Below are 52,819 nucleotides of genomic sequence, written 5' to 3'. Positions count from 1 at the left end.
GGGTTCAGGGTATCGGCCGGCGCGTCAGGCGACGCGGCGGGCTCGGCCTGCGCCGGCTTGGGCGGCGGCGCCTTCGCGCGGCTCGCGGGCGCCGGCTGGGGCGCGGAGGCGGCCTGCGCATCCGGCAGGAAGCGCTGCAGCAACTGGAAAAATCCGTCGTAGAACTGCGGACGGGCCACCGTCTGGCTGGCCGTCTTGACCAGCGAATCGTCGCTGGCGCCGAACGGCATGGACACCTGCCCCAGCACGCTCACGCCCACGCTGGCCGAATTGGCGGTGCGCTTGATCGAATAGCGGTCCTGCACGGCGTTGGCGAACACCGTCGCGCGCTCGTTGGAGCCGCTGTCGGCGGCGCATTCGATGTTGAAGCTGATCTGCGTGTGCTGCCCGTCTTCGGCCTGGAAGTTCTTGTGGCCCGTGACCCGGGCGGACTCGAAGCGGTCGATGTTGTAGCCCTGGCTCAGCAAAGCGCGGCGGCCGGCATCGCAGGCGGCGGCGCTGCCGGCGGAAACAGTCCGGGAATAGGTATCGCTCTGGGCGAAGTCTTCCTTCTCGAACGCGGGCTTGGGGGACGAACATCCCGCCAGGACGCCCGTCAGGACGACGAGCAGCGCTACAGGGGTACGGCGGATGAAACGGGGCATGAATCGGGGCCTGCCGGCGGCGGCACGGCCATGCACGCTGCCGGTCGCCGCCCCGCGTGGGGCACTAATGCGTAAAACGTCGGTTATAGCGCATCGCCCCGCGCGATGCTTTTACGAGGAATGTACAGTTCAACGGAGAGGTAACAGGGGAATTTTGGGGACACTTCCCCTTTGCGCCGGCACCCCAGCCCTGGTATTAACCCTTAGTCCCACAATCCGGGATTTTGGCTATCCTGCCCGGGTCGATCCAAAACCCCGCAGAAGAGACCTGCCCCGCCGCAGGCGCCGACGGAGCAACCGCCCCGGAAACTCTCAGGCAAACAGGACTGCGCGGTCTAGACAATCTGGAGAGAGGCGCCCTGCGCGCCCACCGAAGGGGAACCCGCCGCCATCCGCGCCGCGGGTGAAGCTCTCAGGTACAGAGACAGATGGGGTGCTGCGGCCGGGTGGCCGCGGCCACTCGACCTTGGAGCGACCATGCCCCGCATCGCCATCATCGGCGCCGGTATCACCGGCGTCACGTCTGCCTATGCCCTGAGCAAACAGGGTTACGACGTCACCGTCTACGACCGCCAGCGCTATCCCGCCATGGAAACGTCCTACGCCAACGGCGGCCAGCTGTCGGCCAGCAACGCCGAAGTCTGGAACAGCGTGTCCACCATCATGAAAGGCCTGCGCTGGCTCGGACGCCACGACGCGCCGCTGCTGCTCAATCCCCGTTTCAGCTGGCACAAGTATTCCTGGCTGGCGCAGTTCATCGGCCAGATCCGCCACTACCGCCAGAACACCATCGACACCACGCGCCTGGCCATCGAGGCGCGCCAGCACCTGTACGCGATGGCCGAGGAAGAAGGCATCGACTTCGACCTGGAGCGCCGGGGCATCCTGCACATCTACCATGACGCCGCCAGCTTCGAGACCGCGCGCCGCGCCAACGCGCTGCTGCAGGAGGGCGGGCTGGAACGCTACGCCGTGACGCCCGCGGAAGCCCGCAGCATCGAGCCGGCCCTGCAGACCACTTGCCACGGCGGCTTCTACACCCCGTCGGACGCGACCGGCGACATCCACAAATTCACGAGCGGGCTGGCCCGCGCCTGCGCGCGCCGGGGCGTGCGCTTCGTGCAGGACGCCGACATCCGCGACATCATCCCCGAGCGCGGCGGCTACCTGCTGGACCTCGCGGACGCAGACGGCGCGCAGCCGGGCCAGCGCGAGTCCGCCGACGCCGTCGTCATCTGCGCCGGCGCCGCCAGCCGGCAGTTCGCCAAGCGCCTGGGCGACACGGTCAACATCTATCCGGTCAAGGGCTATTCCATCAGCGTGCACCTGGACGACGAGGCCAGCCGCGCTTCGGCGCCCAGCGTGAGCCTGCTCGACGAAGCCGCCAAGATCGTCACCAGCCGGCTGGGCGACCGGTTCCGCGTCGCCGGCACGGCCGAGTTCAACGGCTTCAACATGGACATTCGCGCCGAACGCGTGCAGCCGCTGGTGGACTGGACCCGCAAGCACTTCCCCGGCATCCGCACCTCGCGCGTGGTGCCGTGGTGCGGGTTGCGCCCGATGACGCCGAACATGATGCCCAGGGTCGGCCCCGGCAAGCGGCCGGGGGTGTTCTACAACACCGGCCATGGACACCTGGGCTGGACGCTGTCGGCCGCGACCGCGCAGTTGCTGGCCGCCAGCGTGCAGACGTCCCTGGCCGGGGCCTGACGCCCGCGCGGCGCTCAATGCGCCGCGACCGCCTCCCTCGCGCCCTGCCCGGCGGCCTGCTGCGCCATGCCGTCCGCGGCGCGCGGGCAGGCGTCCTTCCATATCTGTCCGTCCTTCATCACGAGGCTGATCCGGTTGGGGTCGACCAGCAGCGACAGGTCCTCCAGCGGATTTCCGTCGACCATGACCAGGTCCGCCAGATAGCCGGGACGCAGCATGCCGATCTCGTCCGGACGCTGCATGATCTCGCCGCCCAGCCGGGTGGCCGACACCAGCGCCTCGGTCGGCGTCATGCCGATGTAGTCGACGAAGTACTGCAGGTCGGTGGCGTTGGTTCCGTGGGGCATCCAGGCAAAGCCGTAGTCGCCTCCGGGCAGGATGCGGATGCCGCGCTCGCGCATCTTGCGCAGCGACTCGGCGGCGATTTCCAGCTCGCGCTTGTAGCCCATTTTTTCGGCGATGGCGGGCGTGATGCCGTACTCGGACGCGTGGAAGGCGGTCCTGACCAGCCAGCCTATGCCCGGGGCGACGAAATGCTTGTCCTTGTTGGCCTCCAGCATGTCGAGCGCCTCGTCGTCGGCAAAGCTGGCGTGATAGATCATTTCGATGCCGTGGCGCACGCACTGCTTGACCGATTCGCTGGAGCGCGCGTGGGCCGCCACGCGCTTGCCATAGCGCCTGGCCTCGCCGGCCAGCATGGCGATCTCGTCTTCCGCGAAGGGCGACATCTCGGCCGGCAGGCCCGCGATGTACTCGCCCGACAGATTGATCTTCAGGTGATCGACGCCGTACTTGATGAACGTGCGCGCCGAGCGCCGGATCTCTTCGGGGCCGCTGCACACGCTGCCGAAGCTGAGTTCGTCGAACGGCATGTGCGGCAGCGTGTTGTCGCCCAGCGCGCCGATCGTGGTGATTTCCTGGCTGCCCGCCAGGTAGCGTGGCCCCGGGCACTCTCCGGCGTTGATCGCGTTGCGCAGCACCACGTCCAGGCGCGGCTTTGCCGCCGCGGCGCCGATGGCCGAGGTCCAGCCCATTTCCAGGTAGCGCTTGGCCACGCGCACGCACCAGAGGATGTGCTCTTCGGGCGGCATGAACTGGATCGCGGCGAGCGAGGGCTGGTCGTTCCAAGAAAAATGGGTGTGCGCCTCGGTCATGCCGGGCATCAGGAAACGGCCTGCGCCGTCGATGGCGCGCGCCCCTTCCCTGCCTACCTGCCGGGGAGCGCGCGCGACCTCGACGATGCGCGTGTCTTCGATCAGCACCTCGCCTTTGAAGGGCGCCGCGCCGCTGCCATCGAAGATGGTGACGTTGGTAATGGCAATTCTGGACATGACAAGTCTCCTTCAGCCCGCGCCGCGGGCCGATTTCTTATGTTGAAACGCCAGGGAAAGCGGCGGCTAGCGCAGCGCCGGGTAAAACTCGCGCAAGGCCTCGATGCAGGCCTGGGGCTTCTCGTAGGTCGTCCAGTGGCCGCAATCGGCGACGACGATCCGGCGGCTTCCGGCGATGCGGGCGGCCAGGGCCTCGACATTGGCCGGCGGCGCCACGCCGTCCTGGTCGCCCGTCACCAGCAGCGCCGGCACGTCCAGCCGCTCGACGGCGGCGGGTTGCGCGCCGGCCAGCGCCTCGCAGCTCTGCGCATAGCCCTCGGGCGGCTGCCGCATCACGCTTTCGCGCACCAGCGCCAGCACCGCGGGCTGGTCTGACTTGGTCTGGGCGCTGGTCGCGCCCTTGACGATGGCATCCGCGATTTCCTGCATCGCCGCGTCGCCGCCGCGGGCCAGTTCGGCGCGCGCCCGGATGCCGGCCCTCCCGGCATCCGGCGGCGCGGCCAGCGGCCCGAAGAGCGCGAGCGACTTGACCCGGGCGGGATGCGCCACGGCGAAATGCTGGGCCACGATGGTGCCCAGCGAATGCGCGGCGATGTGCAGCGTGTCGACCTCCAGTTCCGCCAGCACGCCGGCCAGCGCGTCGACGTAGGCTTCGATGGACAGCGCCTCCCGCGCCAGCGGCGAGCGCGCGCTGCCCGGCAGGTCCGGGCGGATGACGCGCATGCCCTCGAAGGCGCCCATCACGGGCGTCCAGGTATTGGACGAGCCGCCCAGCCCGTGTATGCACAACAGGGCCGGCCCCTGGCCGTCGATCTCCACGGCCAGGCCGTTGATGTCGCTCGTGCTCATGATTGCTCCTCGATAAAAGTGTTTTCGATCGCGCCCAGGCCGTCGATCTCCACGCGCACCACGTCGCCCGCGGCGAGATAGCGGGGAGGCTGCATGCCCATGCCGACGCCGGCGGGCGTGCCGGTGGCGATCACGTCGCCCGGATACAGCGTGATGCCGCGCGAGATGGTTTCGATCAGGCTGGGGATATCGAAGATCATGTTCTGCGTGGGGCCGTCCTGGCGCAGTTCGCCGTTGACCCAGCAGCGCACCCGCGTGCGGGTGCCGTCGAACTCGTCGGCCGTGGCGATCCACGGGCCCATGGGGCAGAAGGTATCGAAGGACTTGCCCATGTCCCATTGCTGGTGGCGCATCTGCACGTCGCGCGCCGTGACGTCGTTGAGCGCCGTGTAGCCGAAGACATGGGCGAGCGCATCGGCGCGGGCGATGTTCTTGCCGCCCTTGCCGATCACGACCGCCAGCTCGGCTTCATAGTCGATCTGCGCCGAAACGCCGACGGGCAGCTTCACGTCGGCACGCGGCCCCACCACGCATTCGGGCACCTTGGTGAAAACGATGGGCCAGGATTCCGGATTCGCATCGTTGTCCTTGAAGACCGAGGCCGAGAGTTCCTTCGCATGGGCGTGATAGTTGCGCCCCACGCACCACAGATTGCGGCGCGGCCTGGGCAGCGGCGCCAGCAACCTCACCTGGTCTAGCGGCAATGCCGCCCCCGCTTCGGGCAGGCTGCCGCCCGCCGCAAGCAGATCGATCACCGCCTGGGCGCCCAGGCGCTTGCGCGCCGCGTCGAACGCCAGGGGCGCCACCGTCGCGCCGTCGGCGGACACCAGGCCGACCTCCTGGCTGCCGTTCACCATAAAACTAGCAATGCGCACTGCCGTCTCCTTCTTCCACCTGAACAATCCCCCGACGGCCCGCGGCTCGCCGGTAGGTGCTGGGGACTTTATCGGGGCCGGCGGCGACGCGCTTATCTCGGGGTGCGCGGACTTATCGCAGAGTCAGATCTTGTGCTAGGTGAATACACCTACGCCGAAATCGCGCGCAAACGCCCATAAAATTCTCGCAGGCGCCGCGCCCGCGCGACGGCGGCACCGCCCCCGGCAAGCTCGCTGGCGCGACCGGGGGCAGAAAAAAACAGGAGACAGAGATGCAGGAGACCTATGCCTTGCACGAAGGCGCGTTCGGCCGCGCCGTCGTGCTGGAGCTACGCGACGACCTGATCGCGCATGCGCACGCGGAAGTGCAGCTCGCCCTCTGGCTGGGCGGCTCGCGCGTGGAAGGCCACGTCGGCCAGACCCTGGTCCCCTACAGCGAACACCTGGCGCTGGGAACCAACACCTACGAATCGCACGATGCCCGCTTGCTCGAACGCTCGGGCCCGGCGATCTTCCTGGTGCTCTACATCGCCAAGCCCTGGCTGGACGAGCGGCGGGCGGCCACCGGGCGCCCCTTTCATTTCGCGGCGCCCGGCGTTCCCATCGACGCCGCCGTGCGGCAAAGCTGCTGGCGCCTGCTGGACAAGATCGTCGCCCCTCACGAGCATCCGGGCGCGGACCTCGACGCGGAGGTCGAAGCGCTGCTGCTGGCCGCGATCGAATCGTCCACGGGGCCTGAGCGCGCGCGCGGCCCGGTGTCGGCGGCGCCTGCGCTGGATCGCCGGCTGCGCGCCGCCATCGCCTACATGCGCGAGCACGTCCACGAACCGATAGCGGTGGAAGACGTCGCCAGCCGCGTGGGCCTGTCGCGCGGGCATTTCTTCGCGCTCTTCCGCGACCAGCTCAACACCACGCCGCAGGTGTTCTGGAGCGCCGTGCGGGTCGAAGAAGCGGTGCGCCTGCTGGTGCACCAGGAGCAGCCCCTGACCTCGGTGGCGCTGGACCTGGGCTTTTCCACGCCCGGCAACTTCTCCCGCTTTTTCCGCGAACACATGGGCGTGTCGCCCTCGCGTTTCCGGCGGGCCGCTGGCGGCCCGCCGCAGCATCTGCTGACCGGCGTCTGTTGAACCGGCCCTAGGCGGTTGCGCGGACCGCCGGCAGATCGCGGTTGAAATGCGCCCCGCGGCTTTCGCGGCGCGCGCTCGCGCCGCGCACGATCAGCTCGGCCACCAGCGCCAGGTTGCGCAGCTCCAGCAGTTCCAGGCTCAGGCCCTCGCCGCGCAGCCTCGCATCCAGCCCGGCGCGCAGCGGGCCGACGAAAGCGGCCGCGCGATGCAGCGCGGCGTCGCTGCGCACGACGCCCACGTCGCGGCTCATCCGCTCGCGCAGCTCCCGCCGCAACCGCGCCAGGTCGGGCGACGGCCGCGCGGCCATCGTCAAGGCCTCGGTCTGTGCCGGGCCCGCTTGCGGCCCGCGCCTTGCGGCATGCTGCAGGATGTCCTGCGCCGCCGCCCTGCCGGTAACCACGCACTCCAATAGCGAATTGCTGGCCAGCCGGTTCGCGCCGTGCAGGCCGGTGCACGCGGCCTCGCCGATCACGTAGAGCCCCGCCAGGCCGCTGCGGCCGGCCACGTCGGCCACCACGCCGCCGCAGGTGTAGTGCGCGGCGGGCGCGACGGGGATGGGCATGGACGCAATGTCGATGCCCAGCGCGAGGCAGCGCGCATGGATGGTCGGAAAGTGCGCCAGCAGGAATTCCCGCGGCTGGTGGCTGACGTCGAGGTGGACGCAGTCCAGGCCATGGCGTTCCATCTCGGCCTGGATGGCGCGGGCCACGATGTCGCGCGGCGCCAGCTCGGCCCGCGGATCGTGCGCCGGCATGAAGCGCTCGCCGCCGGGCAGGCGCAGCACGCCGCCCTCGCCGCGCACCGCCTCGGAAATGAGGAAGCCTTCGGCTTGCGGATGGTGCAGGCCCGTGGGATGGAACTGCGTGAACTCCATGTTGGCGACCCGGCATCCCGCCCGCCACGCCATGGCGATGCCGTCGCCGGTCGCGGCGGGCGGCGCGGTCGTGGTGCGGTACACCTGGCCGGCGCCGCCGGTGGCGAGCACGACGTGCGGCGCGATGGCGTCGAACACGGTTCCCGCCCGCAGGTCCAGCAGCCGCGCCCCGCGGCAGGCCGCTACGGCGCTGCCCGGCTCGCCCGCCAGCAGCAGGTCCACGGCGCAGTGATGCTCCAGCAGCGTGATGCCGCCCTGCCCGCGGGCGCGGCTGCCCAGCGCGGCCACGATGGCGCGGCCGGTCGCATCCGCCGCATGCGCGATGCGGCGCTGCCCATGGCCGCCTTCGCGAGTGAGATGCAGGCCTTCGCGCTCCGCGGTGAACGCGACGCCCTGCCCGCGCAGCCAGGCGATGGCGCCGCCGGCCCGGGAGATGATCTCGCGCGTGGCGGGCAAATCGCACAGCCCCGCGCCGGCCGCCAGCGTGTCGCGCACGTGCGCGTCCACGCTGTCGCCCGCGGCCAGCGGCGCGGCGATGCCGCCTTGCGCGCGATTGCTGGCGCTGTCGGCCAGCGCGCCCTTGGACACGAGGGCCACGCGGCGCCGCGGCGCCAGTTCCAGCGCTGCGGCCAGGCCGGCCAGGCCGCTGCCGATGATGATGACGTCGAATTCCATGCGCCGGGTCTCCGATGAATGCGGCGCGCTACGCCGGGCCGACGCGCGCGAACAGCGCGGTGTCGCGGGCCAGGTCCCCGCTGGCCTGCACGCGGCGTTTGCGCCATTCGGCGAAGTCCAGCATGCGGTCGATCGGGGCCTTGGCGCGCAGGCCCAGCGCGGGGTCCAGGCGGATCTCGTGGCGGCCGCCTTCGAGCGCGTCCGCCAGGTTGGACACGGCGTTCATGGCCATCCACGGGCAGTGCGCGCAGCTCTTGCAGGTGGCGCTGTCGCCCGCGGTGGGCGCGGCCAGGAAGGTCTTGCCCGGCGCCTGCGCCCGCATCTTGTGCAGGATGCCCTGGTCGGTCGCCACGATCAGAACCTGGGTGTCCAGCTTGCGCGCGGCGTCGATCAGCTGGGTGGTCGAACCGACCACGTCCGCCTGCGCCAGCACGGCCGCGGGCGACTCGGGATGGGCCAGCACCCTGGCCCGCGGATGCTCGGCGCGCATCAGCTCCAGTTCCGTGCCCTTGAATTCGTCGTGCACGACGCAGGAGCCCTGCCACAGCAGCATGTCGGCGCCGGTCTGGCGCTGGACGTAGTCGCCCAGGTGGCGGTCGGGCGCCCACAGGATTTTTTCGCCGCGCGCATGCAGCTCGGCGATCACGTCCAGGGCGATGGACGAGGTGACGACCCAGTCCGCGCGCGCCTTCACGGCCGCGCTGGTGTTGGCGTAGACCACCACCGTCCGGTCGGGATGGGCATCGCACCAGGCGGCGAATTCCTCGGCCGGGCAGCCCAGGTCCAGCGAACAGGTGGCGTCCAGGTCGGGCATCAGGATGCGCTTGCCGGGGCTGAGGATCTTGGCCGTTTCGCCCATGAAGCGCACTCCGGCCACGACCAGGGTGCGCGCCGGATGGTCCCGCCCGAAGCGGGCCATTTCCAGGGAATCGCCGACGCAGCCGCCGGTCTGTTCGGCCAGCTCCTGGAGCGCCGCATCCACATAGTAGTGCGCCACCAGCGCCGCGCCCTCCCGTTCGAGCAGCGCCCGCGCCCGATCGGCCGCGGCGGCCTGTTCGCCGGCCGGCAGCGGCTCCGGCACGCGCGCCCAGGCATGGCCGACGGCGCTTGGGCAGCCCGCGGTGGCGGGCAGGTCGAATTCGATGGACCGGGGCTGGCGGGCTTGCATGGCTGTCTCCTTATATGCTCATTTTGAGCATTTATTGGCCAAAAAAAAGGGCACGATTTATGCTAGTGATGAGCATAAATCGTGTCAACCCTTTTTTGGACACGGGTGGCGACCATTCCGCCGCAGCCCACGCCTCGTCACACTACGTCGAGCACAACGGTTCCCACCCCGCCGAACTCCGCCGTGTATCGATCCCCCGCCCTTGCCGCCGCCAGGATGTTGCAGGACCCAGAACTGACCACGTCGCCTGCCCTCAAAGGCACTTGGGCAGCCCGCAAGCGATTGACCAGCCAGTGGACCGAGCGGATAGGATGCCCCATGACATCATGCGAACTCCCCTGCCCCAGCCTTTGGCCGTTGCGCCGCAACGTGACGTCGATCCCCTGGTCCAGGCTGACGCGCCAGTCGGACAGCTCCGGACCTTGTATGTAGCGGCCCGACGCAAACCCGTCAGCGTACACGTACCACGCCGCGGGCAAGGCCTTGCGCGGATAGCGGCATTCCGCCACCTCGATCCCGGCATGCACCGCGGCAATGGCCCGCGCCACCTCGTCTTCGGCATACGCAGCGGCGCGGGGCGGCAAGGACGCGCCCAGCGTGAAAAAGAACTCGCACTCGATGACTGGATCCAGCAACTCATCGCGGCGCAGGACAGCCGGCGCCCGCAGATGGAAACGACGGAACGTGGCGCCGCATACGGGTCCTTGCGTGCGCAGTTTTTGCTGCAACGCAGGATTTGTCGCGGCGATCTTCCAGCCCTGTCTTTCCCAGCCCACCGCCTGGGCAATCTCCAACATCAGCCTGAAGGCGTCTTCCTCGTCGTCGATGGCGTAGATCGCTTCGACGCCTTCCACCTGATGGCCGAGGCGCCTGGCCCGCGCAAGCGTCTGCACGAACTCGCGGCGCCGTGCCGGTTCATCCGGCGATTCCGGACCCGGAGGATGGGCCTGCTCAGTCAATTGCCGCACCCGTTTCCTGAATCAGCTTCTTCCAGGACATGGTCTCGGCGGCCATTTTCCTGCCTAACGCAGCGCCTGACGGATCCTCCGGCAGCAGCAATCCGCGAGCCTCGAATTGCGAACGGATGGCCTTGTCCGCCAGCACCTCGCGCGACAATGCCTCCAACCGGGCGCGCGCGGCTTCGGGAATGCCCTTGGGCGCCACCAGCGCAAAGAAGACATTCACGTCCATGTCTGGCATGCCCTGTTCCCGCAGCGTCTTCACGTCGGGCAGCAGATCCGAGCGCGCCGCCGAGGTCACGCCCAGCACCTTCAGCTTGTGCGCCTGGATATACGGAAACGCCGTATAGACATCCGTGAACGTCATCGTGACCTGATTGCCCAGCAGCGCCTGCAGAGCGGGCGCCGAGCCTTTGTACGGAATGTGGGTCAGCGAAACGCCGGAGGACTTCGCGAACAGCAGGCCGGCCAGGTGAGTCGTGCCACCGCTGCCCGCCGACGCATAGGTGGCATTGTGCTCGCGGCTATAGGAGGTCAGTTCCTGCACCGACGACACAGGCAGGCTCTGGTTGACCAGCACCGCGTTGGGCAAGCTGCCGAAATCCGCGATGGGCTCGAAGTCTTTCAACGGATCGAACTTGAGATTGCGGTACAGCCCCGGATTGATGACCAGCACCGGCGATGAGCCGAACATCAAGGTGTATCCGTCCTTGGGCGCCCGGGCCACATAGTCCCCCGCGATGTTGCCGCTGGCGCCCGCCCGATTCTCGACGATCACCGCCTGGCCCGCGAGTTCGCCCATTTTCTGGGCCACGGAGCGCGCCAGCAGGTCGGCCGGGCCGCCCGGAGGATAAGGGACCACGAAGGTCACGGCGCGCGCCGGATATCCGGTATCGGCATGGGCGGCAGGGGCGACGAAGCCGGCGGTGCAACACAGCAAGGCCATGAGCCTCATTTTCATTTTTTGTCTCCTCACCAAGAGTGGTGATGCATTCTAGGCAGGCGCAGATTCACCAATGATTCGATCTTCGAATGCGGCGATACGCAGTTCGTATCGAACGCCAGGACGGCGCTCCTAGAATTCTGCAGAGCAATCGGGCGTCTCGATTGAAGACCTACTACGGACAGGGACAAATATGGATTTGCGCTTCGGAGCGCTGACCGGCATCAAGGTCATCGACGCTTCACGTGTGCTGGGAGGCCCCTACTGCGGGCAGATCCTCGGCGATCATGGGGCCGACGTCATCAAGGTCGAAGGACCTTCCGGCGACGACACGCGGCAATGGGGACCACCCGACCTCGGCCCCAACGCGGCGTACTTCGCGGGCGCCAACCGCAACAAACGCAGCATCGTCCTCGACCTGCAGCGCGTCGCCGATCGGGAGCGCTTCATGGAAATGCTTGCGGAAGCCGACGTGCTGATCGAGAACTTCAAGCCTTCGACGCTGCGCAAATGGGGTTGGCAGGCGGATGAGTTCGTCGCCAGGCACCCGCGCCTGGTCCATTGCCGCGTCTCCGGATTCGGGCCCGATGGCCCGTACGGCGGCCTGCCGGCCTACGACACAGCGATCCAGGCCCAGTGCGGCCTGATGAGCGTGAACGGCAGCGCCGAATCCGGTCCGCTGCGGGTCGGGCTCCCCGTGGTCGACATGACGACCGGCTTGAACGCCGCCATCGGAGTGCTACTGGCCTTGAGAGCGCGTGAAATCACCGGACGCGGGCAGTCTGTCGAAACGACGCTGTACGCCAATGCGATTTCGATGCTGCATCCGCATGCGTCCAACTTCCTGGGCACGGGCGCCTGCCCAGCGCCCACCGGCAATGCCCACCCGAACATCTATCCTTACGACAGCTTCGAGACGTCGTCGGCCAGCATCTACCTGGCCATCGGCAACGACGCGCAGTTCCGCACACTCTGCCGGCACCTGGACTTGGACGCGTTGCCGCTGGACCCTCGCTACGCCACCAACCCGGCAAGGTCCGTCCACCGGCAGTCGCTGCGACCCGTTCTGGAAAGCGCGCTGCTGCCCGTCGATGGCCGCGAGCTGGTCGGCCGCCTTGCGCGCGACGGCGTGCCGGCGGCGATCATCGGCAATGTGCGGGACGTGCTGGAAGATCCCCAGACCCGCCACATGGGGCTGCTGGTCGACCTGGAGCCTGGCTACCGGGGGATCGCCTCGCCGATCCGCCTGTCCGACACGCCGCCCACGTACCGCTGCCCTCCCCCCGTTTTTCCAGGAAGCTGATCCCATGACGGACACCCCGGAACCTCTGCGCTACGCCTACGGCTCGTCCAGGCGCTACCATCTGCACCACCCTCACGTGATCTGCGCCGACATCGACGCGACGGTCGCGTTCTATCGGCGCTGGTTCGAGGCCGAGGTCGCTTGGGACGGCGCTTTCGCCGGCACCCGGAACGTCTTCATGAAGATCGGCGTGGGTGCCATGCATCTCTACGAAAAACAGATCGATCCCGCGCCGCGCAACGCCGTCCACCACCTGGGCATACAGGTCGCCGGCTTGCGGGACCTGTATGAGCGGATGGTCCTGGCCGGCCTGGACATCCCGAAGGGCATACGCGAATCGCACGGTGGGGGCTACTTCATGCTGGAAGCGCCCGACCGTGTCCTGCTGGAGATTTTCGAACCCGGCCCGCAGCGACCGCCCGAGGTCCTGGAATACTACGGCTACGCACCATCATGAACCTGGACGACGGTACGTTCTTCGGGATCCGGGCTCCCGTGGCGGAGCTGTTCGATCTCAAGGCCCAGGCGATGTCGGAAGATACGGCCGCGGCGATCTTGCCCTGGTCCGAGCGCTTCCTGAATGCCGCGGGCACCATCAGCGGGCCGGCCATCATGGCCCTGCTCGACTTCACGCTGGCCGCGGCCGCGCGGGCGCACGATCCATTGCATTGGCGGGTGGCGACCCTGGACCTGTCCACCAAGTTCCTGAGGCCCGCGCGCTCGACGCTGCTCGCCGAATGCCAAAGCGACTACCGGGGCGGGCGGACCTGCTTCGCCAGCGGCGTGGTCTATGATTCCGAAGGAGCGAAGGTCGCCATCGCGAATGGCGTTTTCATGCTGACCCGGACCTGATACGCCATGCACAAGGAAGCCATAGAACTGCGCCACCTCCGGTACTTCGTCGCACTGGCGGAAGAATTGAGCTTCAGCAAGGCAGCCGCGCGCTGCAACGTTTCCCAGCCGCCGTTCAGCGTCGCGATCCAGCAGCTGGAATCGTTCCTAGGCCAGAAGCTGATCGTGCGCAATAGCCGCAACGTGGAGCTTTCCGATGCCGGACGGGCCTTTCATTTCCGCGTGCGGCACCTGCTCGCGCAGGCATCCCAGTCCTTTGACGAAATGCGGGGCTTCGATGGCGCCTTGCGGCGGCGCCTGAACGTCGGCTTCCATGCGTCGATGATCTACCGTGGGCTGGGATCGCTGATGCAGGCGTTCCGCGAAGCCCATCCGGACGTCCAGGTGTCGCTGCACGAGATGTCGACCATCCGCCAGCGCGACAGCATCCTCCACGGCGACCTGGACATGGGGTTCGCGCATTCCCTGGTCCAGCACGACAGCCCGCGCATTGGCTGCATCAATCTGTTCCGCGAACGGTTCCTGGTGTGCATCCCGTCGTCGTATCGCGTGCCGGAAGGCCCGGTCCGGATAGATCTGTTCCGGGACGAGAACTTCATTATCTTCAACCGGGAATCGTCTCCCTTCTATTTCGACACGATCCTGTCGATCTGTTCGGAGGCCGGCTTCGTGCCGCGCATCGAGCACCAGGTGGCCCAGTGGCTCACCGCGGTGTCTTTCGTCTCGACCGGAATGGGCATCGCGGTGGTGCCCGAATGCCTGTCGCGCACGGGCACCAACGGCGTGGCGTTCCGCCCCATCGTCACGGAAATCGCCTCGCACGTGCAATGCATGTATGCGCTGGGAACCAACGGCCCGCAGATTGCGTCCATGCTGGAGTTGGTCCCGAAGCACATCCGGCCTCACGCATAGCGCGAGCGCGCCCCTACACCGAGCGCACGAACAGCGCCCGCAGCTTGCTCCAGAAATCGCCGCCCAGCACGAAGAAGCTCGCGATCAGCATGATGTCCCCCAGCACCTGGAACTGCCACTTGTCGGGCCGCAGGCCCGGCCACATCTCGTCGATGTAGGGCTCCAGCATGGCGGTCAGGATGGGGATGAAGAACATGATCAGGCCGATGACGTGGCGGGCCGGGCCCACTTTCTGCACGGGCGCCAGGCGCTTGGCCTGCCCGAAGACGATGCCCTTGAGCCGCTGGAAGCCTTCCTTGCCCATGACCGCGACGCAGCTCAGCAGCAGCACTTTGTTGGCGATGAAGATGGTGCCCGTCAGCGCCGCGATGCGCGGACCGGGCACGTCGAGGGCGGCCGCGATCGGAATCAGGAACCACAGCGCGAAGGCGAGGATGAAGAGTCCTATCCCGCATTTGAAGCGCCATCCTGCCGAAGGCGCGGGTTGGGTCGTATTGTCTGGCGATGACATGGCTGACTCCTCTTCAGGCGTCTGAGGGAGCCGGGTCGGACAGCCCCGGCGGTTGCGGCGCGCGGCGCCGCGGTTCGAACAAATGCAGCATCAGGCAGGCGTAGAGGGTGACGGCGATGAACAACCCCATGCGCACGGCGAAAGCGGTGTAGACGTCCTTGCCCGCGACGCTGTCCTGCACCGACTGGCCCAGCAGGATGACGAGCGTGACGAGCGTGTTCAGCCAGAAGCTGGCCGGATGCCGGGTCGGGCTCAGCCGATACAGCTTGCGGGCGGCCAGCAGGCCGAAAAGCAGCATCCAGAGAAAGAACATCCACAGGCTGACGAACAGGCTCAAGGCGCACCAGAAGGCCACGGCCAGCAGGCCGCCGAGCAGCGTGGAACCGAGCAGTTCGCGCGCCGCGCCATGCGCCGCCGTGACGCAGCTCTGCCGGCCCAGGCTGACCGATTTCAGGATGATCGGCATGTAGCCCAGCGGATCGGTCAGCGCCAGCAGGAAGGCGGGCAGCACGACCAGCGTGGCGCGCAGGGCCATCCTGCTGGCCTGGGGCGCGGGCAGGACGGGCGCCGCGGGCGGCGCCGGCGCATCCGCGGACTCGGGGAACAGCCAATGGCAGCAACCCAGCACGGCAACCGCGACCAGCAGCCCCTTGGCCAAGGCTTCTACCGCCGTGGCGGCCAGCCGGAAGTCGATGGTGCCCGCGGCGGAAATGATGGTCAGGCCGATGATCAGGAACAGCGAGGCGAGGCCGTTGCCGCCGCGCAGGCCCCAGCGAAAGGCGAGGAAAAGGCAGAGGCCAATCAGCAGCACGCCGCCCATCGGGTAGTAGCGCAGCAGCGGGCTGAGCAGCAGGCCGGTCGCGGTGGTGAACACCACCACCAGGACCAGGGCGAGCCCGCTCTTGAGCGACAAGGGGCGGTTCATCGAGGCCAGCAGGAACACGCCGAGCACGGGCGCGACCATGGGGATGGGCAGGTCGAAGCCGAAGCCGATCGCCAGGCAGAGCGCGGTGCCCACGCCCAGCCGCAGCGCGCGCGCGCCGCGGGGATCGTGCCGGGGGGCCGTGGCGTCAGTAGGCATAGGAAAGCCAGCTCATGAAGCGCAGGTAGATCCGGCCGAGCGGATTGAGCGGGTTGCCGGAACTGGGAAAGGCCATGACCTCGGCCTGGCCGCCCACGCGCACGTCGCGCAGGGTGGGCAGATCGTCGCGGTCGAACTCTACGATGACCGGAAAGCGCTGGGCCGGACGCAGCCAGTCGCGGCTGTTCTGGACGGTCGGCAGGCTGCCCGGCGGCGTGCCCGGCCCGACGTTGACGCCATAGCCCACGCTGCGCACCCGGCCGTCGAAGATGCGGCCGGGCAGCGCGTCCAGGATGATCCCGACCGGCGTGCCCGGCTCGATGTGGCCGAGGTTGTTCTCCGTCATCTCGGCGCTGATCCAGACGTCGTGGATGGAGATCAGCGTCATGACCGGCTTGCCGGCGGCGGCGAACTGCCCGGTATCGGTGCGCAGGTCGGTGATCAGCCCGGCCGAGCGAGCGCGCACCTGCGTGTTGGCGAGGTCGAGCTCGGCTTTCTCCACCGCGGCGGCGGCGCTGCGCAGCTTGGCGTTGTCCTCGTCGCTGCCGCCCTCCTGTTCGCGCGCGCGCTGCACTTCGGCGCGCGCCGCCGCGACCTGGCTGATCGCCTGCTCCAGGCTGGCCCGGGCGATCTCCAGGCGGCGCAGCGAAATCGTGCCGCGGTCTTCGCGGTAGAGCCGTTCGAGCCGGCTGCTGTCCTGCCGCGCCTTCAATTCATTGGCCTGCGCCGCGCGCAACGAGGCCTGCGCGGAATCGATGCCCGCCGTGCTGGCGCCGATCTGCCTGCGCATCGAGTCCAGGTCCGCCCGGGCGCGGTCCACGGCGATGCGGTAGTGCTCCGGATCGACGTCGAACAGCACCGCTCCCGCCTGCACGTCCTGGTTGTTGCCGACGTACACCCTGGTGACGCGACCGGACACTTCGGAGGCCACCGGAATGACGAAGGCGTCCACCCGCGCCTGCTGGGTATAGGGCGTGTAGCGGTCGGCCAGCAGGTACCACACGAGGCTCAGCGCGATGAGCAGCACGACCCAGCGGACGCCTTTCCTGGCGGGATCCGGCTCGGGCTGCGCGGGCGGGACGGCGGGCGGCGCGGGTTTACTCATCGGGTCTTCCCTTTTTCGCGAGGGGCGTGGCGGCTGGGTCGGGCTCGACCAGCAGGTCTCCCCAGTCGGTGCGGCGCTGCATCTGCTCGCGGGTGGCCGGATCGAGCACCGGCTCTTCGCTGTGCCAGCCGCCGCCCAGCGCCTTGTACAGGGCGATCAGGTCGCCCACCGCGCCGCCGCGGTTGGCCACGTAGGCGTCCTGCTGGGACGCCAGCGCGCGCTGCGCGTCCAGCACCCGCTGGAAATCCGAATAGCCTTCGCGATAGAGGGCGTTGGCCAGCGTCAGGGAGCGCTGCGCCGCCTGCGCCGACTGCCGCAGGATGCCGTCGCGCTCCAGGGCCTTGATCAAGCCGCTGGCGGCGTCGTCGGCTTCGCGCGCGGCCTGGCGCACGTCGTCCTGGTAGGCCACGATCAGCTGCTGGAGCCGGGCGTCCTGGACGCGCACATTGTTCTGCAGGCGGCCGTGGTCGAACACGTTCCAGCTGAGGGCCGGGCCGCCCAGCAAGGCCAGGCTGCCGCCGGTGCCCGCGAGCGAGGTGGCGGTCCAGGCGATGCTGCCCAGCAGGGTCAGCGAGGGATAGAGATCCGCCTTGGCCACGCCGATCTGCGCGGACTGCGCGGCGATGCGCAATTCGGCGGCGCGGATGTCGGGCCGGCGCAGCAACAGCTTGGCGGGCACGTCCTGCAGGACCGCGCGGTCGATCAAGGGCACGACCGCCTCCTTCTCCGCCAATTGCGGGATGGAGCCGGGCGGGCGGCCGATGAGCACCGCCAGCGCATTGCGCGCCTGCAGGATCTGGCTTTCGAAATCGGGAATGGTGCCCAGCGTGGTCAGGTACTGCGTCTTGGCCTGCTGGAGATCGAGTTCGTCGCTTTCGCCGCTGGCGTACAGCTTCTGGGTGATTTCGTAGCTGCGCTTCTGGATGACGGCGTTGTCGCGGGCGATCCGCAGCCGGGCCTCGGTGGTGCGCAAGGTGAAATAGGTGTCGGCGAGCTGGGCATGCAGCAGCACCAGCACGTCTTCGCGATTGGCCTGCGCCTCGAAATAGGCGGCATCCGCCGACTCGATCGCGCGGCTGAAGCGTCCCCAGAAATCGAGCTCCCAACCGATGTCGAACCCGGCGCTGTACTGCCAGAAGCTGCTGGGCCGGGGATTGCCTTCGGCGGAACGCGAGGAGCGGCGCACGTACAGGGCGTCGCCGCTCACCACCTGGACCTGTGGATAGCGGCCGCTGCGGGCGATGCCGAGCTGGGCGCGGGCTTCCATGATGCGCAAGCCGGCGATGCGCAGCCCGCTGTTGTTGGCGTCGGCCTGGGCGATCAGGTATTCGAGGACGGGATCGTCGAAGATCCGCCACCACTGCCGGGCATCCGGCTGCGCGTCGGCACGGCTGGCCTGCTGGAGCGCGGCCGTGTCCCAGTTGTCCGTCCAGGGTTCGCGCTGGGGCTCGAAGTCGGGCCCGAGCTGCACGCAACCGCCGAGGCCGATGACGCCGAGCACCAGCAGCCGTTTCAAACAAGTCCGCAGCGACATCGAGTATCCGGTCGGTCGAGAGCCTAACCGCAACCGTCCGCGCCGACCCGGATACCGCCAGGCCTGCCGCGCGAACACCTGGGGACCCGGGCGGGCGCTATCCGGCGACTCTGCCGGCCCCGCGCAAGCACCGGGCGGTCGAAATCGAAAGAGGCCTGTTCTCCTTGGCTGGGTGCCGCCGTTTCAGGATGGAATTTTCAACTCGCCAATCGATTCTATTGAGCTTTTCGGCTTCTCGCCAGAGGGGGGCGGACACGAGGTTTCCTCCCCATGTACAACGCCGGGCGGCGGCGCTACATTCGAAAGCGCGCCACCACGCGCAGGTTCCCGAAGGTTCCCAGCAATGCATTCTGGAGTGCCATCATGACCGCTCGGAAGAAGGCCGCAGGAAAAGAAGAAAAACCGCCCGCGCAAACCAAGCTATCGACCAAGGACTACGAGAAGGAACTCGCCCGCCTGCACGTGGAACTGGTCAAGCTGCAGGAATGGGTCGTGCGCACGGGCGCCAAGGTCTGCGTGCTGTTCGAAGGACGCGACGGCGCGGGCAAGGGCGGCACCATCAAGGCGCTCACCGAGCGCGTGAGCCCGCGCATTTTCCGGGTGATCGCCCTGCCCGCCCCGTCCGATCGCGAAAAGACGCAGATGTACATGCAGCGCTACCTGCCGCACCTGCCGGCGGCCGGCGAAATCGTGATCTTCGACCGCAGCTGGTACAACCGCGCCGGGGTCGAGCGCGTGATGGGGTTCTGCTCCAAGGAAGAGGTCAAGGTCTTCCTGCGGGCCGTGCCCCTGGTCGAGCGCGCCATCATCGGCTCCGGGGTCCTGCTGCTCAAGTACTGGCTGGAAGTCAGCGAAGAGGAACAGACCCGCCGCCTGCAGGCGCGCATCAACGACGAACGCAAGATCTGGAAGCTCTCCCAGCTGGACCTGGATTCCTACAGCCACTGGTACGACTATTCCCGGGCCCGCGACGATATGTTCCTGGCCTCCGACACCGACGTGGCGCCGTGGTTCGTCGCGCAATCCAACGACAAGAAGCGGGTGCGCCTGAACATCATCAGCCACTTGCTGGCGAGCATTCCGTACGAACCCGTGCCCAGGCGCAAGGTCAAGCTGCCGAAGCGGCAGAAGCAAGGGGATTACCGCGAGCCGAACCGCCCGTTGCGGCACGTGCCCGAACTGTACTGACCGAGGCCGCTCCCGGCCCGCGGGCCGGCCTTCCTCCAAGGAGATACGATCTTGGCCGCCCTACTCATCAATCCCGTCGAGGAAAGCACCAGCGACGACGACATCCGCGAGTTTCTCGTCAAGTACGGCTTTCCCGTGTACGACCGCATCCAACGCGTTCCCAGCACCGGGGAACGGCCCGCCGTCCTGGTGACATTCGACGACTGCAGCGCCGCGGCGCTGCGCACCCTGCTGCCCCGCATCCACCGGGTCTTCTGGAAGAACCACACGCTCTCCGCGCTGGTCATGCGGGAACCGATACCCTGAGGCCGGACAGCCCGGACGGAGCCGCCCCGGCCCCGTCCGCATAACCCTGCACGCAGCGCCACTACTCGCGGCCCTGGCGCGCCCCTTGCCTAGAATGGACCGAAAACGCGCGGGGCAGGCGCCGCCTTCCCGGGCCGCGCAGGCGGCCGCGCCCTATCGTTCTTTTCGGCGGGATACCCATGCTCCAGGCCATCGAGACGTTCCATTGGGGCGCCATCTTCCAGATCATCCTCATCGACATCCTGCTCGGCGGCGACAACGCCGTCGTGATCGCGCTGGCCTGCCGCAACCTGCCGCCGCGCCAGCGGATCCGCGGCATTCTCTGGGGCACGGCGGGCGCCGTGCTGCTGCGGGTGCTCTTGATCGCCTTCGCGCTGGTGCTGCTGGACATCCCCTTCCTCAAGGCCCTGGGCTGCCTGCTGCTGGTATGGATAGGCATCAAGCTGCTGGCGCCGGAAGAAGACGCGCACGGCAACGTGGCCGGAGGCACCACGGTGCTGTCGGCCATCAAGACCATCATCCTGGCCGACTTCGCGATGAGCCTGGACAACGTCATCGCCATCGCGGGCGCGGCGCAGAACACCCAGGCCGACCATCAGCTGTACTACGTCATCTTCGGGCTGTGCGTGAGCGTGCCCATCATCGTGTGGGGCAGCACCCTGGTGCTGAAGCTGATCGACCGCTTTCCAGTGGCCGTCACGTTCGGCGCGGGGCTGCTGGGATGGATCGCGGGCGGCATGCTCATCACCGACATCTTCATCGTCGAGCGCTGGGGCCAGCCCGCGCCGCTGCTGAAGATGGGGGTGGAACTGGCGGGCGCGGCGCTGGTCATCCTGGCCGGGAAATGGCTGGCGGCGCGCCGCCGGCGCAAGCGGCCGGCCGGCGGCGAACCGGCATCGACTTCGTAACGGGATGTGCATATTCAGGGTTTCCCCCAGGCTGAACCCTGTCGATTTCCGGTCCACTGGTACGTCGTGTCAGTACGCACAACTTCCCGAAAGGCGGACTCACCATGACTACCGGCACTGTCAATCTCCATCGCGTCATGATCGCGGCGCCCGACCGCATCTACCGGGCCTTCCTGGAACCCGACGCCATCGCGCGCTGGCTTCCCCCCTACGGCTATACCTGCCTGGTCCATCGCCTGGACGCCAAGGTCGGCGGCACGCACAAGATGTCGTTCCGCAACTTCGGCACCGGCAAGAGCCACGACTTCGGCGGCGAATACCTGGAACTGGTTCCGAACGAGAAAATCCGCTATTCGGACGAGTTCGACGACCCGAACCTGCCGGGCCGGATGCAGACGACCATCACCCTGCGGCAGGTTTCCTGCGGCACGGAAGTCAGCATCCGCCAGGAAGGCATCCCGGACGTGATCCCGACCGAGATGTGCTATCTGGGCTGGCAGGATTCCCTGGACCAGCTCAGGCGCCTGGTCGAACCCGATATCCCCGACTGAAGCCCGGAGCCGGCCCACGACCGACAAGCGACCCGCGGCGCCAACCAAGGCCGCCGTCCGTGACGGCGAGCCCTAGCGCCGGCGCAGTTTTTTCGCGGGCGCGCGCGGCGCGGCCGCGTCGGCCAGCAATTCCTGCACCAGTTCGATGACGCGCTCGGCGGTGGGCGACAGCGTGCGGCGCGCGCGGTGGATGACGCTGTGGGTGAGCTGGCCCGTGGCCGGATAGGCCAGCGGCAGCGGCGCGAGCAGGCCCTGCGCCAGTTCGGCGGCAATGGCCTCGCGCGTGCAGAAGAGCACCACGTCGCTGCCCAGCGCGACATCGCGCAGCGCGGCCACGCTGTCGCATTCGAAGGCGATGGGCAGTTCGTCGTGCCGCGCCACCTGGTAGAGGCGGGCCAGATAGTCGCGCGCCCGGGGCGGCAGGTCGGTGGCGGCCAGGCGGTACTGCCCGAGCGCGGCGCGCAGCCGCGGCCTGGCCACGCCCTGCAGCGGATGACCGGCCCGGGTGAACAGGCCGCCATGCTGCGGCGGCAGCAGCCGGACCGCGAAGTCGTCCGGCGGCGGCAGGCTATGGGTGACCGCCACCGCGAAATCCAGCTTGTCCTGCAACAGCTTGTCCAGCAGCCGCTGCCAACTCTCGACTTCCACGTGGACGCTCAGCCCCGGATGCTCGCGCGCGATGCGCACCAGCAGCGGCGACAGGAATCCGGCCGCCGGAAAAACGCCCACGCCCAGGCTGACGCGGCCGGTGTCGTGGCCGCGGATCAGTTCGGCCTCGCGGCGCAGGTCGCGGGTTTCTCCCAGGATGCGCTGCGCGCGTTCCAGCACCGTGAGCCCGGCCTGCGTGGGCACGACGCCGGTGGAGGCGCGGTCGACCAGCACCAGGCCCAGGGACGCTTCCAGGGCCTGGATGCTGCGGGTCAGCGCGGACTGCGTGAGGTGCAGCCGCTGCGCCGCTCGCGAGAAGTGCTTTTCCTCCGCGAGCACCGCGAAGTGCTGGAGCGACCGTATCGAGAGGGTCATGCATTTTTCTCATTGAGATTCGGCTCAATATGCATTTGATTGCGGTCAATGGCAAGACTAAAACAACTTGCCGCGACCGAAAAAAGCAGCACCGGCCGCCCTGTGGCGAACCCCGATACAGAGCAATGCGCGACATTGCCTATCCCCAGGAGGAGACAACATGAACCGCAAGCGTTTCTTGGAGTTGTTGGGCAAAGGCGGAGCTGCGATGCTGGGCGCCCTGGCCTGTCTTTCGGCGGCCGCCGCCCCCACGCCGCAGGCGCCGCCCTGGCCGGGCAGCGGCAAACCCATCCGCCTGGTGGTGCCGTTCCCGGCCGGGTCCGGGTCGGACGCGCTGGCGCGCATGCTGGCGATGAAGGTCACGCAACGGACCGGCGCGCCCGTGATCGTGGACAACAAGCCCGGCGCGGGCACCATGATCGGCGCGCAGGAAGTGGCGCGCGCCACGCCGGACGGCTACACCCTGCTCTACACCATCGTCGTCACGCATACCCAGAACCCGCATCTGTACAAAAAGCTGCCCTACGACCCGGTCAAGGACTTCACGCCCATCCTGCAGGCGGTGCGGTCGGCCACGGTGCTGGTCGCCAACAAGGACGCGCCGTTCTCGACCACGGCGGAAATGATCGACTACGCGCGGGCGCACCCCGGCAAGCTGAACTTCGCGTCGTACAGCCTGGGCTCCACCTCGCACCTGAACGGCGAGATCCTCAAGCAGCAGACCGGCATCGACATCGTGCACGTGCCCTACAAGGGCACGGCCGACGCCAGCCGCGCGCTGCTGGCCGGCGAGGTGCAGGTGTATTTCGACGGCACGGCCACCGCCGTGGAGAACGCGCGGGCCGGCAAGGTCAAGCTGCTGGGGCCGGCCACCGACCGCCGGCTGAGCGTGCTGCCGGACCTGCCCACGCTCAAGGAACAAGGCATACCCGGCCTGGACATCGTCGGCTGGCAAGGCATTTTCGGCCCCGGAGACATGCCGCCGGCGCTGGCCGAACGCGTGGCCCAGGTGTTCCGCGAAGCGCTGGACAGCCCCGACGTGACGCAGAGCATCGTGTCGCAGGGCAACGAAGTCAGCGGCGCGGGGCCGAAGGCGTTCGCGCAGATCGTCCAGAAGGACAGCGAGCGCTGGGGCGCCGTGATCCGGCGCATCGGCCTGGTGCTCCAGTAACCCGCTCGAATCTGAAGGAGAGCGCAATGCATGATCTGGTCATACGCGGCGGCACCCTCGTCGACGGTTCGGGCCAGCCCCGCCGCACCGCGGATCTCGCCATCGACGGCGGCCGTATCGTCCAGGCGGAAGGCAAGGCCGGCGCGGCTCGGCGCGAAATCCGGGCCGACGGCTGCCTGGTCGCGCCGGGCTGGGTGGACATCCATACGCACTACGACGGCCAGGCCACCTGGGACCCGTACCTGAGCCCGTCCACCTGGCATGGCGTCACCACCGCCATCATGGGCAATTGCGGCGTGGGCTTCGCGCCCGTCAAGCCCGAGCGCCGCGATTGGCTGATCAAGGTGATGGAGGGCGTGGAGGACATTCCCGGCTCGGTGCTGTCCGAGGGCATCCAGTGGGAATGGGAGACCTTTCCCGAGTATCTCGACGCGCTGGACCGCCGCCCCAAGGCGCTGGACGTGGGCGCGCAGATCCCGCACAGCGCCGTGCGCGCCTACGTGATGGGCGAGCGCGCCATCCATCATGACGAGGCCTCGCCCGCCGACCTGATCGCCATGCGCGAGCTGGTGCGCGAGGCGCTGGACGCCGGCGCGGTGGGCTTCTCCACCTCGCGCACCTTCCTGCACAAGTACGACGAGCGCAAGTACCCGCCCGGCACCTTCGCCACAGGCGAGGAGATCACCGCGCTGGGATCGGTGATGGGGGAAGCCGGCCACGGCGTCTTCCAGATGACGGCGAACCACCCCGCCATGGAGGGCGAGCTGCCGTGGCTGGAACAGCTGGCGCGCCACAACCGCCTGCCGGTGCTGTTCAACCTGCAGCAGACCGACGCCGCGCCCGACGTGTGGAAGCAGATCGCGCGCAGCCTGGACCGCGCGCGCGAGGAAGGCTTGCCGCTGCTGGCGGGCATCAGCGGACGCCCGCTGGGCATCCTGTTTTCGTGGCAGAGCTCGCTGCATCCGTTCATCGCGCATCCGGGCTACCAGGCCCTGCATGCCCTCCCTTTCCCGGAAAAACTCGCCCGCCTGCGCGACCCCGGCACCCGCAACCGCATCATGAACGAGCAGCGCGGCCTGCTGGACCGCCGCGCCGAAACGCTGTTCAGCAGCTTCCACAAGATCTACCGCCTGGGCAGCGATCCCGACTACGAGCCGCTGCCGGAGGAAAGCGTGGCCGCCATGGCGCGCCGCAGCGGCCGCCCGCCGCTGGAGATCGTCTACGACCTCATGCTGGAGAACGACGGCCAGGCCATCCTCTACTACCCTTCCTTCAACTATTCGTACGAGAACCTGGACCATCTGCACCAGTTGATGCAGCACCCCAACACGGTCAACAGCCTGTCCGACGGCGGCGCGCATTGCGGCTACATCTGCGACGTGAGCATGCCCACGTTCATGCTCAGCCACTGGACCCGCGACCGTCGCCGCGGACCGCTGCTGGAGCTGGAGCACGTGGTCCGGCGGCAGACGCGCGACACCGCCGCCGTGTACGGCCTGCTGGACCGCGGCCTGCTGCGTCCGGGCTACAAGGCCGACGTCAACCTCATCGACCCCGACGCGGTGAAGGTGCATTGCCCCGAGATGGTGTTCGACCTGCCCGGCGGCGGACGCCGGCTGATCCAGCGCGCCGACGGCTACCTGGCGACGCTGGTCGACGGCCAGCCGATATTCGAGCGGGGCGAGGCCACGGGCGCATTGCCCGGCAAGCTGCTGCGCGGCGCGAGGCGGCAGGATGGTTGACGACGGCGCCGCTACCCCGAAGGCGGCGCGGATGGCTTCCTGCGCGACTGGGGATACGCCGCCTCGGCCGCGCGTCAGGCGCGATCCGCGCCGCGCGCCGGCGCGTATTGGCCCAGCAGCTCCGTGATCCACTCGATGAACACGCGCAGCTTGGCGCTGACGTGGCGGTTCGGCGGGAACGCCACGTACATCGGCATCGAATCGAGGCGCCAGCCGTCGAACAGGGGCACGAGCTCGCCGCTCTCCACGTGGGGCTTGGACATGTAGTCCGGCAGCCACAGCACGCCCAGCCCCGCCAGGCCGGCCGCCAGGTAGGCGTTGCCGTCGTCCACCGCCAGCACGTGGCGGCCCTGCACGTTGATGCGCTCGGCGCCGCGGCGCATGGCGTAGGGAAACGCCTTGCCCGTGCGCGACCACAGAAAGCCCACGATGCGGTGATGCGTGTCTTCCAGCTCGCCCGGATGCGCAGGCGTGCCGGCGCGCTCCAGGTAGGCGGGCGCCGCGTACACGCCGAGCCGCAGGTCCGCCACGCGCCGCGCCATCAGCGACTGGTCGGCCAGTTCGCCGCCCCGCACCACGCAATCCACGTTCTCGCCGATCAGGTCGACGATGCGGTCGCTGACGCCCATGTCGAGCTGGATGTCGGGATAGCGGGCGTGGAAGGCCGGCAGCGCCGGCACCAGGACGAGCCGGGCCAGCGGGCTGGGCACGTCCACCCGCAGGCGCCCGCGCGGAAGCGCCGAGGCGCCCGACAGGCTGGTCTCGGCGTCGTCCAGGTCGGCCAGCAGGCGCAGCACGCGCTCGTAGTAGGCGGCGCCGTCGGCCGTCACGTTCACCTTCCGGGTGGTGCGGTTCAGCAGCCTCACCCGCAGCCGCGCCTCCAGTTGCTGGATAAGCTGCGTGACGCTGGTCTTGCTCAGGTGCAGCGTCTCGGCGGCCTTGGTGAAGCTGCCGGTTTCCACCACGCGGGCGAATGCCTGCATCGCATCGAATCGGTCCATGCCCGTCTCCTGTCTGCTGATTGTTTGGATTCTACAAACAGTGATGGGTGGAGTTGCCCGTTTATCGGTCCCGGCCGGCCCGCTTACAGTGACTTCATCGTTGATGCCGGGCCGCAACGGCCCTTTGATGGAGGACACTCATGGCAACTCGCGACGTCGTTTTTCCGCCCGGACGCCGGGCGCTTTATGAACGCAACCGCTATTCACCGGCGATCCGGTCCAACGGATTCCTGTTCGTGTCGGGCCAGGTGGGCAGCCGGGAGGACGGCTCGCCCGAACCCGACCTGCGGGCCCAGGTCCGGCTTGCGTTCGAGCATCTGCAGTCCATTCTTGCCGAAGCCGGCGCCACCTTCGACGACGTGGTGGACGTCACGGTCTTCATGGTCGATCCGCAATCGCAATTCGAGGCGATCTGGGAGGTGGTGCCGGCGTATTGGGGCGAGGCGCCCCACCCGACGCTGACGGCGGTGGGCGTGACCTGGCTGTACGGCTTCCAGTTCGAGATCAAGGTGATCGCGAAGCTGCCGGACGCGGCGGGCGGCTGAGGCCTTTTTCCCGATCCCGGCCCGCCGGCCGGCCGACGCGGCGGCGCCCGTCGGCCGCCCGGCGGAGTCCGCCCCCGGCCTTTCGCCCCCGTCCAGGCGGTCGATGGACGGATGGCGCGATATCCCGCACCCTGGCGGACAGGCAGAAATAGATACGTTCGCGTCTTGATTCTCAGGGCGACGCGTCAAACGCGCAGGGGCGCGCTCAAGGTCGGGGAATCAAGATGAACATCCTGCTGGCGTTCGCGCCCTTCATCATGTTTGTCGTCATAGAAAGGGCTGTCGGCGTGCTGGAAGGATTGGCGGCAGGCGCGTTCGTCTCCGCGGGGCTGGTACTGCGCGACTGGATCAGCCCCGAACGCCGCCTGAAGCTGATGGAGACCGGCACGCTGGCGCTGTTCACCGGGCTGACGATCTACGCGCCGATGGTCGACGCCGAATCCTGGACGATCGCCGAAACGCGCCTGCGCGTGGACACCGGCGTGCTGTTCATCGTGCTGCTGTCGATCGCGCTGCGCAGGCCGTTCACGCTGGAGTATGCGCGCGAGAAGCAACCCGAGTACGTCTGGAAGAGCCGCCGCTTCGCGCGCATGAAGTATGCGATCGCCATGGCCTGGGCGCTGGCGTTCGCGGTCATGGCGGCGACCGACGCGCTGCTGGTCTACCGGCCGCAACTGCCGCAGTCCATCGCGATCGTGGTGACGGTGGCGGCGCTGGCCGCGGCGATGAAATTCACCGCTTGGTATCCCGACCGGGTGTGGGCTACAACGTCAAGGTAGCTTTCGCGGGAGACCCCGGTGAAACCTTTGGGAAATCACGTCGAAGTCGTCCTGGCCACGCGGGCCGACGACACCCTGGTCGCGGCGTTCGCGCGCCTGCTGCCGCAGTTGTCCCGGACCGCGCCGCCGCTCACGCGCGAGGCCCTGGACGAGATCATCCGCTCGCCCGCCTGCCATCTGTTCATCGCCACCATGGGCGAAGACCGGCGCATCGTCGGCACGCTGACGCTGGTGCATTTCCGCATCCCCACGGGCCTGCGGGCCTGGATCGAGGACGTGGTGGTGGACGAGCAGGCGCGCGGGCTGAGGGTGGGGATGGCGCTGACGCACGCGGCCATCGTCAAGAGCCGCGAGTTGAAGGTCCGGTCGCTGGACCTGACCTCCAATCCCGGCCGGCTCTCGGCCCACCATCTGTACGAATCGGCCGGCTTCATGATGCGCGATACCCGGGTGTACCGCTACCAGGGCTGAAGCGGCGCGGGCCCGCGCGCTATTGGTAGTGATAGCGCTCGCGGTAGCCCACCGGCGACATGCCGCAGTATTTGTTGAAGATGTCGCGGAAGGCCTTGGTGTCGTTGTAGCCCACTTCGTACATGACTTCCGCCACGCTCTTGCGCGAGGTCTCCAGCCGCTTCTTGGCGGCCTCCACGCGCACGCGCTGCACGTATTCGACGATGCTGTTGCCCGTGGCCTGGCGGAACCGCCGCTCCAGGGTGCGCCGGCCCAGGGCGTGGCGCCCGGCCAGTTCCTCGACCGTGATCTTTTCCGTGTAGCGGCCTTCGATGTAGTCCTGCACGGCGCGCACCACCTCGTCGGCATGCGCCTTCTGCCCCATGAACACGGAAAACGGCAACTGGCTCTGGCGGCTCCAGTCCAGCTGGAAATACTTGGCGCACCAGATGGCGGTGTCGCGGTCGGTGTACTTCTCGATGAGGTGCAGCACCAGGTGGGCGGCCGAAAACGCGCCGCCGCTGGTGTAGATGCCGTTGTCCGCCATGACGACGCGGTCGCTGACCCATTGCACGCTGGGAAACAGGCTGGCGTAGAGGTTCTGCGCCACCCAGTGCACGACGGCCTGCTGCCCGTCCAGGATGCCGCCGGCGGCCAGCAGCGCCGCGCCCATGCACAGGCTGGCGACCTCGCCGCCCTCGCGGTGATGGCGCGACAGCCACTCGATCAGTTCGCGGTTGGAGAGCACCGCGTCGGACACCGAGCCCAGCAGCGGCGGCGCGATGCAGATGTCGATGCCGCTGGCGTCGGCCAGCACCGTATCGGCCTGCACGGTGATGCGCCCGTCATCGAGCTTGACCTCGCGCGTCAAGGCCAGGGTGCGCACCTTGAACCTGGGTTCGCGCCCGTGCGCGGCCAAGTAGTCGTTGGCGACCAGGAAGCCGTGCCGGGCGGTTTCGAGCGACGCGATGTTGGCCCCTTGGGGCAGCAGGAACGCGATGTTTTTCATCCCGCAAAGCATACGCCTGCAGGCTGTCGCAATCCACCCTCAATAATGTCGCAATCGCCTATCTGAAAGTGCGCGCGATCCCGATACAGTGATACTCACCGGAGCCAGATCCGGGTTGCGCGGCGGGCGGCTCGCGGGTGTCCCGAAGCGCAATAGAACAACGCGGACCAAAGGAGTCAACGATGGAAAAGTACATAGACGGTTACCTCTTGAGCGTGCCCAAGGCCAACCTGGAGACCTACCAGAAGATGGCGCGGCAGGCCCAGGCGGTCTGGCTGGAACACGGCGCGCTGGACTACCGCGAAGCCGTGGCCGACGACATCGACGGCGAAGGCTTCGGTTCGTTCAGCGCGGCGGCGGGCGCGCGCGAGGGAGAAACCGTCATATTCGCGTGGGTCCTGTATACCAGCAAGGCGGAGCGGGACCGCATCAACGCCAAGGTCATGGCGGATCCCCGCCTGAAGGACACCTGCTGCGAAGGCGTTTTCGATTTCAAGCGGATGTGCTTCGGGGGATTCAACACGCTGGTAGGCAACTAGGGCCTGTCAACACTACAAGGAGCCTCGATATGGGCACCCCTGCAACCCGAACCATCCCACAAGGCATGCACACCCTGACCCCGCACATCGTGTGCGAGGGCGCGTCGGACGCCATCGCCTTTTTCAAGAAAGCCTTCAACGCCGAGGAGCTGGCGCGCCTGCCCGGCCCCAACGGCAAGATCATGCACGCGGCCGTGCGCATCGGCGATTCGGTGCTGATGCTGATGGACGATTTCCCCGAATGGGGCAGCCTCGGCCCCAAGGCGCTGAAAGGCTCGCCGATCACGCTGCACCTGTACGTGGACGACGTGGACGCCGCCATGAAACAGGCCGTGGCGGCCGGCGCCCAGGTGACGATGCCCGTGGCGGACATGTTCTGGGGCGACCGCTACGGCCAGGTGGTGGATCCCTTCGGGCACCGCTGGTCCATCGCCACGCACAAGATGGACCTGACGCCGGAGGAGATCCAGCGCAACATGGCCACCATGGGCGACATGGAAGGCTGCGGCGACCCGTCCAAGAAGCCGTCCTAGGCCTGCGGATACGGCCCCAGGAAGTCGAGCTTGCCGATCTTCACGCCGGCCTGCCGCAGGATGCCGTAGGCCGTCGTGACGTGGAAATAGAAGTTGGGCAGCGCGAAGGTCAGCAGGTAGTCGTCGCCGCGGAACTCCGCCTTGAAGTCGCCGAAGGCCAGGCTGACCTTGCGGCTTTCGGCGCCGTCCAGCCTGTCCGCCGGCACGTCGCGCAGGTAGGCGATCGTCGCGGCGATGCGCTCCTGCAGTTGCTCGAACGTGGTTTCCTCGTCCGGAAACCGGGGCGCCTCCACGCGCGAGAGGCGCTGCACCGCGAACTTGGAGGCGTCGCTGGCGCGCTGCACCTGGCCGGACAGCGGATACATGTCCGGCGCGAGGCGCGCATTGATGAGTTCGGCCGGATCGGTGCCCGCCGCGGCGGCGTGGGCGGCGGCTTTCTCCAGCAAGGTGGACAGGACGGTGAGGCCGCGGATGAAGACAGGCGCGCTGGCCTGGTGCATGGACAGGGGCATGACGATGATTCCCTAGGATACATGGGGCCGGCGCGAGGCGCGTCGGTCCGTCGAGCATACCCCGTTCCCGGCGCCGCGCGCGCCGCTCAGCCGGCGGACCGGCGCTGCCCCTGGAAGAAGCGCCAGATCAGCGCCGAGGCGTCGGGCCCGCCGCGCGCATGGTAGCGGATCGACGCGTCGCCCCCGCTCCAGGCGTGCTCCAGCCGCGTGATCTCGCACAGGCGCAGCACGGTGTTCTGGCCGCGCAGCATGTCCACGCGGCGATAGGCTTTCTCGGTGCCCAGGCCCAGCACGTGCTCGATCGGCGTGCTTTCGGGCGGCAGCGCGTTGAGCGCGCGGAATTGATCGAACAACTGGCGCGCGTTGCGCGGCGCCACCGCCGGATCGAGCTGGCCCTGCAGGATCAAGGCGGGCATGCCGAGGCGGAAGACGGCGGGATCCGACACGCGCTCCAGCAGCGGCAACAGCGGCTTGAGCGTGCCGCGGCGCATGATGCCGATGCCGCTGGCCGCATTGTGGGCATCGCCCACCACCGGGCCCGAATGCATGGCCACGGCGGCGACCAGCGCGGGATGGCGCAAGGCCACCAGCGCCGCCATGCCGGCGCCCGCCGACAGGCCCGCGACATAGATGCGCTCGGGGTCCAGCTGGAAGCGGGCCGACTCGGCCCGGATCAGTTCGGCGATGAGGTCCGCCTCCGCGCCGCCATGCGCGTCGTCCGGCTGGAACCAGCGCCAGCAGCGCTGCACCTGGCGCGCGAGCGACTGCTGCGGGTACAGCACCATGAAGCCGCCGGCGTCGGCCCACTGGTTCATGCGGGAGCCGCGGGCGAAAGCCTGGGAAGTCTGCCGGCAACCGTGCAGCATGACCACCAGCGGCATGCCGGCGCGAGGACCGGAAGCGGGCGTATAGCGGGAGAAGGCGAGGCGCTGGCCGCGGCTGCCGGAAAACTGCCGGGCGGTTTCCCAGCGGCCGTCGCCCAGGGAGGACGCGGCGGGCGCGGCAGACTTGGCGGACTTGGCCGCCTGCCGGGCGGCGACGGTGGCCTTGCGCCGGGTGGCGCTGCGCCGCTTGGCGGCCTGCGGAGCCGCCGCGCGCAGCGCCGCGCGTTGCAGCCTGCCGAGTTTCTTCGCGGTTTTGAAAATCAGGCTGGTAAAACTGCGCGCCATTCGAGGCCTCGGCCAGTACACCCATTGAGCAGGACACCGCCAAAGACTGTATCACACCGTAACGCCCTTATCGGGCCCGCAAGCGCCCGCGAACCGCCCCCGGTTTGCACAAGATCAAATCGGCGGCGCATCGCGCGCGCAAACCGCCGCGACGGCCTTGAGGCGGGAGGGCAAAGCGCCTAAGGTGGAAGCTTCCGGCCAACCAAGACGCATTCATGTTTCCCGACGACAGACCCCAGACCCTAGGCGAAGAGATCGCCAATACCATCAGCCATGGCGTCGGCGCGGCCGCCGCCGTGGCCTCGGCCCCCATCCTGATCGTCGCGGCGGTGCGCCAGGGCGACGCCGCCTTCATCGCGGGCGCCGCGGTCTTCGCCGCGTCCATGTGCCTGCTGTACCTGGCGTCCACCATCTATCACGCCCTGCCCCGCAGCCGCGCCAAGCAGTTCTTCAACGTGCTGGACCATTCCGCCATCTACCTCCTGATCGCCGGCACCTATACGCCGTTCGCGCTGGGCGCGCTGCGCGGCCCCTGGGGCTGGACGTTGTTCGGCCTGGTGTGGGGCATGGCGCTGCTGGGCGTGGGCCTGAAGGCCAGCAAGCGGCTCAACCGTCCCGCCATTTCCACGGGCCTGTACCTGGCCATGGGCTGGCTGGTGCTGATCGCCGTGAATCCGCTAATCGAGCGCGTGCCCACCGGCGGCCTGTGGTGGCTGGTGGCGGGCGGGCTGGCATACACCGGCGGCGTGGTGTTCTTCGTGCTCGACAACCGCTGGCGCTACAGCCACTTCGTCTGGCATCTGTTCGTGCTCGCCGGCACCGTCTGCCACTTCTTCGCGGTGCTCTGGTACGCGGCCTGACCAGGGGGACAGGCCCTAGCCCGCGCGCAGGTATTCGGTGGGCGCGCGCCCCAGCACCCGCCGGAACATGGTGGAGAACGCGGCCGGGCCCTGGTAGCCGAAATCCAGCGCGATGGCGGTGACGGACGCCCCGGAGGCCAGCCGCGACAAGGCCAGGACCACGCAGGCGCGCTGGCGCCATTCCGAAAACGCCATGCCGGTCTGCTCGCGGAAATGGCGGCTGAAGGTGCGCGGACTGACGTGCAGGCGGCCGGCCCAGGCTTGCGGCGCCGCGCGCGCGTCGGGCGCGGCGATGAACGCCCGGCACAACGCGGCCAGGCGCTCGTCCGCCGGCAGCGGTATGTGCAGGGGCAGAACCGGCGCGCGCTCGACCTCGTGCAGCAGCAAGGCCGCCAACGCCCCGTCGCGCCCGGCCGGGTCGTAATCGGCGGGCATGTCCACCGCGTCCATCAGAAGCTGGCGCAGCAGCGGCGACACCTCGACCACCTCGCAGGCCAGCCTGCCCGCGCGCGCCGCGCCCGGCTCGATATAGACGCTGCGCGTGCTGACATCCAGCATGCGGACCTCGTGCGAGACGCCTGCCGGAATCCACACGGCGCGCTGCGGCGGCACCACCCAGTTGCCGTCGCGCGTGGCCACCTGCATGACGCCGGTGGCGCCGTACAGCAATTGGGCGCGGCGATGCTCATGCGCGGGCAGCAGCTGGCCGGGCAGATAGTCGTTGCCGATGGCCACGACGGGGCGGTCCAGGCGGTCGTAGCGGTCGATGTGGGCATTGCGCATGGCGTGGGCGCCGCGGGCGGGCGGCGGATCTGTGGCCGAAATGCGAACATTATTGTCCGATCCTCGAAAGCGAGCCAAGCCCCGCGGCCGTATCGTGACGCTTTCCCTGGAAGGACGGGCGGCATGGTTTATCTGGTTCTGGCTTTTTTCGGTTGTCTCAGCGGCGTGACGACGGTGCTGTTCGGCTTCGGCGGCGGCTTCGTCGTGGTGCCCGTGCTGTACGGCGTGCTGACCGCCACCCACGGCACGCAGGACGCCATCGGGCAAGCGGCCATGCATATCGCCGTGGCCACCTCCACCTGCGTCATGATCGTCAATTCGGCCGCGGCCACGCGCAAGCACCAGCGCGCGGGCAACATCGTGCGAGCCTACGTCTGGCCGCTGGCGGGCTTCATCGCGGCGGGTTCGCTGCTGGGCGCGCTGGCCGCCACCCAGGCCAGCGGCGGGCTGGTGCGCGACGCCTTCATCGCCTATCTCGGCCTGACCATCCTGGACTGCCTGCTGCGCCAGGGTTTCCTGGCGCAAGGCGGGGCCGATCCGCGCCCGCTGGGCCCGGGCGTGCTGGTGGGCGGCGGCGTGGCCATCGGCGTCGTCGCGGCCTTCCTGGGCGTGGGCGGCAGCGTCATGACGGTCCCGCTCCTGCGGCGCCGGGGCCTGCCCATGGCCAAGGCGGCGGCGATGGCCAATCCGCTGACGCTGCCGGTCGCCGTGGTGGGGACGCTGGCCTACATGGCGGCGGCCCGCGGCCTGCCCGAGGCGCTCGCGCCCTGGATCGTCGGCTACGTGGACCTGCTGGCCTTCGCGGCGCTGGCGCTGGGCTCGCTCGCGGGCATCCGGCTGGCCGCGCCGCTGATCCCGCGCATCCCCGACCGCCTGCATGCCCGCGTCTACGTGCTGCTGCTGGCGCTGGTGATGCTGAGCATGCTGCTCGTCTAGGGCCGAAAGGCGCACACCTAAGGAAACATCGCGGCCAGCAGCGACTACGAAAGCGCGCAAAACGTTTCCGCCGCGCCCGGGGGGCCGCCCTCCCGGAATGCGCGCGCGTCTGGTGGCCTGCCGAAACAGGAAAACACATCGCGAAACTTGCCCCTGGGCCGGCCGGGTCGTCATCATGGTTCGACACTCAACCGGAACAAGGAGGTTTCATGCAGCGTTCCACTTACGCATTCCTATCCGCCGCCGTGCTGACGACGGCGCTGTCCGGTGCTCCCGCCTTTGCCCAGGCGGCCGGCCAGGCGCAAGCCCAGGCCCAGGCTCAACAGCAAATGGCGCCCCCGCCCGCGATGCAGCCGACCGATCAGCAATTGCAGCGCTACGCCGCGGCTTCGCAGAAGATCTCCGGCGTGGTCGACGAATACCGTCCGAAGGTCGACGCCGCCAAGACCGACGAAGCCAAGCAGAAGGTCGTGCAGGAAGCGGACGCCAAGATGGTGCAGCTGGTCCGCGCCGACGGGCTGTCCGTCGAAGAGTTCAACGGCATCGGCCAGGCCGTGCAGCAGGACCCGCAGCTCAAGCAGCGCGTCATGAACATGAGCAAGGGCGGGCTCGCCCCGCAGTAGCGCCGCCGTCGCCCCCGCCGCGGCAGACGCCACACGCCTTCGGGCGCGTGGCGTTTTTTCGTTCTCCAGTTATCCTGTTTCCGTTTCTCTCCCCCAAGTTCTCTCGAAGGAGCGCGGAATCTTGATGCCGGACCTCACCCTCTATGACCTGGCGGGCGCCGACCCGTCGCTGCGCTTCAGCCCCCACTGCTGGAAGACGCGCATGGCGCTGGCCCACAAAGGCCTGTCCGCCGAGACCGTGCCCTGGCGCTTCACCGACAAAGAGGCCATCGACTTTTCCGGCCAGAAGCTGGTGCCCGTGCTGGCGCACGGCGCGCACGTGGTCAGCGATTCGTGGCAGATCGCCTGCTATCTCGAAGACGCCTTCCCCGAGCGGCCCTCGCTGTTCGGCGGCGCGGCCGGGCGGGCGCTGAGCCTGTTCGCGAATTCCTGGGCCGATACCACGCTGGTCCCGACTCTCGCTCGCCTGCTGCTGCCCAGCATCCACGGCCTGATCCACGACAAGGACAAGGACTACTTCCGCGCGACGCGCGAAAAGCGCTTCGGAAAGCTGGAAGACCTGCCCGCCGGCTACGGCGAACAGATCGCCGCGCTGCGCGCATCGCTGCTGCCCCTGCGGCAGACGCTGAGCCGGCAACCGTGGCTGGCCGGCGAGCGGCCCGCCTACGCGGACTACGCGGTGTTCGGCATGTTCATGTGGGCCCGCTGCACCAGCCCCCTGGAACTGCTGGCCGCGGACGACCCCGTCCACGCGTGGCGCGAGCGCTTGCTGGATGCCTTCGACGGCATGGCGCGCGCCGCGCCCACGGGCGCTTCCTGATCAGGTCTTCAGGCGGTAGCCCGTCTTGAAGATCCAGCGCACGCCGAGCAGGCAGGCCACCAGGAAGCCCAGCGTCATGCCGACGCTGATTTCCACGCTGACGTCGGACACCCCGTAGAACGCCCAGCGGAATCCGCTGACGAGGTACACGACCGGATTGAACAGCGTGACGGCCTGCCAGAACGGCGGCAGCATCTTGATGGAATAGAAGGTGCCGCCCAGGAAGGTCAGCGGAGTGATGATCATCAGCGGGATGATCTGCAGCTTTTCGAAGCCGTCGGCCCAGATCCCGATGATGAAGCCGAACAGGCTGAAGGTCACGGACGTGAGCACCAGGAAGCCCAGCATCCAGACCGGATGCGCCACCTCGAAGGCCACGAACAGCCTCGCCGTGGCCAGCATGATGAGCCCCAGGATGATGGACTTGCTGGCGGCCGCGCCCACGTAACCCATGACGATCTCCACGTAGGAGATGGGCGCCGAATGGATTTCGTAGATGGTTCCGGAGAACCGCGGCATGTAGATGCCGAAGGAGGCGTTGGCGATGCTCTGCGTGAGCAGCGACAGCATGATCATGCCGGGCACGATGAAGGCCCCGTAGCTCACGCCGTCGATCTCGACCATGTGCGAGCCGATGGCGGAGCCGAACACCACGAAATACAGCGAGGTGGAGATCACGGGCGACAGCACGCTTTGCATCAGCGTGCGCCACGCGCGGGCCATTTCAAACAGGTAGATAGCGCGGATGGCGTAGAAATTCATGATTGACCGTGCACCAGGCTGACAAAGATATCCTCAAGCGAGCTTTCGGAAGAGTTCAGGTCGGTGAACTCGATCTCCAGCCTGCCCAGTTCGTGCAGCAGCCGCGAGATCTCGCCGCCGCCCTGGTTGTCGTAGGTGTAGACCAGCCTGTAGCCGTCGGCCGACAGGTCCAGCTGGAAACCGTCGAGCGCCGTCGGGATGCCGGGCAGCGGCGCCTTCAGGGTCAGGGCCAGCTGGCGCTTGCCCAGCTTCGTCATCAGGGCGTGCTTTTCCTCGACCAGGATGATCTCGCCCTTGCGGATCACGCCGATCCGGTCGGCCATTTCCTGGGCTTCCTCGATGTAGTGCGTGGTCAGGATGATGGTGACGCCGCTTTCGCGCAGGCGCCGCACCATCTCCCACATGCCGCGGCGCAGCTCGACGTCCACCCCGGCGGTGGGCTCGTCCAGGAACAGGATCGCGGGCTCGTGCGAGAGCGCCTTGGCGATCATGACGCGGCGCTTCATGCCGCCCGAGAGCGCCATGATGCGGCTGTCCTTCTTGTCCCACAGGGACAGGTCGCGCAGCACTTTCTCGACGTAGGCGTGGTCGGTCGGCTTGCCGAACAGGCCGCGGCTGAAGTTGACGGTGTTCCAGACGCTCTCGAAGGCGTCGGTGGAGATTTCCTGCGGAACCAGGCCGATCTTGGCGCGCGCGGCGCGGAAGTCGGACACGATGTCATGGCCGTCGGCCAGCACGGTGCCCCCGGACGGATTGACGATGCCGCAGATGATGCTGATGAGCGTCGTCTTGCCCGCGCCGTTGGGTCCGAGCAGGGCGAAGATCTCGCCCCGCTGGATATCCAGGTTCACGTTCTTGAGCGCCTGGAACCCCGATGCGTACCGCTTGGATAGATCCTGGACTGAAATGACCGGCTGCACACGCGCCCCCAACTTGATCGACAGCCAGGGATTTTACCCGCCGCGCCGCCGGGGCTTGTTTGGCGTGGCGGAACAGTGTGTTTGGAAAACCGCCGTGTGCGGCCCCTAGCGCCCCCAGCGCAACACCAGCGGATCCAGCCGGCGGGCGGTTTCCAGCAGGCCCTCCCGGACCTCCGGGCGCATCGGCGGGTACGGATGCCGGGGCGCCTCGCAATCGATGACCCCGCCCGCCTTCATCAGGGCCTTGGCGGTGAGGATGCCGCCCTGGCGGTTCTCGACGTTGATCAGCGGCAGCCAGCGCTCGTACAGGCGGTAGGCCTCGTCGCGGCGGCCGGCCCGGTGCGCCTCGATGATGGGCCGCAGGCCGTCGGCGAAGCCGCCGCCGGTCATGGAGCCGGTGGCGCCGGCGTCCAGGTCGGGCAGCAGGGTGATGGCCTCCTCGCCGTCCCAGGGGCCTTCCACCGCCGCCCCGCCCAGCGCGATCAGGTCGCGCAGCTTGGAAGCGGCGCCCGCCGTCTCGATCTTGAAATAGGAGACCTGCTCGATCTCGCGCGCCATCCGCGCCAGCAGCGCGGCCGACAGCGGCGTGCCGGCCACCGGCGCGTCCTGGATCATGATGGGGATGCCGACCGCGTCGGAGACGCGCTGGAAGAAGTCCCGCACCTGTTCCTCGGGCACGCGGATCGTCGCGCCGTGGTAGGGCGGCATGATCATCAGCATGGCCGCGCCCTGCTCCTGCGCGCGCCGGCCGCGCGCCGCGCAGACCCGGGTGCTGAAGTGGGTGGTCGTCACGATGACCGGCACACGGCCCGCGACGTGTTCCAGGATGGTCCGCGTCAGGATCTCGCGCTCGTCGTCCGAGAGCACGAACTGCTCGGAGAAGTTCGCCAGGATGCACAGGCCGTCCACGCCCGAATCGATCATGAAGTCCACCGCCCGCTTCTGGCTGGGCAGGTCCAGTTCGCCGGACTCGGTGAAGGTCGTGGGGACGACGGGGAAGATGCCGCGGTAACGCGGGGTCTGGGAGAGCGTCATGGCGTCCTACTCGATGATGTTGAAACGGTCCAGGTATTCCGTCTTCAGGGTCAGGCCCAGGCCGGGCTTGTCGTCGTCCAGGTCGATGAAGCCCTCCCTGGCCTCGGGTTCGCCGTCGAAGATGTAGTAGAACAGCTCGTTGCCGACTTCCACGTCGAACATGGGAAAGTACTCGCTCATGGGCGAGGCCAGCGTGCTCATCGTCAGGTGGTAGTTGTGCATCTGGCCGGCGTGCGGCACCACCGGCACGCTGTAGGCCTCGCACAGCGCATTGATCTTGTGCGCCGCCGTGATGCCGCCGACGCGGTTGGTGTCGTACTGCACCACCGAGACCGCCTTGCGGTCCAGCAGCTGCTTGAAACCATACAGCGAGAACTCGTGCTCGCCGCCGGAGATCGGGATGGAGGTCAGCTGGTTCAGCTCGGCGTAGCCGTCGATGTCGTCGGCGATGACGGGCTCTTCCAGCCAGCGCGGCTCGAACTTTTCCAGCTTGGGCAGGATGCGCTTGGCGTACTCCAGGTTCCAGCCCATATAGCATTCCAGCATCAGGTCGGTGTCGTAGCCGATCACCTCGCGCACCGCCTCCACCGATTTCAGGTTCTCCGACACGCCCTTCTGCAAGTGCGCCGGCCCGTAGCCGAACCGCATCTTGAAGGCGGTGAAGCCCTGGTCCAGGTAGGTCTGGGCCTCTTCCTGCATGGCCTTGAGGTCGGTGCGGTAGAGCTTGGAGTAGTAGACGGGGATCTTCTCCTTGGTGCGGCCGCCCAGCAGCTTGAAGACGGGCTTGCCCACCGACTTGCCCAGGATGTCCCAGATGGCGAGGTCCACGCCCGAGATGGCGGCCATGGTAACGCCCTTGCGGCCCCAGGCGTGCGTGGCGCGGTACATGCGCTGCCACAGGTATTCGTAGTCCCAGGGGTCTTGCCCGACCACGAGCGGCGCCAGGTACTGGTCGATGATGGCCTTGGCCACGCGCGGCGCGAGCGCCACGTTGCCCAGGCCCACGATGCCGTCGTCCGTTTCCACTTCCACCACGGTCCAGCCGTGGAAGCGGAAGGTGCTCATGGTTTCCTGCCGGGAATACAGCAGGTCCATGGCGTTGGAGCAGAAGTTGCCCTGCGGCGGCACGGTCTTGCCGGTCCATTCGTAGACGCGCGCGCGTACGGATTTGATCTTCATAAAGGGTTTCCTGCCGGGATTGGAGTGGAAAGAGAGGCGGGGCTCAGGCGGCCGCCAGGCGCGAGGCGCGATGGGAGGCGCCCATGCGGCACGCGATCAGGAAGGCCTGCCAGGTGGCGTCCAGGTTGGCGCGGCCCTGGCCGGCGATGTCGTAGGCCGTGCCGTGGGCCGGCGTGGCGATGGGGATGGGCAGCCCGCCCTGCACCGTCACGCCGCGCGAAAAGCCCAGCAGCTTGAGCGCGATCTGGCCCTGGTCGTGATACATGGTGACGATGGCCTGGAATTCGCCGGCCTGGGCTTTCAGGAAGATCGTGTCGGCCGGGAACGGCCCTTGCACGGGAAGGCCTTCCTCGTTGAGCTGCCTGACGGCGGGCGCGATGATGTCCACCTCTTCGCGCCCGCAGGTGCCGCCGTCGCCGCCGTGCGGATTGAACGCGGCCACCGCCACGCGGGGTTGCGCCACGCCGTTGGCCTGCAGCGAACGGTAGATCAGCCGGGTCGCGGCCTTGATGCCGTCGATGCTGAGCGCGCCCGCCGCGTCCTTCAGCGGAATGTGCGAGGACACCCGCGACGTCCACAGTTCGCCCAGGGTGTTGAATTCGCAGAAATAGCCGGTCACGCCCAGATACTCGGCGAAGTGGTGCAGCTCGTCGCCATGCGCCATGCCGCCCAGCTTCATCGCGTACTTGTTCAAGGGCGCGAAGCAGATGGCGTCGATGCGCCCGTCGAGCGCCGCGTCCATGCAGGCGTCCAGCACGCGCAGCACCGACGCCCCGCCCGCCGCCTGGGCCTGGCCGAGGCTCACCTGGGCGGCCTGGATGGTGTCCATGGCCAGCCAGGCGGGCAGGCCGATATCCGGCCGGCCGCGCACCGATTCGATGCGGTCCACGGGCTGGGTGGCAACCTGCACGCCCGCCACCCGCTGGCCTTCGCGCCACAGCCACTCGTCGCCCACCAGGACGATGTTCGCCCGCTGCGTGGCGTCGGGCCTGGCCAGCAGGCGGGCGATCAGTTCAGGGCCGATGCCGGCGGGGTCTCCCAGGGTCAGGGCGACGACGGGCTTTTGCTGCATGTTCATGTCAGGCTCATTCCACGGAAATGCTGTTCTTCTTGATGATGCCGGCGTAGCGCTGGTTCTCGCTCTTGTGGAACTGCGCGAACTGCTCCTGGCTCATCGGGTTGATGTCCGCGCCGATCGCCAGCAGGCGGGCCTGGGTGTCGGGCTGCGCCAGGATGCCGTTCACGGCGTCATGGATGCGCGTCTGCACCGCCGCGGGCGTGCCGCTGGGCATGTAGATGCCGTACCAGGCGCTCATTTCCACGCCCGGCACGCCGGCCTCGGCCATGGTGGGCAGGTCGGGCAGTTGCGGGTTGCGCCTGGCGCTGAGCACGGCCAGCGCGCGCACCTTGCCGCTCTTGATGTGCGGGATCACGGAAGACGCGGTTTCGAAGGCGATCTGCACCTGCCCGCCCATCAGGTCTACCAGCGCCGGGCCGCTTCCGCGGTACGGGATGTGCGTCATCTGCACGCCGGTGGCGTCCTTGAACAGTTCGGCGGCGATGTGCTGGGTGCTGCCGGAACCGCTGCTGGCGAAGTTGTATTCGCCCGGCTTGCGCTTGAGCAGCGCGATCAGTTCCTGCACCGACTTCACCGGCATCTGGTCGTTGACGACCAGGATGTTGGGCACCGCGCCCACGAAGACCACCGGCAACAGGTCGCGGTCGTTGTCGTAGCCCAGTTTCAGCAGGTGCGGCGCGATGGCGTGGGCGGTGGACACGCCCATCACCATGGTGTGCCCGTCGGACGACTTGGCGGCCAGGTCCGCCGCCAGCGTGTTGGACGCGCCGGGCTTGTTCTCGACCACCACCGTCTGCTTGAGCAGCGGGCCGAGCTTGTCGGCCACGGCGCGCGCCATGGCGTCGGTGCCGCCGCCCGGGGCGGACCCCACCAGCAGGCGCAGGGGCTTGGCGGGCCAGTCGGCGCCTTGCGCCTGGACGGGCGCCACGGCCGAGAGGCACAGCGCGCCTGCCGCCATTGCGGCCAATAGCCGAGTCTTCATGGTTGTCTCCTTGGTCGATGTTCTTTGCCACAGGGCGGGCAATCTTTTGTGACTCCATCTTAGAAAGAAGCTCCGTTTCCGTATACTGAAACTTTTGCACCAACCGTTCACCTGAGGCGATCAATCATGGAACGCGCCCTCCCCGTCCCCGCCCTGCTGTCCCGGCTGCGCATGCGGCAGATCGTCCTGCTGCTGGCGATCGAGGAACGCGGCACGCTGCGCGCCGCCGCCGCCCAGCTCAACATGACCCAGTCCGCCGCCAGCAAGATGCTGCACGAACTGGAGCTGGCCATCGGGCAGGCCTTGTTCGAGCGGGTGGGCCGCGGCCTGGCGCTGACGGCCGCCGGCGATTGCGTCATGGAGTATTTCCGCGGCCTGCGCGGCACGGTCTCGTCGCTGGCCCGCGAACTGGAGGAAGTGCGGCTGGGCAGCACGGGCAAGCTGTTCATCGGCAGCATCATGGCGGCGTCCCCGGGCCACCTGACCGATGCGCTGCTGCGCCTGAAGCAGATCTATCCGCTGCTGGCCGTGGAGATTTCCACCGGCACCAGCGACCTGCTGATCGGCCGCATGACCGAAGGCAAGCTGGACGTGGTGATCGGGCGCATGCTGACGCTGTCGGACCGCCACTACGTGTTCCGGCCCATCGGCGGCGAAGCCTTGTCGGTGATCGCCGCGGTGGACCATCCGCTGGCCGGCCGCAAGCGCGTGGGCTTCGACGACATGCTGGCCTATCCCTGGATCCTGCAGCCGCACGGCAGCCCGATGCGCGACGTGATCGAGCAGGAGTTCCGCTCGAACGAGGCCGCGACGCCGCGAGGCCTGATCGAATCCGCGTCCATCCTCACCACCACCAACCTGGCGATGAAGTCCACGATGCTGGGCGTGATCCCGGAATCGGTGGCCGGCCGATACGCCGCGCACGGCCTGCTGGCGATCCTGCCCTACCGGATCCGGCACAGCCTGACGGCGTTCGGCAGCATCGTGCCCAAGGACAGGCCGCTGAGCGCGGCGGCGCGGCACTTCGTGGCGCTGCTGCACGGCGACGAAGGCGCCTGATTGCGTCCGATGGCGGCGCCGATGCGCGCCGCGGCGCCGTATACTTACGGGTTGCGCGAATAGCGCCGTTTACATGAGAGGTTTACACGTGAGCGCCCTGCCCGCCTGTCCGAAATGCCAATCCGAATTCACCTACGAAGACGGCGGCAACTACATCTGCCCGGAATGCGCGCATGAATGGTCCCCGCAAGCGGCCGACGCCGCCGAGGAAGCCAAGGTCTACCGCGATTCGGCCGGCAACGTCCTGCAGGACGGCGACACCGTCACCGTCATCAAGGACTTGAAGCTGAAAGGGTCCGGCGGAACCATCAAGATGGGAACCAAGGTGAAGGGGATCCGGCTGGTCGACAGCGACCACGACATCGATTGCAAGATCGACGGCTTCGGCCCCATGAGCCTGAAGTCGGAGTTCGTCAGGAAGGTCTGACCGGCCGGCGGCGCCTGAGGGCGCCGCGGCGGCGCGCGACGGCCGGCTTACAGGTCGTCGCTTTCCTCGGGCTTGGGCATCAGGTAGGCCGTGAGCGTGCTGGACAGGCCGGCCATGATCCACAGCACGAAGAACGACACCGTGTAGAAGCCCGTGCGCCCCGTCGGGACATGCCCGAAGATCGCCACGTCCAGCGGATCGATCAGGGCGAAAATCAGCGCGCTCCCCGCCGCGGCCGCCATGAACGACGGCCACAGTATCCACATCAACGATCGCAAGCCCATCTGTGCACTCCCGGTTTACGGATTGGCGTTCGGCGCGGCCTGCTCGATGACCAGGCCGCGCTTGACGACGCCGTCCTGGATCGGCTGGTTGCTGAAGTTCGTGAACGCGAAGTAGATCGTGACGAAGCAGCCTATCATGGCCACGAACGGCCCGGCCATCAGGATCCACGGCCAGGGTTCACGGTACCAGGGTTTGGCGGGCTGCGCGGTTTGGGCGGAGTGCATGGACATATCCTTTTCAGTGCTCACTCGGGGACGTAGAAGCTGGCGGCTTCGTCCGTTTCGATCTGGCGTTCCTCGCCGTCCTGGCCGCGCGCGCGCAGCGTGATGGCGTGGGCGCCGGGCTGCGCGCCGGCCGGGGCGCGGATGACCATCGGCACCAGCTTGTTGGCCGCGGCCTCCACGTCGACCGTGTCGGAACCCTGCTGGCCGGCCAGCACCGTCAGGCCCGGCATGCCCTCGGCCGTCAGGCGCAGGTGCATCGGCTGGTCGGAGGTGTTGATGATCTGCAGGCGGTAGACGTTCTCGATCATGCCGCCGGCAACCTCGCGGCCCAGCGCGCCGCGGTCGCGGATGATGTCCACCCGCAAGGGGTTGCGCATGGCCAGCGAGACCACGAAGGCGACGGCCAGCGCCAGGATCAGCGTGCCGTAGATCAGCACGCGCGGACGCAGCAGATGGGAACGCGCACTCTTGGCGGACAGCCCGTCGAGCATCGCGCGCTCGGAGGTGTAGCGGATCAGGCCGGGCTCGTACTGCATCTTGTCCATGACCTGTTCGCAGGCGTCGATACAGGCGCCGCAGCCGATGCACATGTATTGCAGGCCGTCGCGGATGTCGATGCCCGTGGGACAGACCTGCACGCACAGGCTGCAATCCACGCAATCGCCCATCCCCGCGGCCTTGTGGTCGACCTTGCGCGACCGGCCGCCCCGCGGATCGCCGCGGCGCTTGTCGTAGGTAACCACGAAAGTGTCGGGATCCACCATCACGCTCTGGAAGCGCGCGTAGGGGCACATGTACTTGCACACCGATTCGCGCATGAAGCCGGCGTTGCCCCAGGTGGCGAAGCCGTAGAACAGCATCCAGAACCACTGCCAGGGGCCCAGTTGCAGGGCGAAGAGTTCGTGGCCGAGTTCGCGGATGGGCGCGAAGTAGCCGATGAAGGTGGAGCCGGTCCACCAGGCCAGCGCGATCCACAGGAAGTGCTTGGTCACCTTCAGGCGGGCCTTGCGCCAGGTCCAGGGCGATTCGTCCAGGCGGATGCGCGCGACGCGGTCGCCCTCGACCTTGCGCTCGATCCACATGAAGATTTCGGTATAGACGGTCTGCGGACAGGCGTAGCCGCAGAACAGGCGCCCCGCCACGGCGGTGAACAGGAACAGCGCCAGGGCCGAGATGACCAGCAGCACGGCCAGGTAGACCACGTCCTGCGGCCACAGCACCAGGCCGAAGAGATAGAACTTGCGCGCGCCCAGGTCGAACAGCACGGCCTGGCGCCCGTTCCACTGGAGCCAGGGCAGGCCGTAGAAGATCAGCTGCGTGAGAAAGACGAACGCGATGCGCCAGCGCGCGAAGATGCCGCTGACGGACCGCGGATAGATCTTGCTGCGCACGCCCGCCAGCGTCTGCTCCAGGGTTTCCTGCCCGGGGCGGGGCGGACGCGTGTGCGGGCGCCAAGGCGGCGGGTCACCGCCAGGCGAATTGCCGACGCTTGCGGTTGACCCATCTTCCATTTCCTGCTCCCTGCTGTAAGTCCAGTTGTTATGGGGGCGCGGCTGCGCGCCCCCATCTAAGCGCCGCGCATGCCTTTACTTCGCCGCCTCGGCGGTTGCCTTGGGCGCCGCGTCGGGCTTGTTCGACAAGCCCCAGACCCACGCGGTCAGGATCTTGATCTGCTCGGGCGACAGGATGTCCTGGTGCGCCGGCATGCGGTTGTCGCGGCCATCGAGAATGGTCTTCACGATGGTGGCTTCCGAGCTGCCGTAGAGCCAGACGTCGTCCGTCAGGTTGGGCGCGCCCAGGGCCTGGTTGCCCTTGCCGTCGACACCGTGACAGGCCACGCAGTAGTTGGCGAACTCGCGCTTGCCGCGGAACACGCGCACCGGATCGGCGGTCAGGCCCGACAGCGAACGCACGTACTGCGCGATGTCGCCGGCGGTCTTGGCGTCGATCGCCGCCTTCCAGGGCGGCATCACGCCGACGCGGCCGCTGGTGATGGTCTGCATGATCGCTTCCGGCGAACCGCCGTGCAGCCAGTCGCCGTCGGCCAGGTTGGGGAAGCTGGGGCCGCCCTTGGCGTCGGAGCCGTGGCACTGCGCGCAGGTGTTGAGGAACAGGCGCTGGCCGATTTCACGGGCGCCCGGATCCTGGGCGATCTGCGGCACGTCCATGGTTTCGAAGCGCGCGTAGATCGGACGCACGGCCTCGGCCATCCTGGCCTGCTGCTGCGCCACTTCCTCGGTGCTGCTGTAGCCCAGCTGGCCCTTGTACTCGCCCAGGCCGGGCATGAAGAACAGGTAGCCCAGCGCGAAGGCGCAAGCCAGCAGGTACATCCAGGTCCACCAGCCCGGCACCGGGTTGTTGAGCTCGGTCAGGTCGCCGTCCCAGACGTGGCCCGTGTCCTCGACCTGGCCGTTGGCCGGCTTGGTGCTCAGCCAGCGGCGCTGCGTATACAGCAGCCAGACGCACCAGAGCACGCCGCCCACGGCGACGATCGAGATGAAATACCCCCAAAAGCCATTAACGAAATCGCTCATGACCGATTCGCTCCATCTTGTTGTCCCGGCCCGAATTCATCGGGCAGTGCGAACGGCAGCATGGCCGAGTCGCGATTGGCGCTCTGGCGGCCGCGCGAGCAGGCCCACCAGACGATGCCGAAGAAAGTTGCCATCGAGATGGCGGTGACGATTGCGCTCAGGTAGCCCAGCATGATCAGCCTCCCGCGGCGGCCGGCTGCGGGGCGGACTGGGCCGCCTTCTTGGCCGCTTCCGCCTGCTTGGCCTGCTCGGCCTGCTTGGCCTTGCGCACGCCGACACCCAGGCCCTGCAGGTAGGCGACGAGCGCGTCTTCCTCGGTCTTGCCCTCGATGGCCTTGGGCGCCGCGGCGATTTCCTCGTCGGTGTAGGGCACGCCCAGCTTGCGCAGGGCCCGCATGCGCTGGTCCACGTTCTCGCCGGTGATGACCGTCTTTTCGAGCCACGGGTAGGCAGGCATGTTGGATTCCGGCACCACCTTGCGCGGGTCGCGCAGATGGATGCGGTGCCAGTCGTCGGAGTAGCGTTCGCCCACGCGCGCCAGGTCGGGGCCGGTGCGCTTGGAGCCCCACAGGAACGGATGGTCGAAGACCGATTCCGCGGCGATCGAATAAGAGCCGTAGCGCTGGACTTCGGCAGCCAGCACCCGCACCTGCTGCGAATGGCAGCCGACGCAGCCTTCGCGGATGTAGATGTCGCGGCCCATCAGCCGCAGCGGGCTGTAGGGTTCGACGCCCGCGACGGCCTGGGTCGTGCTGTGCTGGAAGAACAGCGGGATGATCTGGACCAGTCCCGCGAAGGACACCACCAGGATGCTGGCGATGATCATCCAGCCGATGTTCTTCTCAAGCGTCTCGTGAGAAAAGAAGCCGCGTTGCTTATTGGCCATGATGTCCTCGTCAAACAGTGGCCGGCACGGCGGTCGCGGGGACCGACGGACGCACGGCATGGGGATCGTCCACCGGAATGGCGGGGTTGACCGGGCGCGCGCCGCGCACCGTCATCCACACGTTCCAGGCCATGACGAACACGCCCGACAGGAACAAAGTGCCACCCAGCAAACGGATCAGGTAGTACGGGACGCGCGTCTTCAGTTCTTCCACGAAGCTGTAGACCAGGGTGCCGTCGGAAGCGGTGTCGCGCCACATCAGGCCCTGCTGCACGCCGGCGATCCACATGGCGGCGATGTACAGCACCACGCCGATGGTCGCGATCCAGAAGTGCAGTTCGATGGCCTTCACGCTGTACATCTTTTCGCGGCCGTACAGACGCGGGATCAGGTAGTAGAGCGAGCCGAAGGAAATCATGGCGACCCAGCCCAGCGCGCCCGAGTGCACGTGGCCGATGGTCCAGTCCGTGTAGTGCGACAGCGCGTTGACGGTGCGGATCGACATCATCGAACCTTCGAAGGTCGACATGCCGTAGAACGACAGCGCCGTCACCATGAACTTCAGGATCGGATCGGTGCGCAGCTTGTACCAGGCGCCCTGCAGGGTCATGATGCCGTTGATCATCCCGCCCCACGAGGGTGCCAGCAGGATCAGCGAGAAGGTCATGCCCAGCGACTGGGTCCAGTCGGGCAGCGAGGTGTACAGCAGGTGGTGCGGGCCCGCCCACATGTACGTGAAGGCCAGCGCCCAGAAGTGGACGATGGACAGGCGGTACGAGTAGATGGGGCGGCCGGCCTGCTTCGGCACGAAGTAGTACATCATGCCCAGGAAGCTGGTGGTCAGGAAGAAGCCCACGGCGTTGTGGCCGTACCACCACTGCACCATGGCGTCCTGCACGCCCGCGTAGGCGGAATAGGACTTCCACAGCGTGACCGGCATCTCGATGTTATTGAAGATGTGCAGGATGGCGATCGTGAGGATGTACGAGCCGAAGAACCAGTTGGCCACGTAGATGTGCTTGGACCGGCGCTTGATGATGGTGCCGAAGAACACGATGGCGTAGGCCACCCAGACCAGCGTGATCAGGATGTCGATGGGCCATTCCAGCTCGGCGTATTCCTTGCTGCTGGTGAAACCCATGGGCAAGGTGATGGCGGCGGCGACGATGACGACCTGCCAGCCCCAGAACGTGAACGCGGCCAGCGGGCCGCAGAACAGGCGCGCCTGACAGGTGCGCTGGACCACGTAGTACGACGTCGTGAACAGCGCGCTGCCGCCGAACGCGAAAATGACCGCGTTGGTGTGCAACGGACGCAGGCGGCCGTACGACAGCCAGGCGGTATCAAAGTTCAGCTGCGGCCAGATCAGCTGCGCTGCCAGGAAAACGCCCACAGCCATGCCGACGATGCCCCACACTACCGTCATGAGCGCGAACTGCCTCACGACCTTGTAGTTGAAGGTATCGGCCTTGCTTGCGATTGCGGCGCAATCGTTCATCACCTTCCCCTAGAAGAGAAACAAATAGATCCAGGTTGCAATGATGGGGGCTGGCAGGTAAACGGACGTTGATTTGGATCAAACCCTACAGCCAGTACAGGGGAACGCGCGTCCGGCGCAACAGATCAATGGCCCGCGGCGGCTGGCGGCGCAGGCGAGCGGCCTCGACCGCGACGGGCGGCGAGGGGCGCGGCCTGCCTCGGCCGGGGCGGGGGGTCGAAGCGCGCGGACGGTCTCAGCCGCGGCCGGCGGGCCCGCTGTCGTCGTCGCGCAGGATGGCCGTGCCGGCGTCGTCGGTATCGTCGTACTGGCCGTTGAAGACGGCCCACCAGAGCGATACGCCGATGGCCAGCACGAACAGCAGGGACAGGGGCAGCAGCAGATAGAGAATGGTCATGGCGCGGCTTCCAGCGCGGTGCCCGAGGGCAGCCCGCCGGACCAGTCGCGACGGCACAGGCGCCAGGAGTTGTAGGCGACGGCCAGCGACGACACCAGCATGGTGATCGCGGCCAGCCAGGGCGTGACCCAGCCGACCAGCGCCAGCGGCGTCATCAGCAGGTGCCAGACCACCGAACCGTTGAGGTTCTGACGCGCCTTGCGCCGCGCTTCGGCCAGCAGCGCGTCCAGCGCGGCATCGGGCATGCCGGGGTCGGCGGCCAGCGCCGAATGCGCCGAGGCCATGGCGGTGGGAACCGCCATCGACATGGCGCAGGGACAGCTCATGACCAGCAAGGCCACCATCACGGGGATGCTGTGCGCCGGATCGATGTAGGCCCAGGCGGCCGCGGCGGCGAGCGCCAGCGCGACCTGGACCATGACGAAGCGCGAGGCCAGGCGGTCGGCGCGGGCGCCGAGTTCGAGGCGCTGCGCCTCGACGCGCTCGTGACGCAGGCCGCCCGCGGCGCCGCCGAAGGACTGGCGCGCGCACAGTTCCAGGTAGCGCGCGGTCAGCAGAAAGGCCACGAACATCGTGACCGAATCGAAATACACCTCGCCCCGCCCCGTGTAGGTGGCGTAGACGCTGGGAATGAAGGCGGCGACGATGCCCAGGGCCACTGGCACGTCCATGCCGGCGCGGCCATGCCGCAGGTTGTCGCCCGCGTGGCGCCAGATCGGCCAGGCCGAATAGAGGACGACGGGCACGGTCAGCGCCAGGCTGGCCCAGTTCATCAGCACGATGGCCCAGTCCAGCGTTTCCAGCGCATCCGCGGGAATGCCGTCGTGCCGCAGGTAGCCGGGCCATGCGAACATCATGACCTGCATCATCGCCAGCCACGCCAGGGACAGGCGCACCAGCGCATGGCGGCGCTGCTGGCGCTCGGCCGGCGCCAGGCCGGCCGGGACGGCGAAGATCGATTTTGCTCGCATGCGCCGATGGTAACCAGCGCCCCGCGCCCCCGCCTTGATCTGGATCAAGGCGCCCGGGCCGGTTTGCCGGGCCACCGCGCCAGGGCGCCCGGGGACGCCGGCCGGGGCATCGTCCGAGGCATCGCCCGGCAGGGCGCCGTCCCGCCCCCCTGCCCCGATCAGGGGCGCTGCCCGGCCAGCACGCCGACCACCGCCCGGAGCAGACCGTCCAGGTCGTCCTCGCCTATGGTCAGGGCCGGGGTCAGGTAGACCACGTTGCCGAACGGCCGGACCCAGACGCCGGCCTCCACCAGCCGCCGCTTGAGGGCCTCGCGGTCGGCGATGCCGTCCAGCTCCACCACCCCGATGGCGCCCAGCACCCGCACGTCGCGCACCCAGGCCAGGTCCCGGCAAGGCGCCAGCCCCGCCGCCAGCGCATCGGAGAGGGCGCGGGCCTGCGCCAGCCGCGGCTCGGTCTCGAACAGGTCCAGCGAGGCATTGGCCGCCGCGCAGGCCAGCGCGTTGCCCATGAAAGTGGGGCCGTGCATCAGCGCGTGCGAAGGATCGTCGGACCAGAAGGCATCGAACACCCGGTTGCTGGCCACCGTGGCGGCCAGCGGCAAGGTGCCGCCGGTCAGGGCCTTGGACAGGGTCAGGATGTCGGGGCGGATGCCGGCCTGCTCGAACGCGAACATCGTGCCGGTGCGCCCGAAACCGGTGAAGATTTCGTCGAAAATCAGCAGCAGCCCGTGCCGGTCGGCCAGGCGGCGCAGCCGCCGCAGCACTTCCGGGTCGTGCAGCAGCATGCCGCCGGCGCCCTGGACCAGCGGCTCGACCAGGATGCCGGCAAGGCTCTCGCCGTGGACGTCCAGGTGGGCTTCCAGCGCGGCCAGTTCCGCCTCGCTCCGCGGCAAGGCGAGGATGTCGTGCCGGGCCAGCATGCCCCGGTACAGGCTGTGCATGCCCTCGTCGGGATCGCACACCGCCATGGTGCCGAAGGTGTCGCCGTGGTAGCCGCCCCGGAACGCCAGGAAGCGGCGGCGATTGCGCTCGCCCTGGTTCAGCCAGAACTGCAAGGCCATCTTCATGGCGACTTCGACCGCCACCGAGCCGGAATCCGTATAGAAGACGCGGTCCAGGCCCGGCCCGAGCAGGCCGGCCAGCCGGCTCGCCAGGGTCAGCGCCGGCTCGTGCGTCAGCCCGCCGAACATCACGTGGGGCATGGCGTCCAGCTGCGCGCGCACCGCCCGCGCGATGTGCGGATGGTTGTAACCGTGGCAGGCGGTCCACCAGGAGGCCACGCCGTCGATCAGGCTGCGGCCGTCGGCCAGTTCGAGCCGGCTGCCCTGGCTGCGGACCACCGGCAGCGGCGGGGTCGCCGTCTTCATCTGGGCATAGGGCAGCCAGATATGGGGCTGCCCCCGGGCCACCCAGTCGGGCGTGTGCATGGATCCTCTCCTGAAAACCGGCGGCCCGCCCCGGCCCGGCGGCCGGGCGGCGGGGGCGTCCGCCTCCACTACAATGGCCCGCATTCTACGGCCTGGCGCGGGCGTCCTTCCCCGTCCGGCCGCCGCGGGATAAGTCGATGTCAAAGCTGGATACGCTGTTTTCTTCCGAGTTGGCGCGGGCCGAAGCGCGCCGCGTGCGCCGCCGCCTGCGCACGGCCACGGCCGCCGCCCCCGGGCGCATCGTGCTGGGCGGGGCGCCCGTCCTGAATTTCTCCAGCAACGACTATCTCGGGCTGTCGCGGCATCCGCTGCTGGTCGAGCGCGCCCGCGAATGGACGGCGCGCCACGGGGCCGGCGCCCAGGCTTCGCGCCTGGTCTGCGGCAACCTCGATCTGCACGAACAGGTGGAAGCCAAGCTCGCCCGGCTCAAAGGCACCGAAGCGGCGCTGCTGCTGGCCTCGGGCTGGCAGGCCAATGCCGCCGTGCTGCCCGCCCTGCTGCGCGCCGCCGCCGGCCAGGGCGAGATCGAGCTCTACGCCGACAAACTCAACCACGCCAGCCTGCATCACGGCTGCCAGGCCGCCGGGGCCCGGCAGATCCGGTTCCGGCACAACGACCTGGACCACCTCGAAAGCCTGCTTGCGGCGCGCGCGGCCGCCGCCGACAAGCCGGTGTCGCGCTTCATCATCACCGAGAGCGTGTTCAGCATGGACGGCGACCGGACCGACGTGGCGCGCCTGGCCGACCTGGCCGATCGCTACCAGGCCTTCGTCTACCTGGACGAAGCGCACGCCACCGGCGTGCTCGGCCCCGGGGGGATGGGGCTGGCCGGCCTGGCGCCGGGGCGGATCGACCTGGCCATGGGCACGTTCAGCAAGGCGCTGGGCGGCTTCGGCGCCTACGTGGCCGGCTCGCGGGCCCTGTGCGACTACCTGGTCAATGCCTGCTCCGGCTTCATCTACACGACGGCGCTGCCGCCCGCGGTGCTGGGCGCCATGGACGCGGCCCTGGACCTGGTCCCCGGGCTGGACGCCGAGCGCGCCCGGCTGGCCGCCGCCGGCGACCGCCTGCGCGCCGCCCTGCGCGGGATGGGGCTGGACACCGGCGACTCGTCCACGCAGATCGTGCCGGCGCTGGTGGGCGACGAGGCGCGCGCCCTGGAGATGGCGGCCGGACTGGAACGGCAGGGCCTGCTGGCCGTGGCGATCCGGCCGCCGACCGTCCCCGCCGGCACCAGCCGCCTGCGCGTCACGC

58 protein-coding genes and 2 riboswitches are annotated in these 52,819 nt (G+C 68.2%); of the genes, 24 read left to right on the top strand and 34 right to left on the bottom strand.

Going from position 1 to position 52,819, the window contains the following annotated elements:
* Positions 1-644: DUF2242 domain-containing protein (locus tag ADE01S_RS26205; RefSeq protein ID WP_062684686.1), on the bottom strand; the 644-nt coding region annotated here is incomplete at its 3' end.
* Positions 645-892: 248 nt separating this feature from the next.
* Positions 893-983: riboswitch (glycine riboswitch) on the top strand.
* Between the two features lies 1 nt (position 984).
* Positions 985-1,076: riboswitch (glycine riboswitch) on the top strand.
* 45 nt (positions 1,077-1,121) lie between these two features.
* On the opposite strand from ADE01S_RS26205, the gene ADE01S_RS26200 reads away from it, so the two are divergent.
* Positions 1,122-2,354 (top strand): D-amino acid dehydrogenase, encoded by a 1,233-nt coding sequence (locus ADE01S_RS26200; RefSeq protein ID WP_062684684.1) that lies wholly within the window; start codon positions 1,122-1,124, stop codon positions 2,352-2,354.
* A gap of 14 nt (positions 2,355-2,368) precedes the next feature.
* On the opposite strand, the gene ADE01S_RS26195 is transcribed toward ADE01S_RS26200, so the two are convergent.
* The 3 genes from ADE01S_RS26195 to ADE01S_RS26185 all read right to left on the bottom strand — a co-directional run bounded on the left by ADE01S_RS26195 (position 2,369) and on the right by ADE01S_RS26185 (position 5,409).
* On the bottom strand, positions 2,369-3,685 hold the full coding sequence (locus ADE01S_RS26195) for a metal-dependent hydrolase family protein (RefSeq protein ID WP_062684683.1): 1,317 nt from the start codon (positions 3,683-3,685) through the stop codon (positions 2,369-2,371).
* A gap of 66 nt (positions 3,686-3,751) precedes the next feature.
* On the bottom strand, positions 3,752-4,534 hold the full coding sequence (locus tag ADE01S_RS26190; protein ID WP_062684681.1) for an alpha/beta fold hydrolase: 783 nt from the start codon (positions 4,532-4,534) through the stop codon (positions 3,752-3,754).
* A complete protein-coding gene (locus ADE01S_RS26185) occupies positions 4,531-5,409 on the bottom strand; it encodes a fumarylacetoacetate hydrolase family protein (protein ID WP_062684679.1) in 879 nt (292 codons plus the stop codon). Before ADE01S_RS26185 ends, ADE01S_RS26190 begins: the two co-directional genes overlap by 4 nt.
* Positions 5,410-5,681: 272 nt before the next feature.
* Between ADE01S_RS26185 and ADE01S_RS26180 the strand changes: the two genes are divergently transcribed.
* Positions 5,682-6,536: a helix-turn-helix domain-containing protein gene (locus ADE01S_RS26180; protein WP_062684677.1), complete on the top strand. Its 855-nt coding sequence runs from the start codon at positions 5,682-5,684 to the stop codon at positions 6,534-6,536.
* Positions 6,537-6,543: 7 nt separating this feature from the next.
* Here ADE01S_RS26180 and nadB read toward each other — a convergent pair whose 3' ends face one another.
* The 4 genes from nadB to ADE01S_RS26160 form a co-directional block, all read right to left on the bottom strand.
* Complete coding sequence (nadB, locus tag ADE01S_RS26175) at positions 6,544-8,085, bottom strand: L-aspartate oxidase (RefSeq protein ID WP_062684676.1); 1,542 nt, start codon at positions 8,083-8,085, stop codon at positions 6,544-6,546.
* Positions 8,086-8,113: 28 nt separating this feature from the next.
* Positions 8,114-9,253, bottom strand: coding sequence for a quinolinate synthase NadA (gene nadA / locus ADE01S_RS26170; RefSeq protein ID WP_062684674.1), 1,140 nt, complete (start codon positions 9,251-9,253; stop codon positions 8,114-8,116).
* A 137-nt stretch (positions 9,254-9,390) separates the two neighbouring features.
* A complete protein-coding gene (locus ADE01S_RS26165; RefSeq protein ID WP_131828744.1) occupies positions 9,391-10,212 on the bottom strand; it encodes a 2-keto-4-pentenoate hydratase in 822 nt (273 codons plus the stop codon).
* Positions 10,205-11,173, bottom strand: coding sequence for a Bug family tripartite tricarboxylate transporter substrate binding protein (locus ADE01S_RS26160; RefSeq protein WP_075873400.1), 969 nt, complete (start codon positions 11,171-11,173; stop codon positions 10,205-10,207). The genes ADE01S_RS26165 and ADE01S_RS26160 overlap by 8 nt, the downstream gene beginning before the upstream one ends.
* A 175-nt stretch (positions 11,174-11,348) precedes the next feature.
* Here ADE01S_RS26160 and ADE01S_RS26155 point away from each other — a divergent pair, with 175 nt between their 5' ends.
* From ADE01S_RS26155 to ADE01S_RS26140, 4 genes are read left to right on the top strand one after another with little or no spacing between them, the layout of a single operon-like run.
* Positions 11,349-12,458 carry a CaiB/BaiF CoA transferase family protein gene (locus tag ADE01S_RS26155; protein WP_062684669.1) on the top strand — a complete coding sequence of 370 codons (1,110 nt, stop codon included), beginning with the start codon at positions 11,349-11,351 and terminating at the stop codon, positions 12,456-12,458.
* A 4-nt stretch (positions 12,459-12,462) separates the two neighbouring features.
* Positions 12,463-12,915 (top strand): VOC family protein, encoded by a 453-nt coding sequence (locus tag ADE01S_RS26150; protein WP_062684668.1) that lies wholly within the window; start codon positions 12,463-12,465, stop codon positions 12,913-12,915.
* Positions 12,912-13,310 (top strand): PaaI family thioesterase, encoded by a 399-nt coding sequence (locus ADE01S_RS26145; protein WP_062684666.1) that lies wholly within the window; start codon positions 12,912-12,914, stop codon positions 13,308-13,310. The genes ADE01S_RS26150 and ADE01S_RS26145 overlap by 4 nt, the downstream gene beginning before the upstream one ends.
* A 6-nt stretch (positions 13,311-13,316) precedes the next feature.
* Positions 13,317-14,222 carry a LysR family transcriptional regulator gene (locus tag ADE01S_RS26140; RefSeq protein WP_062684664.1) on the top strand — a complete coding sequence of 302 codons (906 nt, stop codon included), beginning with the start codon at positions 13,317-13,319 and terminating at the stop codon, positions 14,220-14,222.
* A gap of 13 nt (positions 14,223-14,235) precedes the next feature.
* On the opposite strand, the gene ADE01S_RS26135 is transcribed toward ADE01S_RS26140, so the two are convergent.
* From ADE01S_RS26135 to ADE01S_RS26120, 4 genes are read right to left on the bottom strand one after another with little or no spacing between them, the layout of a single operon-like run.
* The gene (locus ADE01S_RS26135; protein ID WP_062684663.1) at positions 14,236-14,733 is read right to left on the bottom strand and encodes a transporter suffix domain-containing protein; all 498 of its coding nucleotides are present in this window, start codon (positions 14,731-14,733) and stop codon (positions 14,236-14,238) included.
* A 13-nt stretch (positions 14,734-14,746) separates the two neighbouring features.
* On the bottom strand, positions 14,747-15,814 hold the full coding sequence (locus ADE01S_RS26130; protein ID WP_062684662.1) for a DUF2955 domain-containing protein: 1,068 nt from the start codon (positions 15,812-15,814) through the stop codon (positions 14,747-14,749).
* Positions 15,804-16,919: an HlyD family secretion protein gene (locus tag ADE01S_RS26125; RefSeq protein WP_062684661.1), complete on the bottom strand. Its 1,116-nt coding sequence runs from the start codon at positions 16,917-16,919 to the stop codon at positions 15,804-15,806. Before ADE01S_RS26125 ends, ADE01S_RS26130 begins: the two co-directional genes overlap by 11 nt.
* On the bottom strand, positions 16,912-18,453 hold the full coding sequence (locus tag ADE01S_RS26120; protein WP_062684660.1) for an efflux transporter outer membrane subunit: 1,542 nt from the start codon (positions 18,451-18,453) through the stop codon (positions 16,912-16,914). Before ADE01S_RS26120 ends, ADE01S_RS26125 begins: the two co-directional genes overlap by 8 nt.
* Before the next feature lie 363 nt (positions 18,454-18,816).
* Between ADE01S_RS26120 and ppk2 the strand changes: the two genes are divergently transcribed.
* From ppk2 to ADE01S_RS26100, 4 genes are all read left to right on the top strand, one after another.
* On the top strand, positions 18,817-19,641 hold the full coding sequence (gene ppk2 / locus ADE01S_RS26115) for a polyphosphate kinase 2 (protein WP_062684659.1): 825 nt from the start codon (positions 18,817-18,819) through the stop codon (positions 19,639-19,641).
* Between the two features lie 51 nt (positions 19,642-19,692).
* Positions 19,693-19,947, top strand: a complete 255-nt coding sequence (locus tag ADE01S_RS26110; protein ID WP_062684658.1) for an RNA recognition motif domain-containing protein — start codon at positions 19,693-19,695, stop codon at positions 19,945-19,947.
* Positions 19,948-20,126: 179 nt separating this feature from the next.
* Positions 20,127-20,855, top strand: coding sequence for a TerC family protein (locus tag ADE01S_RS26105; protein WP_062684657.1), 729 nt, complete (start codon positions 20,127-20,129; stop codon positions 20,853-20,855).
* Between the two features lie 104 nt (positions 20,856-20,959).
* Positions 20,960-21,406 (top strand): SRPBCC family protein, encoded by a 447-nt coding sequence (locus tag ADE01S_RS26100; RefSeq protein WP_062684656.1) that lies wholly within the window; start codon positions 20,960-20,962, stop codon positions 21,404-21,406.
* A gap of 72 nt (positions 21,407-21,478) precedes the next feature.
* Here ADE01S_RS26100 and ADE01S_RS26095 read toward each other — a convergent pair whose 3' ends face one another.
* Positions 21,479-22,429: a LysR family transcriptional regulator gene (locus ADE01S_RS26095; protein WP_062684655.1), complete on the bottom strand. Its 951-nt coding sequence runs from the start codon at positions 22,427-22,429 to the stop codon at positions 21,479-21,481.
* Positions 22,430-22,589: 160 nt separating this feature from the next.
* Between ADE01S_RS26095 and ADE01S_RS26090 the strand changes: the two genes are divergently transcribed.
* The gene (locus tag ADE01S_RS26090) at positions 22,590-23,600 is read left to right on the top strand and encodes a Bug family tripartite tricarboxylate transporter substrate binding protein (RefSeq protein WP_062684654.1); all 1,011 of its coding nucleotides are present in this window, start codon (positions 22,590-22,592) and stop codon (positions 23,598-23,600) included.
* Positions 23,601-23,626: 26 nt separating this feature from the next.
* Entirely contained in the window at positions 23,627-25,342 is a 1,716-nt protein-coding gene (locus tag ADE01S_RS26085; protein ID WP_062684653.1) for an N-acyl-D-amino-acid deacylase family protein, read from the top strand.
* 74 nt (positions 25,343-25,416) lie between these two features.
* Here ADE01S_RS26085 and ADE01S_RS26080 read toward each other — a convergent pair whose 3' ends face one another.
* A complete protein-coding gene (locus ADE01S_RS26080; RefSeq protein WP_062684652.1) occupies positions 25,417-26,343 on the bottom strand; it encodes a LysR family transcriptional regulator in 927 nt (308 codons plus the stop codon).
* A 140-nt stretch (positions 26,344-26,483) separates the two neighbouring features.
* Here ADE01S_RS26080 and ADE01S_RS26075 point away from each other — a divergent pair, with 140 nt between their 5' ends.
* The 3 genes from ADE01S_RS26075 to ADE01S_RS26065 all read left to right on the top strand — a co-directional run bounded on the left by ADE01S_RS26075 (position 26,484) and on the right by ADE01S_RS26065 (position 28,138).
* Entirely contained in the window at positions 26,484-26,888 is a 405-nt protein-coding gene (locus tag ADE01S_RS26075) for a RidA family protein (protein WP_062684651.1), read from the top strand.
* Between the two features lie 224 nt (positions 26,889-27,112).
* Positions 27,113-27,667 carry a hypothetical protein gene (locus ADE01S_RS26070; protein WP_062684650.1) on the top strand — a complete coding sequence of 185 codons (555 nt, stop codon included), beginning with the start codon at positions 27,113-27,115 and terminating at the stop codon, positions 27,665-27,667.
* An 18-nt stretch (positions 27,668-27,685) separates the two neighbouring features.
* Positions 27,686-28,138 carry a GNAT family N-acetyltransferase gene (locus ADE01S_RS26065; RefSeq protein WP_062684649.1) on the top strand — a complete coding sequence of 151 codons (453 nt, stop codon included), beginning with the start codon at positions 27,686-27,688 and terminating at the stop codon, positions 28,136-28,138.
* Positions 28,139-28,157: 19 nt separating this feature from the next.
* On the opposite strand, the gene ADE01S_RS26060 is transcribed toward ADE01S_RS26065, so the two are convergent.
* Positions 28,158-29,138 carry a GlxA family transcriptional regulator gene (locus ADE01S_RS26060; protein ID WP_062684648.1) on the bottom strand — a complete coding sequence of 327 codons (981 nt, stop codon included), beginning with the start codon at positions 29,136-29,138 and terminating at the stop codon, positions 28,158-28,160.
* Between the two features lie 170 nt (positions 29,139-29,308).
* Between ADE01S_RS26060 and ADE01S_RS26055 the strand changes: the two genes are divergently transcribed.
* Both ADE01S_RS26055 and ADE01S_RS26050 read left to right on the top strand, forming a co-directional pair.
* Positions 29,309-29,665 carry a DUF1428 domain-containing protein gene (locus ADE01S_RS26055; protein WP_062684647.1) on the top strand — a complete coding sequence of 119 codons (357 nt, stop codon included), beginning with the start codon at positions 29,309-29,311 and terminating at the stop codon, positions 29,663-29,665.
* Between the two features lie 29 nt (positions 29,666-29,694).
* Positions 29,695-30,198, top strand: a complete 504-nt coding sequence (locus ADE01S_RS26050) for a VOC family protein (RefSeq protein WP_062684646.1) — start codon at positions 29,695-29,697, stop codon at positions 30,196-30,198.
* Here the strand turns inward: ADE01S_RS26050 and ADE01S_RS26045 are convergent.
* On the bottom strand, positions 30,195-30,710 hold the full coding sequence (locus ADE01S_RS26045) for a DUF1993 domain-containing protein (RefSeq protein ID WP_062684645.1): 516 nt from the start codon (positions 30,708-30,710) through the stop codon (positions 30,195-30,197). The two genes, ADE01S_RS26050 and ADE01S_RS26045, sit on opposite strands and share 4 nt — an antisense overlap.
* Positions 30,711-30,796: 86 nt before the next feature.
* Complete coding sequence (locus ADE01S_RS26040; RefSeq protein ID WP_062684644.1) at positions 30,797-31,879, bottom strand: extracellular catalytic domain type 1 short-chain-length polyhydroxyalkanoate depolymerase; 1,083 nt, start codon at positions 31,877-31,879, stop codon at positions 30,797-30,799.
* A 215-nt stretch (positions 31,880-32,094) separates the two neighbouring features.
* Between ADE01S_RS26040 and trhA the strand changes: the two genes are divergently transcribed.
* Complete coding sequence (gene trhA, locus ADE01S_RS26035) at positions 32,095-32,739, top strand: PAQR family membrane homeostasis protein TrhA (protein ID WP_062684643.1); 645 nt, start codon at positions 32,095-32,097, stop codon at positions 32,737-32,739.
* Between the two features lie 15 nt (positions 32,740-32,754).
* Here trhA and ADE01S_RS26030 read toward each other — a convergent pair whose 3' ends face one another.
* A complete protein-coding gene (locus ADE01S_RS26030; RefSeq protein ID WP_062684642.1) occupies positions 32,755-33,522 on the bottom strand; it encodes an AraC family transcriptional regulator in 768 nt (255 codons plus the stop codon).
* Between the two features lie 123 nt (positions 33,523-33,645).
* On the opposite strand from ADE01S_RS26030, the gene ADE01S_RS26025 reads away from it, so the two are divergent.
* The 3 genes from ADE01S_RS26025 (at position 33,646) to ADE01S_RS26015 (ending at position 35,901) form a co-directional block, all read left to right on the top strand.
* Complete coding sequence (locus ADE01S_RS26025; RefSeq protein ID WP_062684641.1) at positions 33,646-34,458, top strand: sulfite exporter TauE/SafE family protein; 813 nt, start codon at positions 33,646-33,648, stop codon at positions 34,456-34,458.
* A 209-nt stretch (positions 34,459-34,667) separates the two neighbouring features.
* The gene (locus ADE01S_RS26020) at positions 34,668-35,081 is read left to right on the top strand and encodes a DUF4168 domain-containing protein (protein ID WP_062684640.1); all 414 of its coding nucleotides are present in this window, start codon (positions 34,668-34,670) and stop codon (positions 35,079-35,081) included.
* Between the two features lie 121 nt (positions 35,082-35,202).
* Positions 35,203-35,901 (top strand): glutathione S-transferase family protein, encoded by a 699-nt coding sequence (locus ADE01S_RS26015; RefSeq protein ID WP_087881448.1) that lies wholly within the window; start codon positions 35,203-35,205, stop codon positions 35,899-35,901.
* Here the strand turns inward: ADE01S_RS26015 and ADE01S_RS26010 are convergent, their stop codons facing one another.
* The 6 genes from ADE01S_RS26010 to ADE01S_RS25985 all read right to left on the bottom strand — a co-directional run bounded on the left by ADE01S_RS26010 (position 35,902) and on the right by ADE01S_RS25985 (position 41,857).
* Positions 35,902-36,663 carry an ABC transporter permease gene (locus ADE01S_RS26010; RefSeq protein WP_062684638.1) on the bottom strand — a complete coding sequence of 254 codons (762 nt, stop codon included), beginning with the start codon at positions 36,661-36,663 and terminating at the stop codon, positions 35,902-35,904. It lies immediately after the preceding gene.
* Positions 36,660-37,583, bottom strand: coding sequence for an ABC transporter ATP-binding protein (locus ADE01S_RS26005; protein ID WP_062684637.1), 924 nt, complete (start codon positions 37,581-37,583; stop codon positions 36,660-36,662). The genes ADE01S_RS26010 and ADE01S_RS26005 overlap by 4 nt, the downstream gene beginning before the upstream one ends.
* A 105-nt stretch (positions 37,584-37,688) precedes the next feature.
* Positions 37,689-38,618 carry a dihydrodipicolinate synthase family protein gene (locus ADE01S_RS26000; protein WP_062684636.1) on the bottom strand — a complete coding sequence of 310 codons (930 nt, stop codon included), beginning with the start codon at positions 38,616-38,618 and terminating at the stop codon, positions 37,689-37,691.
* A 6-nt stretch (positions 38,619-38,624) separates the two neighbouring features.
* The gene (locus tag ADE01S_RS25995) at positions 38,625-39,797 is read right to left on the bottom strand and encodes an L-rhamnonate dehydratase (RefSeq protein WP_062684635.1); all 1,173 of its coding nucleotides are present in this window, start codon (positions 39,795-39,797) and stop codon (positions 38,625-38,627) included.
* 43 nt (positions 39,798-39,840) lie between these two features.
* The gene (locus ADE01S_RS25990) at positions 39,841-40,875 is read right to left on the bottom strand and encodes a 4-hydroxythreonine-4-phosphate dehydrogenase PdxA (RefSeq protein ID WP_062684634.1); all 1,035 of its coding nucleotides are present in this window, start codon (positions 40,873-40,875) and stop codon (positions 39,841-39,843) included.
* A 7-nt stretch (positions 40,876-40,882) separates the two neighbouring features.
* Positions 40,883-41,857: a Bug family tripartite tricarboxylate transporter substrate binding protein gene (locus ADE01S_RS25985; RefSeq protein ID WP_062684633.1), complete on the bottom strand. Its 975-nt coding sequence runs from the start codon at positions 41,855-41,857 to the stop codon at positions 40,883-40,885.
* 126 nt (positions 41,858-41,983) lie between these two features.
* Between ADE01S_RS25985 and ADE01S_RS25980 the strand changes: the two genes are divergently transcribed.
* On the top strand, positions 41,984-42,916 hold the full coding sequence (locus tag ADE01S_RS25980) for a LysR family transcriptional regulator (protein WP_062684632.1): 933 nt from the start codon (positions 41,984-41,986) through the stop codon (positions 42,914-42,916).
* Between the two features lie 88 nt (positions 42,917-43,004).
* Positions 43,005-43,343 carry a zinc ribbon domain-containing protein YjdM gene (locus ADE01S_RS25975; RefSeq protein ID WP_062684631.1) on the top strand — a complete coding sequence of 113 codons (339 nt, stop codon included), beginning with the start codon at positions 43,005-43,007 and terminating at the stop codon, positions 43,341-43,343.
* 47 nt (positions 43,344-43,390) lie between these two features.
* On the opposite strand, the gene ADE01S_RS25970 is transcribed toward ADE01S_RS25975, so the two are convergent.
* The 10 genes from ADE01S_RS25970 to ADE01S_RS25925 all read right to left on the bottom strand — a co-directional run bounded on the left by ADE01S_RS25970 (position 43,391) and on the right by ADE01S_RS25925 (position 51,565).
* Complete coding sequence (locus ADE01S_RS25970) at positions 43,391-43,627, bottom strand: hypothetical protein (protein WP_062684630.1); 237 nt, start codon at positions 43,625-43,627, stop codon at positions 43,391-43,393.
* A gap of 15 nt (positions 43,628-43,642) precedes the next feature.
* On the bottom strand, positions 43,643-43,852 hold the full coding sequence (locus tag ADE01S_RS25965; protein WP_062684690.1) for a FixH family protein: 210 nt from the start codon (positions 43,850-43,852) through the stop codon (positions 43,643-43,645).
* Positions 43,853-43,872: 20 nt separating this feature from the next.
* Positions 43,873-45,363, bottom strand: a complete 1,491-nt coding sequence (gene ccoG / locus ADE01S_RS25960; protein WP_062684629.1) for a cytochrome c oxidase accessory protein CcoG — start codon at positions 45,361-45,363, stop codon at positions 43,873-43,875.
* Positions 45,364-45,438: 75 nt separating this feature from the next.
* Positions 45,439-46,386: a cytochrome-c oxidase, cbb3-type subunit III gene (ccoP, locus tag ADE01S_RS25955; protein WP_062684628.1), complete on the bottom strand. Its 948-nt coding sequence runs from the start codon at positions 46,384-46,386 to the stop codon at positions 45,439-45,441.
* Complete coding sequence (locus tag ADE01S_RS25950) at positions 46,383-46,559, bottom strand: cbb3-type cytochrome oxidase subunit 3 (protein WP_062684627.1); 177 nt, start codon at positions 46,557-46,559, stop codon at positions 46,383-46,385. Before ADE01S_RS25950 ends, ccoP begins: the two co-directional genes overlap by 4 nt.
* Before the next feature lie 2 nt (positions 46,560-46,561).
* Positions 46,562-47,272 carry a cytochrome-c oxidase, cbb3-type subunit II gene (gene ccoO / locus ADE01S_RS25945; protein ID WP_062684626.1) on the bottom strand — a complete coding sequence of 237 codons (711 nt, stop codon included), beginning with the start codon at positions 47,270-47,272 and terminating at the stop codon, positions 46,562-46,564.
* 10 nt (positions 47,273-47,282) lie between these two features.
* Complete coding sequence (ccoN, locus tag ADE01S_RS25940; protein WP_062684625.1) at positions 47,283-48,770, bottom strand: cytochrome-c oxidase, cbb3-type subunit I; 1,488 nt, start codon at positions 48,768-48,770, stop codon at positions 47,283-47,285.
* A gap of 235 nt (positions 48,771-49,005) precedes the next feature.
* Entirely contained in the window at positions 49,006-49,167 is a 162-nt protein-coding gene (gene ccoS / locus ADE01S_RS25935; RefSeq protein ID WP_062684624.1) for a cbb3-type cytochrome oxidase assembly protein CcoS, read from the bottom strand.
* A complete protein-coding gene (locus ADE01S_RS25930) occupies positions 49,164-50,138 on the bottom strand; it encodes a P-type ATPase actuator domain-containing protein (RefSeq protein ID WP_062684688.1) in 975 nt (324 codons plus the stop codon). The genes ccoS and ADE01S_RS25930 overlap by 4 nt, the downstream gene beginning before the upstream one ends.
* A 158-nt stretch (positions 50,139-50,296) precedes the next feature.
* The gene (locus ADE01S_RS25925) at positions 50,297-51,565 is read right to left on the bottom strand and encodes an adenosylmethionine--8-amino-7-oxononanoate transaminase (RefSeq protein WP_062684623.1); all 1,269 of its coding nucleotides are present in this window, start codon (positions 51,563-51,565) and stop codon (positions 50,297-50,299) included.
* A gap of 137 nt (positions 51,566-51,702) precedes the next feature.
* Here ADE01S_RS25925 and ADE01S_RS25920 point away from each other — a divergent pair.
* The coding region (locus ADE01S_RS25920; protein WP_062684622.1) for an aminotransferase class I/II-fold pyridoxal phosphate-dependent enzyme at positions 51,703-52,819 on the top strand (1,117 nt) is incomplete at its 3' end.

This window comes from Achromobacter denitrificans NBRC 15125, from assembly GCF_001571365.1.
GTDB lineage: Bacteria > Pseudomonadota > Gammaproteobacteria > Burkholderiales > Burkholderiaceae_B > Achromobacter > Achromobacter denitrificans.
Note: the sequence above shows the minus strand (reverse complement) of the source record. Positions and strands in the feature narration are given on the sequence as shown.

Coding starts and splice junctions, on each gene's coding strand:
- ADE01S_RS26200 (WP_062684684.1), top strand. CDS start 1,122: ATGCCCCGCATCGCCATCATCGGCGCCGGTATCACCGGCGTCACGTCT.
- ADE01S_RS26195 (WP_062684683.1), bottom strand. CDS start 3,685: ATGTCCAGAATTGCCATTACCAACGTCACCATCTTCGATGGCAGCGGC.
- ADE01S_RS26190 (WP_062684681.1), bottom strand. CDS start 4,534: ATGAGCACGAGCGACATCAACGGCCTGGCCGTGGAGATCGACGGCCAG.
- ADE01S_RS26180 (WP_062684677.1), top strand. CDS start 5,682: ATGCAGGAGACCTATGCCTTGCACGAAGGCGCGTTCGGCCGCGCCGTC.
- nadB (WP_062684676.1), bottom strand. CDS start 8,085: ATGGAATTCGACGTCATCATCATCGGCAGCGGCCTGGCCGGCCTGGCC.
- nadA (WP_062684674.1), bottom strand. CDS start 9,253: ATGCAAGCCCGCCAGCCCCGGTCCATCGAATTCGACCTGCCCGCCACC.
- ADE01S_RS26160 (WP_075873400.1), bottom strand. CDS start 11,173: ATGAAAATGAGGCTCATGGCCTTGCTGTGTTGCACCGCCGGCTTCGTC.
- ADE01S_RS26155 (WP_062684669.1), top strand. CDS start 11,349: ATGGATTTGCGCTTCGGAGCGCTGACCGGCATCAAGGTCATCGACGCT.
- ADE01S_RS26150 (WP_062684668.1), top strand. CDS start 12,463: ATGACGGACACCCCGGAACCTCTGCGCTACGCCTACGGCTCGTCCAGG.
- ADE01S_RS26145 (WP_062684666.1), top strand. CDS start 12,912: ATGAACCTGGACGACGGTACGTTCTTCGGGATCCGGGCTCCCGTGGCG.
- ADE01S_RS26140 (WP_062684664.1), top strand. CDS start 13,317: ATGCACAAGGAAGCCATAGAACTGCGCCACCTCCGGTACTTCGTCGCA.
- ADE01S_RS26135 (WP_062684663.1), bottom strand. CDS start 14,733: ATGTCATCGCCAGACAATACGACCCAACCCGCGCCTTCGGCAGGATGG.
- ADE01S_RS26130 (WP_062684662.1), bottom strand. CDS start 15,814: ATGCCTACTGACGCCACGGCCCCCCGGCACGATCCCCGCGGCGCGCGC.
- ADE01S_RS26125 (WP_062684661.1), bottom strand. CDS start 16,919: ATGAGTAAACCCGCGCCGCCCGCCGTCCCGCCCGCGCAGCCCGAGCCG.
- ADE01S_RS26120 (WP_062684660.1), bottom strand. CDS start 18,453: ATGTCGCTGCGGACTTGTTTGAAACGGCTGCTGGTGCTCGGCGTCATC.
- ppk2 (WP_062684659.1), top strand. CDS start 18,817: ATGACCGCTCGGAAGAAGGCCGCAGGAAAAGAAGAAAAACCGCCCGCG.
- ADE01S_RS26105 (WP_062684657.1), top strand. CDS start 20,127: ATGCTCCAGGCCATCGAGACGTTCCATTGGGGCGCCATCTTCCAGATC.
- ADE01S_RS26100 (WP_062684656.1), top strand. CDS start 20,960: ATGACTACCGGCACTGTCAATCTCCATCGCGTCATGATCGCGGCGCCC.
- ADE01S_RS26095 (WP_062684655.1), bottom strand. CDS start 22,429: ATGACCCTCTCGATACGGTCGCTCCAGCACTTCGCGGTGCTCGCGGAG.
- ADE01S_RS26090 (WP_062684654.1), top strand. CDS start 22,590: ATGAACCGCAAGCGTTTCTTGGAGTTGTTGGGCAAAGGCGGAGCTGCG.
- ADE01S_RS26085 (WP_062684653.1), top strand. CDS start 23,627: ATGCATGATCTGGTCATACGCGGCGGCACCCTCGTCGACGGTTCGGGC.
- ADE01S_RS26080 (WP_062684652.1), bottom strand. CDS start 26,343: ATGGACCGATTCGATGCGATGCAGGCATTCGCCCGCGTGGTGGAAACC.
- ADE01S_RS26075 (WP_062684651.1), top strand. CDS start 26,484: ATGGCAACTCGCGACGTCGTTTTTCCGCCCGGACGCCGGGCGCTTTAT.
- ADE01S_RS26070 (WP_062684650.1), top strand. CDS start 27,113: ATGAACATCCTGCTGGCGTTCGCGCCCTTCATCATGTTTGTCGTCATA.
- ADE01S_RS26060 (WP_062684648.1), bottom strand. CDS start 29,138: ATGCTTTGCGGGATGAAAAACATCGCGTTCCTGCTGCCCCAAGGGGCC.
- ADE01S_RS26055 (WP_062684647.1), top strand. CDS start 29,309: ATGGAAAAGTACATAGACGGTTACCTCTTGAGCGTGCCCAAGGCCAAC.
- ADE01S_RS26050 (WP_062684646.1), top strand. CDS start 29,695: ATGGGCACCCCTGCAACCCGAACCATCCCACAAGGCATGCACACCCTG.
- ADE01S_RS26045 (WP_062684645.1), bottom strand. CDS start 30,710: ATGCCCCTGTCCATGCACCAGGCCAGCGCGCCTGTCTTCATCCGCGGC.
- ADE01S_RS26040 (WP_062684644.1), bottom strand. CDS start 31,879: ATGGCGCGCAGTTTTACCAGCCTGATTTTCAAAACCGCGAAGAAACTC.
- trhA (WP_062684643.1), top strand. CDS start 32,095: ATGTTTCCCGACGACAGACCCCAGACCCTAGGCGAAGAGATCGCCAAT.
- ADE01S_RS26030 (WP_062684642.1), bottom strand. CDS start 33,522: ATGCGCAATGCCCACATCGACCGCTACGACCGCCTGGACCGCCCCGTC.
- ADE01S_RS26025 (WP_062684641.1), top strand. CDS start 33,646: ATGGTTTATCTGGTTCTGGCTTTTTTCGGTTGTCTCAGCGGCGTGACG.
- ADE01S_RS26020 (WP_062684640.1), top strand. CDS start 34,668: ATGCAGCGTTCCACTTACGCATTCCTATCCGCCGCCGTGCTGACGACG.
- ADE01S_RS26010 (WP_062684638.1), bottom strand. CDS start 36,663: ATGAATTTCTACGCCATCCGCGCTATCTACCTGTTTGAAATGGCCCGC.
- ADE01S_RS26000 (WP_062684636.1), bottom strand. CDS start 38,618: ATGACGCTCTCCCAGACCCCGCGTTACCGCGGCATCTTCCCCGTCGTC.
- ADE01S_RS25995 (WP_062684635.1), bottom strand. CDS start 39,797: ATGAAGATCAAATCCGTACGCGCGCGCGTCTACGAATGGACCGGCAAG.
- ADE01S_RS25990 (WP_062684634.1), bottom strand. CDS start 40,875: ATGAACATGCAGCAAAAGCCCGTCGTCGCCCTGACCCTGGGAGACCCC.
- ADE01S_RS25985 (WP_062684633.1), bottom strand. CDS start 41,857: ATGAAGACTCGGCTATTGGCCGCAATGGCGGCAGGCGCGCTGTGCCTC.
- ADE01S_RS25980 (WP_062684632.1), top strand. CDS start 41,984: ATGGAACGCGCCCTCCCCGTCCCCGCCCTGCTGTCCCGGCTGCGCATG.
- ADE01S_RS25970 (WP_062684630.1), bottom strand. CDS start 43,627: ATGGGCTTGCGATCGTTGATGTGGATACTGTGGCCGTCGTTCATGGCG.
- ADE01S_RS25965 (WP_062684690.1), bottom strand. CDS start 43,852: ATGCACTCCGCCCAAACCGCGCAGCCCGCCAAACCCTGGTACCGTGAA.
- ccoG (WP_062684629.1), bottom strand. CDS start 45,363: ATGGAAGATGGGTCAACCGCAAGCGTCGGCAATTCGCCTGGCGGTGAC.
- ccoP (WP_062684628.1), bottom strand. CDS start 46,386: ATGAGCGATTTCGTTAATGGCTTTTGGGGGTATTTCATCTCGATCGTC.
- ADE01S_RS25950 (WP_062684627.1), bottom strand. CDS start 46,559: ATGCTGGGCTACCTGAGCGCAATCGTCACCGCCATCTCGATGGCAACT.
- ccoO (WP_062684626.1), bottom strand. CDS start 47,272: ATGGCCAATAAGCAACGCGGCTTCTTTTCTCACGAGACGCTTGAGAAG.
- ccoN (WP_062684625.1), bottom strand. CDS start 48,770: ATGAACGATTGCGCCGCAATCGCAAGCAAGGCCGATACCTTCAACTAC.
- ccoS (WP_062684624.1), bottom strand. CDS start 49,167: ATGACCATTCTCTATCTGCTGCTGCCCCTGTCCCTGCTGTTCGTGCTG.
- ADE01S_RS25930 (WP_062684688.1), bottom strand. CDS start 50,138: ATGCGAGCAAAATCGATCTTCGCCGTCCCGGCCGGCCTGGCGCCGGCC.
- ADE01S_RS25925 (WP_062684623.1), bottom strand. CDS start 51,565: ATGCACACGCCCGACTGGGTGGCCCGGGGGCAGCCCCATATCTGGCTG.